This is a genomic window from Flavobacterium sp. CF108 (assembly GCF_900129795.1).
In the GTDB taxonomy this organism is placed as follows: Bacteria; Bacteroidota; Bacteroidia; order Flavobacteriales; family Flavobacteriaceae; genus Flavobacterium.
The window spans coordinates 1-57,671 of sequence record NZ_FQWW01000005.1 but is presented as its reverse complement, the minus strand read 5'-3'; the positions used below and the strand labels follow the sequence as shown (position 1 = coordinate 57,671).

51 protein-coding genes, 3 tRNA genes and 1 riboswitch (1 of these 55 running past the window's edge) are annotated in these 57,671 nt (G+C 33.1%); of the genes, 18 read left to right on the top strand and 36 right to left on the bottom strand.

Annotation, left to right across the window (positions count from 1 at the left end):
- The 7 genes from BUE10_RS14445 to BUE10_RS14415 all read right to left on the bottom strand — a co-directional run.
- Positions 1 to 1,422, bottom strand: partial view of a TonB-dependent receptor plug domain-containing protein gene (locus BUE10_RS14445; protein ID WP_073486868.1) — the 5' portion only. Its footprint begins 429 nt before the window's first position; only the first 1,422 of its 1,851 coding nucleotides appear in the window; the start codon lies at positions 1,420 to 1,422; its stop codon lies beyond the left edge, outside the window.
- Positions 1,423 to 1,448: 26 nt separating this feature from the next.
- Positions 1,449 to 1,651, bottom strand: a riboswitch (cobalamin riboswitch).
- 66 nt (positions 1,652 to 1,717) lie between these two features.
- On the bottom strand, positions 1,718 to 2,254 hold the full coding sequence (gene cobC / locus BUE10_RS14440) for an alpha-ribazole phosphatase (protein ID WP_073486235.1): 537 nt from the start codon (positions 2,252 to 2,254) through the stop codon (positions 1,718 to 1,720).
- Positions 2,239 to 3,024, bottom strand: a complete 786-nt coding sequence (locus tag BUE10_RS14435) for an adenosylcobinamide-GDP ribazoletransferase (protein ID WP_073486234.1) — start codon at positions 3,022 to 3,024, stop codon at positions 2,239 to 2,241. The genes cobC and BUE10_RS14435 overlap by 16 nt, the downstream gene beginning before the upstream one ends.
- 421 nt (positions 3,025 to 3,445) lie before the next feature.
- Positions 3,446 to 3,877 (bottom strand): transposase, encoded by a 432-nt coding sequence (locus tag BUE10_RS14430; RefSeq protein ID WP_073486233.1) that lies wholly within the window; start codon positions 3,875 to 3,877, stop codon positions 3,446 to 3,448.
- Between the two features lie 66 nt (positions 3,878 to 3,943).
- Positions 3,944 to 5,623, bottom strand: coding sequence for a nicotinate-nucleotide--dimethylbenzimidazole phosphoribosyltransferase (gene cobT / locus BUE10_RS14425; RefSeq protein ID WP_073486866.1), 1,680 nt, complete (start codon positions 5,621 to 5,623; stop codon positions 3,944 to 3,946).
- Positions 5,624 to 5,772: 149 nt separating this feature from the next.
- A complete protein-coding gene (gene cobU, locus BUE10_RS14420; protein WP_073486232.1) occupies positions 5,773 to 6,297 on the bottom strand; it encodes a bifunctional adenosylcobinamide kinase/adenosylcobinamide-phosphate guanylyltransferase in 525 nt (174 codons plus the stop codon).
- Between the two features lie 107 nt (positions 6,298 to 6,404).
- Positions 6,405 to 6,767, bottom strand: a complete 363-nt coding sequence (locus tag BUE10_RS14415; protein WP_073486230.1) for a DUF5522 domain-containing protein — start codon at positions 6,765 to 6,767, stop codon at positions 6,405 to 6,407.
- Between the two features lie 95 nt (positions 6,768 to 6,862).
- Between BUE10_RS14415 and BUE10_RS14410 the strand changes: the two genes are divergently transcribed.
- The 3 genes from BUE10_RS14410 to BUE10_RS14400 all read left to right on the top strand — a co-directional run bounded on the left by BUE10_RS14410 (position 6,863) and on the right by BUE10_RS14400 (position 10,041).
- Positions 6,863 to 8,005, top strand: coding sequence for an ABC transporter substrate-binding protein (locus BUE10_RS14410; RefSeq protein WP_073486228.1), 1,143 nt, complete (start codon positions 6,863 to 6,865; stop codon positions 8,003 to 8,005).
- A 1-nt stretch (position 8,006) separates the two neighbouring features.
- The gene (locus tag BUE10_RS14405; protein ID WP_369826628.1) at positions 8,007 to 9,035 is read left to right on the top strand and encodes an iron ABC transporter permease; all 1,029 of its coding nucleotides are present in this window, start codon (positions 8,007 to 8,009) and stop codon (positions 9,033 to 9,035) included.
- Positions 9,036 to 9,264: 229 nt separating this feature from the next.
- On the top strand, positions 9,265 to 10,041 hold the full coding sequence (locus BUE10_RS14400; protein WP_073486226.1) for an ABC transporter ATP-binding protein: 777 nt from the start codon (positions 9,265 to 9,267) through the stop codon (positions 10,039 to 10,041).
- A gap of 118 nt (positions 10,042 to 10,159) precedes the next feature.
- Here BUE10_RS14400 and BUE10_RS14395 read toward each other — a convergent pair whose 3' ends face one another.
- From BUE10_RS14395 to BUE10_RS14375, 4 genes are all read right to left on the bottom strand, one after another.
- Positions 10,160 to 10,684 carry a hypothetical protein gene (locus BUE10_RS14395; protein WP_073486224.1) on the bottom strand — a complete coding sequence of 175 codons (525 nt, stop codon included), beginning with the start codon at positions 10,682 to 10,684 and terminating at the stop codon, positions 10,160 to 10,162.
- Between the two features lie 516 nt (positions 10,685 to 11,200).
- Complete coding sequence (locus BUE10_RS14385) at positions 11,201 to 11,656, bottom strand: tRNA (cytidine(34)-2'-O)-methyltransferase (protein WP_073486220.1); 456 nt, start codon at positions 11,654 to 11,656, stop codon at positions 11,201 to 11,203.
- A gap of 22 nt (positions 11,657 to 11,678) precedes the next feature.
- On the bottom strand, positions 11,679 to 12,251 hold the full coding sequence (locus BUE10_RS14380) for a pseudouridine synthase (RefSeq protein ID WP_073486218.1): 573 nt from the start codon (positions 12,249 to 12,251) through the stop codon (positions 11,679 to 11,681).
- A gap of 61 nt (positions 12,252 to 12,312) precedes the next feature.
- The gene (locus tag BUE10_RS14375; RefSeq protein WP_073486217.1) at positions 12,313 to 12,519 is read right to left on the bottom strand and encodes a hypothetical protein; all 207 of its coding nucleotides are present in this window, start codon (positions 12,517 to 12,519) and stop codon (positions 12,313 to 12,315) included.
- 58 nt (positions 12,520 to 12,577) lie between these two features.
- Between BUE10_RS14375 and BUE10_RS14370 the strand changes: the two genes are divergently transcribed.
- Positions 12,578 to 13,021 (top strand): hypothetical protein, encoded by a 444-nt coding sequence (locus tag BUE10_RS14370; RefSeq protein WP_234984746.1) that lies wholly within the window; start codon positions 12,578 to 12,580, stop codon positions 13,019 to 13,021.
- 283 nt (positions 13,022 to 13,304) lie between these two features.
- Positions 13,305 to 16,721 carry a T9SS-dependent choice-of-anchor J family protein gene (locus tag BUE10_RS14365; protein WP_073486215.1) on the top strand — a complete coding sequence of 1,139 codons (3,417 nt, stop codon included), beginning with the start codon at positions 13,305 to 13,307 and terminating at the stop codon, positions 16,719 to 16,721.
- 53 nt (positions 16,722 to 16,774) lie between these two features.
- Here the strand turns inward: BUE10_RS14365 and BUE10_RS14360 are convergent, their stop codons facing one another.
- From BUE10_RS14360 to BUE10_RS14345, 4 genes are all read right to left on the bottom strand, one after another.
- Positions 16,775 to 17,302 carry a MepB family protein gene (locus tag BUE10_RS14360; RefSeq protein ID WP_073486213.1) on the bottom strand — a complete coding sequence of 176 codons (528 nt, stop codon included), beginning with the start codon at positions 17,300 to 17,302 and terminating at the stop codon, positions 16,775 to 16,777.
- 122 nt (positions 17,303 to 17,424) lie between these two features.
- On the bottom strand, positions 17,425 to 19,293 hold the full coding sequence (locus BUE10_RS14355; RefSeq protein WP_073486211.1) for a hypothetical protein: 1,869 nt from the start codon (positions 19,291 to 19,293) through the stop codon (positions 17,425 to 17,427).
- Complete coding sequence (locus BUE10_RS14350; protein ID WP_073486209.1) at positions 19,290 to 19,841, bottom strand: RNA polymerase sigma factor; 552 nt, start codon at positions 19,839 to 19,841, stop codon at positions 19,290 to 19,292. The genes BUE10_RS14355 and BUE10_RS14350 overlap by 4 nt, the downstream gene beginning before the upstream one ends.
- Before the next feature lie 162 nt (positions 19,842 to 20,003).
- Complete coding sequence (locus BUE10_RS14345) at positions 20,004 to 20,855, bottom strand: protease complex subunit PrcB family protein (RefSeq protein WP_073486207.1); 852 nt, start codon at positions 20,853 to 20,855, stop codon at positions 20,004 to 20,006.
- A gap of 205 nt (positions 20,856 to 21,060) precedes the next feature.
- Between BUE10_RS14345 and rmuC the strand changes: the two genes are divergently transcribed.
- The 4 genes from rmuC to BUE10_RS14325 all read left to right on the top strand — a co-directional run bounded on the left by rmuC (position 21,061) and on the right by BUE10_RS14325 (position 24,633).
- Complete coding sequence (gene rmuC / locus BUE10_RS14340) at positions 21,061 to 22,434, top strand: DNA recombination protein RmuC (RefSeq protein ID WP_073486206.1); 1,374 nt, start codon at positions 21,061 to 21,063, stop codon at positions 22,432 to 22,434.
- Between the two features lie 33 nt (positions 22,435 to 22,467).
- Positions 22,468 to 23,016 (top strand): acyl-CoA thioesterase, encoded by a 549-nt coding sequence (locus BUE10_RS14335; RefSeq protein WP_073486204.1) that lies wholly within the window; start codon positions 22,468 to 22,470, stop codon positions 23,014 to 23,016.
- A gap of 182 nt (positions 23,017 to 23,198) precedes the next feature.
- Positions 23,199 to 23,594, top strand: a complete 396-nt coding sequence (locus BUE10_RS14330; RefSeq protein ID WP_073486202.1) for a VOC family protein — start codon at positions 23,199 to 23,201, stop codon at positions 23,592 to 23,594.
- A 469-nt stretch (positions 23,595 to 24,063) separates the two neighbouring features.
- Positions 24,064 to 24,633, top strand: coding sequence for a YceI family protein (locus tag BUE10_RS14325; protein ID WP_073486860.1), 570 nt, complete (start codon positions 24,064 to 24,066; stop codon positions 24,631 to 24,633).
- 2 nt (positions 24,634 to 24,635) lie between these two features.
- Here BUE10_RS14325 and BUE10_RS14320 read toward each other — a convergent pair whose 3' ends face one another.
- Complete coding sequence (locus tag BUE10_RS14320) at positions 24,636 to 25,547, bottom strand: TIGR01777 family oxidoreductase (RefSeq protein WP_073486200.1); 912 nt, start codon at positions 25,545 to 25,547, stop codon at positions 24,636 to 24,638.
- Positions 25,548 to 25,646: 99 nt separating this feature from the next.
- Between BUE10_RS14320 and BUE10_RS14315 the strand changes: the two genes are divergently transcribed.
- Together BUE10_RS14315 and BUE10_RS14310 are read left to right on the top strand one after the other, a co-directional pair.
- Positions 25,647 to 26,309, top strand: a complete 663-nt coding sequence (locus BUE10_RS14315; protein WP_073486198.1) for a TetR family transcriptional regulator C-terminal domain-containing protein — start codon at positions 25,647 to 25,649, stop codon at positions 26,307 to 26,309.
- A complete protein-coding gene (locus tag BUE10_RS14310; RefSeq protein WP_073486196.1) occupies positions 26,306 to 27,610 on the top strand; it encodes an ABC1 kinase family protein in 1,305 nt (434 codons plus the stop codon). The genes BUE10_RS14315 and BUE10_RS14310 overlap by 4 nt, the downstream gene beginning before the upstream one ends.
- Before the next feature lie 125 nt (positions 27,611 to 27,735).
- Here the strand turns inward: BUE10_RS14310 and BUE10_RS14305 are convergent, their stop codons facing one another.
- From BUE10_RS14305 to BUE10_RS14260, 10 genes are all read right to left on the bottom strand, one after another.
- On the bottom strand, positions 27,736 to 29,031 hold the full coding sequence (locus BUE10_RS14305; RefSeq protein ID WP_073486859.1) for a cryptochrome/photolyase family protein: 1,296 nt from the start codon (positions 29,029 to 29,031) through the stop codon (positions 27,736 to 27,738).
- 93 nt (positions 29,032 to 29,124) lie between these two features.
- Positions 29,125 to 29,634 carry an SRPBCC family protein gene (locus BUE10_RS14300; protein ID WP_073486194.1) on the bottom strand — a complete coding sequence of 170 codons (510 nt, stop codon included), beginning with the start codon at positions 29,632 to 29,634 and terminating at the stop codon, positions 29,125 to 29,127.
- A gap of 52 nt (positions 29,635 to 29,686) precedes the next feature.
- Positions 29,687 to 30,127, bottom strand: coding sequence for a sterol desaturase family protein (locus BUE10_RS14295; protein WP_073486192.1), 441 nt, complete (start codon positions 30,125 to 30,127; stop codon positions 29,687 to 29,689).
- Between the two features lie 255 nt (positions 30,128 to 30,382).
- Entirely contained in the window at positions 30,383 to 31,222 is an 840-nt protein-coding gene (locus BUE10_RS14290) for a phytoene/squalene synthase family protein (RefSeq protein ID WP_073486190.1), read from the bottom strand.
- Between the two features lie 3 nt (positions 31,223 to 31,225).
- Positions 31,226 to 32,692, bottom strand: a complete 1,467-nt coding sequence (locus BUE10_RS14285) for a phytoene desaturase family protein (RefSeq protein ID WP_073486188.1) — start codon at positions 32,690 to 32,692, stop codon at positions 31,226 to 31,228.
- 40 nt (positions 32,693 to 32,732) lie between these two features.
- On the bottom strand, positions 32,733 to 33,632 hold the full coding sequence (locus BUE10_RS14280; RefSeq protein WP_073486186.1) for a MerR family transcriptional regulator: 900 nt from the start codon (positions 33,630 to 33,632) through the stop codon (positions 32,733 to 32,735).
- 71 nt (positions 33,633 to 33,703) lie between these two features.
- On the bottom strand, positions 33,704 to 34,663 hold the full coding sequence (locus BUE10_RS14275; RefSeq protein ID WP_073486184.1) for an ion channel: 960 nt from the start codon (positions 34,661 to 34,663) through the stop codon (positions 33,704 to 33,706).
- Positions 34,664 to 34,803: 140 nt separating this feature from the next.
- A complete protein-coding gene (locus BUE10_RS14270) occupies positions 34,804 to 35,304 on the bottom strand; it encodes a tetratricopeptide repeat protein (protein ID WP_073486182.1) in 501 nt (166 codons plus the stop codon).
- A gap of 142 nt (positions 35,305 to 35,446) precedes the next feature.
- Complete coding sequence (locus BUE10_RS14265) at positions 35,447 to 36,220, bottom strand: hypothetical protein (protein WP_073486180.1); 774 nt, start codon at positions 36,218 to 36,220, stop codon at positions 35,447 to 35,449.
- A gap of 172 nt (positions 36,221 to 36,392) precedes the next feature.
- Positions 36,393 to 37,994, bottom strand: a complete 1,602-nt coding sequence (locus BUE10_RS14260) for a C1 family peptidase (RefSeq protein ID WP_073486178.1) — start codon at positions 37,992 to 37,994, stop codon at positions 36,393 to 36,395.
- Positions 37,995 to 38,268: 274 nt separating this feature from the next.
- Between BUE10_RS14260 and BUE10_RS14255 the strand changes: the two genes are divergently transcribed.
- From BUE10_RS14255 to BUE10_RS14245, 3 genes are read left to right on the top strand one after another with little or no spacing between them, the layout of a single operon-like run.
- Complete coding sequence (locus tag BUE10_RS14255; protein ID WP_073486176.1) at positions 38,269 to 40,200, top strand: tetratricopeptide repeat-containing sensor histidine kinase; 1,932 nt, start codon at positions 38,269 to 38,271, stop codon at positions 40,198 to 40,200.
- 10 nt (positions 40,201 to 40,210) lie between these two features.
- Entirely contained in the window at positions 40,211 to 40,972 is a 762-nt protein-coding gene (locus BUE10_RS14250; protein ID WP_073486174.1) for a LytR/AlgR family response regulator transcription factor, read from the top strand.
- Positions 40,973 to 41,004: 32 nt separating this feature from the next.
- Positions 41,005 to 44,142 (top strand): T9SS type A sorting domain-containing protein, encoded by a 3,138-nt coding sequence (locus BUE10_RS14245; RefSeq protein WP_073486172.1) that lies wholly within the window; start codon positions 41,005 to 41,007, stop codon positions 44,140 to 44,142.
- A gap of 133 nt (positions 44,143 to 44,275) precedes the next feature.
- On the opposite strand, the gene BUE10_RS14240 is transcribed toward BUE10_RS14245, so the two are convergent.
- Both BUE10_RS14240 and BUE10_RS14235 read right to left on the bottom strand, forming a co-directional pair.
- Complete coding sequence (locus BUE10_RS14240; RefSeq protein WP_073486170.1) at positions 44,276 to 44,485, bottom strand: hypothetical protein; 210 nt, start codon at positions 44,483 to 44,485, stop codon at positions 44,276 to 44,278.
- A 152-nt stretch (positions 44,486 to 44,637) separates the two neighbouring features.
- Positions 44,638 to 45,336, bottom strand: coding sequence for a hypothetical protein (locus tag BUE10_RS14235; protein ID WP_073486169.1), 699 nt, complete (start codon positions 45,334 to 45,336; stop codon positions 44,638 to 44,640).
- Positions 45,337 to 45,541: 205 nt separating this feature from the next.
- Here BUE10_RS14235 and BUE10_RS14230 point away from each other — a divergent pair, with 205 nt between their 5' ends.
- Entirely contained in the window at positions 45,542 to 45,868 is a 327-nt protein-coding gene (locus tag BUE10_RS14230; RefSeq protein WP_073486167.1) for a winged helix-turn-helix transcriptional regulator, read from the top strand.
- A gap of 597 nt (positions 45,869 to 46,465) precedes the next feature.
- Positions 46,466 to 50,731 carry an alpha-L-fucosidase gene (locus BUE10_RS14225; RefSeq protein WP_073486165.1) on the top strand — a complete coding sequence of 1,422 codons (4,266 nt, stop codon included), beginning with the start codon at positions 46,466 to 46,468 and terminating at the stop codon, positions 50,729 to 50,731.
- A 277-nt stretch (positions 50,732 to 51,008) separates the two neighbouring features.
- Here the strand turns inward: BUE10_RS14225 and BUE10_RS14220 are convergent, their stop codons facing one another.
- From BUE10_RS14220 to BUE10_RS14205, 4 genes are all read right to left on the bottom strand, one after another.
- On the bottom strand, positions 51,009 to 51,827 hold the full coding sequence (locus BUE10_RS14220) for a lysophospholipid acyltransferase family protein (protein WP_073486163.1): 819 nt from the start codon (positions 51,825 to 51,827) through the stop codon (positions 51,009 to 51,011).
- Positions 51,828 to 52,176: 349 nt separating this feature from the next.
- Positions 52,177 to 52,259: transfer RNA gene (locus BUE10_RS14215), tRNA-Leu, on the bottom strand.
- Positions 52,260 to 52,302: 43 nt separating this feature from the next.
- Positions 52,303 to 52,375 (bottom strand) — tRNA-Lys (locus BUE10_RS14210).
- A gap of 40 nt (positions 52,376 to 52,415) precedes the next feature.
- A tRNA-Lys gene (locus BUE10_RS14205) sits at positions 52,416 to 52,488 on the bottom strand.
- 127 nt (positions 52,489 to 52,615) lie between these two features.
- Between BUE10_RS14205 and BUE10_RS14200 the strand changes: the two genes are divergently transcribed.
- Positions 52,616 to 53,134 (top strand): shikimate kinase, encoded by a 519-nt coding sequence (locus BUE10_RS14200; RefSeq protein ID WP_073486161.1) that lies wholly within the window; start codon positions 52,616 to 52,618, stop codon positions 53,132 to 53,134.
- Here BUE10_RS14200 and BUE10_RS14195 read toward each other — a convergent pair.
- Positions 53,126 to 53,626: a phosphoribosyltransferase domain-containing protein gene (locus BUE10_RS14195; protein ID WP_073486159.1), complete on the bottom strand. Its 501-nt coding sequence runs from the start codon at positions 53,624 to 53,626 to the stop codon at positions 53,126 to 53,128. The genes BUE10_RS14200 and BUE10_RS14195 overlap by 9 nt on opposite strands.
- A 183-nt stretch (positions 53,627 to 53,809) precedes the next feature.
- Positions 53,810 to 54,199, bottom strand: a complete 390-nt coding sequence (locus BUE10_RS14190; RefSeq protein WP_073486157.1) for an RNA-binding S4 domain-containing protein — start codon at positions 54,197 to 54,199, stop codon at positions 53,810 to 53,812.
- 79 nt (positions 54,200 to 54,278) lie between these two features.
- Here BUE10_RS14190 and BUE10_RS14185 point away from each other — a divergent pair, with 79 nt between their 5' ends.
- Positions 54,279 to 55,412, top strand: coding sequence for an FKBP-type peptidyl-prolyl cis-trans isomerase (locus BUE10_RS14185; RefSeq protein ID WP_073486155.1), 1,134 nt, complete (start codon positions 54,279 to 54,281; stop codon positions 55,410 to 55,412).
- 76 nt (positions 55,413 to 55,488) lie between these two features.
- Here BUE10_RS14185 and BUE10_RS14180 read toward each other — a convergent pair whose 3' ends face one another.
- Together BUE10_RS14180 and BUE10_RS14175 are read right to left on the bottom strand one after the other, a co-directional pair.
- Complete coding sequence (locus BUE10_RS14180; RefSeq protein WP_073486153.1) at positions 55,489 to 56,442, bottom strand: transketolase family protein; 954 nt, start codon at positions 56,440 to 56,442, stop codon at positions 55,489 to 55,491.
- 75 nt (positions 56,443 to 56,517) lie between these two features.
- Positions 56,518 to 57,366 (bottom strand): transketolase, encoded by an 849-nt coding sequence (locus BUE10_RS14175; protein ID WP_073486151.1) that lies wholly within the window; start codon positions 57,364 to 57,366, stop codon positions 56,518 to 56,520.
- Positions 57,367 to 57,671: the final 305 nt, after the last annotated feature.

The following is a 57,671-nucleotide window of genomic DNA, read 5'->3' as shown; positions in this document are numbered from 1 at the left end:
ATTAGTAGGACTCCAAATGCCGTTTTTGCCCGGAACCCATTGCAGTAAATCTTTAATTTTGATATAGTAGAAATTCTGCGTAAGCGAAATATTTTTGAAAGTAAACACGTTTCCAATTTCTGCCTGATACGAACTTTCAGGTTTTAAATCCGGATTTCCGCCTTCTTCCCAATACAAATCATTATACGTTGGAATTCTGAAATTTCGGGATATATTCAGTTTGAAATTATACAATTTACTAAACTGATACGAAGAGCCTAAAGAGAATAAAACCGGAGATTTGTAGTTGTCTGTAAACTCTTTTCGGATACCAAGCTCATTTTTCCAGGCTTCAGAAAAATCTTGTTTGATCAATACTCCCGCTGAACTGATTTCGCGAACGTGATCGCCAAAACTGCTTCCGTAACCTTTAGTTCTGTTATAATCTAAAATTCCATTTATTTGAGTTGATTTGAATAAAGTATATCCTAAATCAAGTTTTGTAATTAAACTTTCCGTTTTTCCGTAAGTGTAAATATTGCTCGAATTATCAGCAAAATACTGATAGTTTTCAAAGATATACGCCGTTTTAAAATTAGTTTTAAATTTTCCAAAATCACCGTCGTACTCTAATAAACTCCGATTGAAACCATTTACATATTTACTTTTTGTATCAGTTTCTACAACTAAAGAAGTATTTCTGTCTGTATTTGAAAACTGACTATAAAGTTTTAAGGTGTTTTTTGAGTCGATTTTATAACCAGCATTAGCGCTCATGGTTATAATATCATATTGACCGTTTTGGTTCCAGCGCTGTTCGCCTCGCCAGGTGTAACGGTTTAAATACTTATAATCGTTTGTAGAACTGTTTTTAGAAAAGCCAATTTGCGCGCTCCATTTTTCGTTAGAAATATTGGTTTTATAATTTATTCCAATAGTATTGAAACTTCCGTAATCTAGTTTTAAATTATTCTCAAAACGATTATAAAATGCCAGATCGTTATTTAAATGCACCGTTCCGCCAATCGCACCGCTCCCGTAAATAACGCTTCCGCCACCGGCTTTTACGCTTATTGAATTATAATCAGAACCCGAAATTGTATTGAAATCGGTGCTTCCGTTCATTTGCGAATTAATATTGATTCCGTTCCAGATAACAGCGGTTTGAGAAGATGTAGTTCCACGAAAAGAAACCGTAGAAAGCATTCCGCGTCCGTATTCCTTAAAATAAATAGTTGAATTAAAATTTAAAAGATCAGTTAGTAAAGCTTCATTTTTATTGATAATCGAATCATTAAGCTTTAAAACCGATTGTGAATTGGAGTATTTTTTAAGATTGGCATCAGAAACTATAACTTCTTTTAATTTAATAGAATCGCTCTGCGCCGAAATAAATTGGCACAACATTAAAAGTGAAAAAGCAAAACGTATTCTTAAAGTCATAATTTCTACACTCTTTTTCCCGAGAGCTCGATATTTGTTACAAAGGCAGGTCTCCTGGCTTGCGTCTTGTTGTTTACCTTCCCATTCGCCGGGGCGAGCAGTGGTTTTGTAGTTTACAACAAGCATTCTTTTTAGAACTAAGCTTACAGTTGCGGGAACAGCTCAAGATTTTACTTGATTCCCTTTTAATGTGTTTTATAAAAACACAACCTTAATTTGCTGCAAAGATAAAGTTAAAATTATTGAATATTCAAATTTGTTTTACTATTTCAATTAAATACTAAACAAAACTAAATTAAAATGTAATTTTTATAACTTGCCCAAAATCAACTTTATTTTGAAAAGCCTCTTTTAATGGCAGTGAAGTTTGATGGCATAATATGCTTCTGATAATTCCGGCATGAGCTACAATAATTACCGGCTGCTGAGTTTTTGACGAAATTTGTTCTGCTAAAAAATCACCAACTCTTTGATGTAATTCTACAAATGATTCACCATTTAAAACTTGAATGTTTACAAAATCTTCCATCCATGGATTTAATTGTTCTGGCGGAATTTCGTTCCAGTTTTTCAATTCCCAGTCGCCAAAATTCATTTCTTTTAAACGCTCGTCTTCCTGATAAGAAATTGTTTTTATATTTTGCTGAATGTGTTTTGCTAAAATAGAACAGCGTTTTAACGGACTTGAAAAAATAATGGCTTCGGCAGGTAATTCTGAAACAATTCGGTTAAAAATTTCATCAAAAGGTTCCGCAATATTTACATCAGATTGTCCGTAACAAATTCCTTTTTCGCAGATAGTTTCGGTGTGGCGAACTAAATAAATTTCCATATAAAAAGAATACTTAAATAATAAATTACTTCGCACACTTGCTGTGTTGCGCCAAGACAATCTCCCGTATAACCGTCAATCCATTTTTGGAAATATCGAGCGAGAAAATATCGGGTTATAAAAACAGGAATTAAAGCTAAAAGAACTTTATAATTGAAATAGGAGAGTGCCAATAACGGAATTAACCCAAAGAAAAAAGATCCAAAAACTTCTTTCCAGCTATGCTGTTTGGCAATTGGTTTGCTTTTGCTCGAAGCATCATCACGAGAATATTGATGTGTAAAAATAATGCTGATAGCCGCCAAACGACTTAAAGAATGTGCCGAAATAAATAAAAGATAAATCAGTAAAATGTTATTAGTGAAAAGTGAAATGGATTCTGAAAGCAGTTTGAATTTCGCCAGAAAAAGTAAAACTAATCCAATTGCTCCATAAGCACCAATCGCGCTGTCTTTCATAATCATCAGGATTTTTTCTTTAGTCCAGCCGCCGCCAAATCCGTCGCAGACATCTGCAAATCCATCTTCATGAAATGCACCTGTTGTTAATACCGAAATTATTATTGCAAAAATTACAGCTGTTTCTGTTGAAAGAAAAAGGGAAAAAATATAAAAACCCAGAAATGAGATTGAGCCAACAATCCAGCCAATGAAAGGAAAATATCTTGTTGCTTTGTTTAAATAATCTGGATCGTGAGTGATGTTTTTTGGACAAGGAATTCTGGTGTAGAACATTAAACAGGTGAAGAAAATGTGTAGTTCTTTTTTCATTTAGATTGTGGTATTTGGCTAAAGCCTTTTGAGAGGCAATTATTTTATCCCAACATCTAAAGATGTTGGCAATTGATTTTTGTGTTTTAATTTATCGTGAATGATTTTGCATAAAATCTTTTTAAAATAAAAATTAAATTTAATTGCCTCCAGATTTATCTGGAGGTTAAAAAGAAATGACACATTCAGGGCTTTAGCCAAATTCCATTAAGATATTTTAAAATAAAAATTCTTTACAAATTTATTTGGCTAAAGCCTTTTTAGGTATCATAATTTTCACCAACATCTAAAGACGTTGGCAATTGATTTTTTTTAAATGATTTCTTTGTTGAAAAATATTTGAAAAAAAAATGTTTAATTGCCTTCAGATTTATCTTGAGTTCTCAAAATGCCATATATGAAAGGCTTTAACCAAATTTCATCAAGATATTTTAAATCCAAATTTGGCTATAAATTCGTCATATTCCTCTTGAAATGTTTTCTTTTTATGATGTTTTTCTTGATTTATAATATAATCTCTCACTTTGCCAACAATAGATTCTGATACCGATACCGCAAAATATTCATCCTGCCATTCAAATTTTTCTTTTGTTAGTTGATTTTTATTAATCCAATAAGAGGATTCACCTTTTAATAATTGAATTGTTTTCTGAATTGTTTGATTATTTCCAAGTGAAATCAAACAATGACAATGATCAGAATATCCACTAATATAATCAAGATATATTTCTTTTTTTAATGCATTTTCTTTTATGTGATGCCAAATTTTTTGGCGAAGATCAATCGAATTTAAAAATGGGAATCTGTTTTTAGTGCTCCAAACGCAATGAATATAAACTTTAGTAAAAGGCATGTATGATTTTTTAAAATAATTTCAATTTATGATTCAAAGATATAAACTGTAAATCAAAATTGAAAACTATTTCCTACTAACTCCAGCACTTTCAAAACTAGCCATTTCATTTAAAAAAGCCTCAGCCGATTTTAAAATAGGAAAAGCAATTGCACAACCCGTTCCTTCGCCAAGACGCAAATCTAAATTTAAAATAGGTTTAGCGCCAAGATAATCTAATAATTTTTGATGTGCTTTTTCGGCAGAGCAATGACAGAAAACAGCATTTCTTTTAATATCAGGATTTATTTTAGAAGCAATTAAATATGCGACAGAACAAATAAAACCATCAACCAGAATCAGCATTTTATTTTCATAAGCCGTTAACATTCCGCTTGCCATCTGCATAATTTCAAAACCGCCAAAGTAGGCGATTTGCTGTTTTAATTCGGCTTGACCGGAATAATTCCCGATTGCTTTTTTTAGAATATTTTGTTTATTAAGAAGTTTTTGATCGTTAATTCCGGTTCCTTTTCCAACACATTCTTCGATTGAAAAACCAGTTAAAAGGCTCATTAAAACGGATGCTGTAGAAGTATTTCCAATTCCCATTTCGCCAAAACCAATGCAGTTAGAACCAGTTTTAGCAATATTTTCTACAATTGATTTTCCTTTTTCAAAACACAAATTCAATTCAGTTTCGCTCATGGCGGCAGCATGAAGAAAAGATTGTGTTCCTTTTGCAATTTTGGTATTAATCAATTTTGCATTTGTTGGGAAATCATAATTTACGCCCGAATCTACAATCGATAATTCAATGTTATTTTGTTTACAGAAGACATTTATTGCGGCACCGCCTTCGAGGAAATTAGTTACCATTTGACGTGTCACATCCTGCGGATAATCACTCACGCCATGATTCGCAATTCCGTGATCTGCTGCAAAAACAACAATATTAGGATTTAGGATTTTAGGGTTTAAAGATTCAAAAACGGTTGCCATTTGAAAAGCCAAAGTTTCTAACGTTCCAAGTGAACCAACAGGTTTTGTTTTAGAATCTATTTTTTCTTGTAAAAGTGTGCCGAAATCAGTTTCATTATCAATTTTATTTTCTGTTTTTAAATCAAAATCAGAAATATTGATTTGATGAATTTCGTTGATTTCTTTACAGTCGGCAGTTTCAGATTTTTGTTTCCAATGCAATTGCTGCAACATAGGTTGATTGCCATAATTTGTAGCGGGTTTTCCAATACAGAAATAACCAAGGGGTTCTATATTTTCTGGTAAATCTAAAATCTTTTTAAACTGAAAATAATTTAAAATCGAAACCCATCCCATTCCGTAGCCTTGTTCGGTTAACGAAAGCCAAATATTTTGTGCCGCACAAACCGAACTGAATTTTACCGCTTCGTTACTGCCAATAGTTCCAATCGTAAATTGATTTAAAACTGAACGATCATAAGCAATGATAAGACCAATTGGTGCTTCTTCAATTGCTTCTAATTTTAGTGATCTGTAAAGTTCTTTCTGCTCAGGATTATCGGTAAGTTCTTCGGCTTTTTTATTATAATCTAAAAACAGGTTTTTAATCGCACATTTAACTTCATCGGATTTAATGATATAATATCGCGTTGCATCAGTTAATCCAACAGAAGGCGCCCAATGTCCGGCCTGTAAAGCTTTTTGAATTACTTCATCAGGAACTTCATCGGTTGTAAAATGTCGGGTATCGCGACGTGATTTTAATATATCGTCTAAACTAGTCATAAATTCCAATTTTTTAAATTCCAAATTCCAAGGTCAATTGCAATGCAAAAAATTAATATCAATTTTGGAATTTACGTAAAGATACTTCACGATATTGGAATTTGGAATTTTAATATTGGAATTTCCTCTCAAGGATTGGAATTTGGAATTTAAAATTTGGAATTTTCTCCTTTGATTTTGACTGGAATTCCAGAAACCATTAAAACAACTTCATCTGCATTTGAGGCGAGAAACTGATTCATCCAGCCTTGAAGCTCAGTAAATTTTCTGCCAATTTCGGTTGCAGCGTGAACACCCATTCCAATTTCGTTGGTTACAATAATTAGTGTCGCGTTTTCTTGATTGGCAATTGAAAGAAATTCTTTTTTTGCTTCTTCCAGGCTTAAGGTTACATCGTTTTTATTGTCTACAAAAAAGTTGGTAAGCCAAAGCGTTACACAGTCAATTAAAGCGGCTTTTCCAGAAAAGTTTATTTCGCTTAAATGTTTTTCCTTTTCAATATTCGTCCAGCGTTCATCTCGTTCCTGTTGATGACGATCAATTCGATTTTGAAAATCTGAATCCCATTTTCGGGCCGTCGCCACATATATTGGAGAATTGGAAAGCTGCAAAGCCAGATTTTGAGCATAACTGCTTTTTCCTGATCGCTCCCCGCCGGTAATTAAGTAAATCATTTTTTTAATTGGTTATGAGTTATGAATTATGAGTTATAAGTTTTGTAATGTTAAGTGATAAGAATATTTTTAAAACTCATAACTCAACACTTATGACTCATAACTAATTAATAAGGGCAATGACGGCATTTGTTTCCACAGCAGGTTCCTCGTTTTAAATGAAACCAGGCCTTAAAAACCATATTGCCATCTTCTGTATAATAGTCAATTCCCTCAATTAGTTTTTCTGTTTTGGGTAAAGATATGGCTTTATTTTTAAGGGCATTTTTAGGAGTAATAGTTTCAAGGTAAGCATCGATTTTATCTTCGCATGCTTCTTTAAAACAAACGGGACACAGACAGTCTTCTCCTTCAGAAAGATTGAAAATAGGCGGGTAATCATTACACCAGCATTTATTTTCAACCGAAATATCTCCACAGCTGAATTGAGATTCACAGCTTGAGCAAACTTTAATTTTTGTGGTATTCATGATACAAAGATACAAATTGTTGAATTTTGTAAGAATAAAGATAAACAAAAAATTTAGAAAATGCTTTACCTTTGTTCCTTTCGAAAACGTAAAATATGAGACATTTATTCCCTAAATTGATTTTTATTTCTTCTTTTTTTATTCTCTTCGGATGTAAGAAGAACGAAACGAGCGAAGTAGCTAAAATTGAAATTGCAAAAAATAGTATCGAATACGCATCTGGACTTTCTATTGTAAAATATGATGCTTACTCAGTCGTAACAGTTTCAAATCCATGGCCTAACGCAAATAATGACTTCAAATATGTTTTAAAAGAAAAGGGAGCAAAAGTACCGGATAGTCTTCAATCTTATACTACAATTCAGGTTCCGTTAAAATCTGTTGTGGTAACTTCAACAACTAATATTCCGTTTTTAGAAATGCTTGAAATAGAGAATAAATTGGTTGGTTTTCCGCATACCGATTATATTTCATCTGAAAAAACCAGAGCCTTAATTGACAAAGGTTCTGTGAAAAACGTTGGACAAAATGAAAAATTAAATATTGAACAATTAATAGAATTATCGCCAGATTTGATTGTGACTTTTGGAGTAGATAATAATAATCCGATGCTGGATAATTTGAAAAAAAGCGGTTTAAATGTTTTTATTCAAGCCGACTGGATGGAGCAGTCTCCACTTGGAAAAGCAGAATGGATAAAGCTTTACGGAGCATTATTTGGTAAAGAAGAAAAAGCAAAAGAATTGTTTGATAAAATCGTTCAGAGTTACGATCAGGCTAAAAAACTAGTCGCAGAAAAATCAGCAAATTCAACCGTTTTATATGGTTCGATGTACGAAGATGTTTGGTATGTTGCCAAAGGAAACAGCTGGGTTGCCGAATTTATGAAAGATGCGCATGCCAATTATTTATGGGCAGATTTAAAAGGAACGGGAAGTGAAGGTTTGTCTTTTGAAAAAGTTTTAGATAAAGCAAAAACGGCAAATGTCTGGATTGCTTCGGGTTCTTTTAAAAGTTTAGATGAATTGCAAAAAGCAAATCCGCATTATAGTGAATTTGATGCTTTTACAAATAAAAATGTTTATAGTTTTGAAGGGAAATTAGGTGCGACTGGCGGAACGGTTTATTATGAATTAGCACCAAGCCGTCCGGATTTAGTTTTAAAAGATTACATCAAAATTTTTCATCCTGATTTAATGTCGAGTTATGAATTTACTTTTGCATCAAAACTGAATTAAATTGGCAAACAAAAAACGAAATACCATTTTATTTGTTGTTTTAAGTCTTGGTCTTTTGCTGATGTTTTTTGCAAGCATTAGTTTAGGGTCTGTAATGATTCCGTTAAAAGATGTTTTTACAAGTTTAACAGGCGGACATGCCACAAAATCAACTTGGGAATATATTATCATAAATTATCGTCTGCCAAAAGCGATCACAGCAGTTTTAGTGGGAACAGGACTTTCGATCAGCGGACTTTTAATGCAGACTTTATTTAGGAATCCGCTTGCCGGGCCTGATGTTCTGGGGCTCAGTTCTGGTGCTAGTTTAAGTGTAGCATTTGTAATTTTAGGAGCGGGATTTTTACCTTCGTTTTTAAGTGCAATTGTTTTATCGTCTTACGGAATAGTGATTGCTTCAACGTTTGGGAGTACAATGGTTTTACTTTTGGTTTTAGTAGTTTCACAAAGATTACGTGATACCATGGCAATTTTAATCATGGGGTTAATGTTTGGGAGTTTTACGATCGCAATCGTAAGTGTTTTGACTTATTTCAGCACGGCAGAACAATTGCAGAAATTTACATTTTGGTCAATGGGAAGCCTTGGCAATTTTTCGTGGTCAACTATAGGGATTTTAAGTTTCTGCGTGTTATTTGGCCTGCTTTTAAGTGCTAATAGTATCAAACCTTTAAATGCATTACTTCTTGGCGAAAATTACGCAAAAAGTATGGGTTTGAATTTTAAAAGAGCGAGATTAATAATTATTATTGCAACCAGTATTTTGTCTGGAAGTATAACGGCTTTTGCAGGCCCAATTGCTTTTGTTGGATTAGCGGTCCCGCATATTGCAAAGCTGACTTTTCAAACCAGTAATCATACTATTTTGTTTTGGAGTACTTTGTTCTTTGGATCGATTATAATGTTGTTTTGTGATATTGTTTCGCAAATGCCGGGATTTGATGTTACGCTGCCAATAAATGCTATAACGTCTATAATTGGGGCGCCGGTTGTAATTTGGCTTTTAGTGCGAAAAAGAAATTTTCAATAGATATTAATTAGCCCACGGATTTTACTGATTAAACGGGTTTTCGCAGATTATTTTTTTAATCATTTTTTATCCTTTAATCTGCGGCAAAAAAACTTTAGCAGCTGGTCCACAGATTTTACAAATTAAATAGATGTTCACAGATTGTTTTTTAATCATTTTAATCCTTATAATCTGTGGCAAAAGAAAACCATAGTAACTTAGAACCTCAGCAACTCAGAACCTTTAAAAAATGAGAGATATCTTAAAAACTTCAAATTTAAATATTGGATATAAATCCAAAAATGCGGTTGTGACTATTGCTGAGAATTTAAATTTGAATTTAAGTTCTGGAAAACTCATTTCTTTGATTGGAGCAAATGGAATAGGGAAATCGACTTTATTGCGAACGATTACCGGAATTCAGCATCCTTTATCTGGGAATGTATATTTGAATGATAAAAATATCTCAACATATAATCCTTTAGATTTAGCGCAGAACTTAAGTTTGGTTTTAACCGAAAAATTACCGCCAAGTAATCTTTCTGTTTTTGAATTGGTTGCGCTTGGCCGTCAGCCTTACACAAATTGGGTTGGAACTTTAACACAAATCGATATTGAAAAAGTTCAGGAAGCTATGGAACTGACGCAAATCGAACATCTTTCACATAAAAAACATTACGAAATAAGTGACGGACAATTGCAAAAGGTTTTAATTGCCAGAGCTTTGGCACAAGATACGCCGCTGATTATTTTAGATGAACCAACAACTCATCTTGATTTACTTCATAAAGTTTCCTTATTTAAACTCCTGAAGAAACTAACTCAGGAAACTCAAAAATGCATTTTGTTTTCAACGCATGATATTGATTTGGCAATACAATTAAGCGACGAAATGATTGTCATGACTCCAGAAAATGTAGTTCAGGACGAACCTTGTCATTTAATTTCAAACGGAAGTTTTGCAGCTTTGTTCAAAGATGAACATATTATTTTTGATACCGAAAAAGGGAAGTTTATTGTTACCTGATTCGTTTCCTGCAAGGTTTGGAAAACCTTGCAGGTATCTGTTTTGAAGTTGATAATGGATAATAAATACCTACAAGGTTTGGAAAACCTTGCAGGAAGATCAAGATTTATTTCAATCCTTATCTTTCTAAAAATTCTAAATCAAGGTAGTTTTTATTCTTGTCTTTTAAATCTATGTATAAAGTGGTTTCTCTTTTTATTGCGAAATGCATTTTTAATATGGTTGTATCCATATCAATATGAAGACTATAACGTATAGAATCACCTTTGTAAGGGATTTCAAGTTCAATCAAATTATAGTTGATATTTACAGAAGAAACTTCATCTTCATACTGTGATGTATGTCTAACTTCTTCTTTCCATGAATTTGATTTTATTGGAATATTCTCAAGATTAACAATTATTTTTTCTCCATATTTTTTCAGCTTCTGGATCTCTTCTTTATTATTTTCTATTGCTTTTTTATCTTTTGAATTTTGAATAAACAACCAAATACCAAAGGGTAATAAAATAATTATTCCTATTCCAACAAACATTAGATTTCCGTCAAGTCCAACACGAAAAATTAGCACTCCTAATAAAAGTATTCCTAAAAATATGTATTTGAATAAGCCTTTTAGATTTTCTTTGAAATTTATATTCATGCTGAATTAATGTTTAATTTGATTTAGAAAACTAGACTTTATTGGATATTATTTTCTCTCTTAAATCTATTTCGGTGTATAGTGAGGGTGTGTTGTAATTCAAGAAAATTAGTGCTCAGACTTGAAATGTCAAACCGCATTATCTGATTTGGTTCGATAATATGGTAGACAAAATAATAGGAGCTCCTTTGATTACCAGGTTTAATATCAACTCTTTCATTTTCAATGTTGCTCCAAGAAACTAAAGCTTGTTCTTTATACTGGATTCCCTTAGAATTTATTCTAAACTGAATTTCATCAATTGTTTTTATGGATTTAATCAGATAATGAATCGGGAACACAGAAATAAAAAAAATGATCGATGCTATCGCGAATTCATTTTGTTTTAAAGCACTAATGCTCCAAACAAATAAGACAATCACTATTAGTATTCCAATAAGAATATTTGCTCTTGTCTTATAAATCAGAGTTTCTTTGGAATAGCTAAGGTTATTTAAATCTATAAATGGCCTCATATTATTTCTTTAACCCAATCTGCCTCTTAGCTTCACCAACAACAAAAGCAACAGAATTCGCAATATTAAAAGAGCGAATAAGCGTAGACATAGGAATCGTTAAATGATTTTCAAATCGAGCCATAAATTCCTTACTCAAACCCACGCTTTCTTTTCCGAAAACTAACCAGTCACCATCCTGAAATTCATTTTCTAAATACGATTTGTCAGAATGTGAACTCATCAAAAATACACGGGAATGATCAGGAATTTGAGCAATCCATTCTTCAACATTTTGATATTCGGTTACATCAAGATGAACCCAATAATCCAAGCCGGAACGTTTAAGGTTTTTATCATTAATTACAAAACCAAAAGGATGAATTAAATGCAGTCGGCTTTCAGTTCCTACGCACAATCTTCCAATGTTTCCGGTATTATTTGGTATTTCTGGTTCTACAAGAACTACGTTTAGCATTATCGTTTATTTGTTAATTCGTTTAATCGTTTATTTGGAAATCGTTTACTTCTAAAACCTCACCGGCTTTTAAGTTCTGCAAATATACATTTCCTATTCGAACGCGAACTAAACGCAATGTGGGAAAACCAACAGCGGCGGTCATTTTGCGAACCTGGCGAAATTTCCCTTCGTTTACAGTAATCGAAGCCCAGGAAGTTGGGCCGTGTCGTTCGTCCCTGATTTTTTTAGCTCTCGGCCCAAAATCCGGAATTTCAGTAACGATAAAAGCAGTGCAGGGTTTTGTTTTGTATTTTCCGCCTTCAAAACCTATTTCTACACCTTTTTGCAATTGTTCAATTGCTTCGGGCGTAATTATTCCGTCAACTTGCACATAATATTCTTTATCGACCTTTTTACTTCTTATCTGCTCGCTTACTTTTCCGTCAGTTGTTAATAAAAGCAAACCCTCAGAATCTTCATCTAATCGGCCAATTGCCATTGTACCTTCGGGAAAATCATGAAGTTCGCCCAAAAGCTTTTTCTTTCTTTTCAATTCATAAATAAATTGACTTAAATAGCCGTAAGGTTTAAAAAGAATGAAGTGTCGGTGCATGTTTTATTTTTTGCAAAGATAGCTTTGTTCTGCAAGTATTAAAGCAAAACTAAAGAATCGATTACTCGTTTTTTGCTTTCATCTTTTTCAGCCATTCATAAACAAACCAAATTACCGTGATTCCGAATACAACTAAAAGCGGGATATAATAGTTTTTGAAGAAATCATGAAAGTAACTTCCAATAAAAATATAGATTGAAGCCATGCATAATTTTATCAAAATAAATTCGGCATTTGACCAGCTTGTTTTGATTTTAAAAAATTTCATAAGACTGTTTTTTAGTTCATCATTAAAGTTATGAAAAATGCTTTTTAAACTAAATGCTATGTTAAACCTTTTCGTTTTAAAATTTAGAATTCGTAATATTAATATAGAAATTCAAAGTGATAAAGATATGGAAACTAATAATTTAGGCTCTAAAAAGATAAATGGAGTACAAAAAAATATAGATAAAACGAAAGGTAAAAATATTTCACATGACGGAAAAGCAGATGATGCCAACCTGAAAAAAGAAGTGGCAGCAGATAAATACGGAAATAAAGAAATTGTAGACAGGGCGAGAAATGAAAATGAAGATATTCAAAAAGTTAAAGACGATGTAAATCCAGATAATCCAAATGCAAACCGTGGTGTTTCAAATGATGAAGATGCAAAAAAGACGGTAGAGAATAAAGACAGAAATTCTGATATTGAACCAAATCGCTATCCAAATTCGCATCCGGATAATCATGAAGATCGCGGCAATATGAAATTAGACGAAGAAAAATAATTTACGAAAAAGCTGTTCTGTTTGGAGCAGCTTTTTTTATTGCAAAACAACTTAAAATAAAGTTTTTTCTTATAAAAAATAAAACCCTGTTTCTGGATTTTATAATTATTAAAAAAGAGTGCGAAAACGCATTCTGCCTAAATCAGAAAAATTTTAGAATATAAAATTAGACTTGTTGTTAATAAATATTTATGTAAAAACTTACAATTAATTTAAGTTTTTACAATATTCCCTTAACTTTAAACAGTATAACTTTGATTTCTAAACCCCTATTATTAAATTTATGAAAAACATTTACTCAATTCGCCATTTCGTGGCTTTTTTAAGTTTTTTTTGTTGTTCGCTAAGTCTGGTAGCGCAAACCTTTCCAACTCCTCAGGATTTGCCATACCAGCAGAATTTCGCTATTGCTCCAAGTGTTACAGCATATCCTGCTGGATTTCAAGGATGGACAGCAAGTACAGCTCCCGGATCTGCTTTTAATACAAATGCAGCATTAGTGGCAGACAGACCTTTAGTGGCTAATAGTACTGCGGTAACTAATAGCGGTAATTTTCATAATTATGATGGCAAAATTGGTTTTTTAAACACAGGCTCATTAGACCTTGCGATTGGTTTTGCTTTTGATGCTACAGGAGAAACAGCCATACAAGTTCAGTATGATGCCATGACAATTCGTAATCCATACGATGTACCGCCTGCCACAACTAATACGCGTATTAATGAAATGGTTTTACAGTATAGAGTTGGTACAAGTGCTCCTTTTATTTCGTTATTACCAACTGCTTACGCAAATAACGATGTAAAGCAGACAACTGCGGTTACAACGCCTCAGAATTTAAAAACCATAAAAGTAACTTTGCCTGCAGAGTGCGATAATCAGCCAATAGTTCAAATTAGATGGATTTCAAGACAAGTTTCTGGAGCGGGTGCGCGTCCATCATTTGCAATTGATAATATTGATATTAAAAGCGATGTTGCAGCTCCGGTAAATGCGACAGGTTATCCAAAAGCAGATAACATTTTAGCACAAAGCTTTGATTTTATTAATAAACTAGACGAACCTGCAAAAACGTATTATGTATTATTACCAGGCGGAAGTGCAGAACCTGCAATTGCTCAGATAAAAGCAGGACAGGATGCAGCAGGAACAGCAGCTTTGCAATCTGGATTTTTAGATATTACAAATGCATCACAGGAATATGTAAAAAGTTTTACAGGATTAAGTTTAAGTACAGCGTATTCTGTTTTTTCTATTTCAGAAGATCCATATGGAAATATTCAGTCTACAGTAAATAGAATTGATGCGGCAACTTCAAGCGTTGCGCTTCCTAATTTAACACCATCGGTTGTTTCTTTAAATTTAGGTTTTTCTGAAACAAATTTTGATTCAGATATTTTTTCGTACCAGCTTCAAGGTTTAAATCTTACTGATGATGTTATTTTAACTTCAACAGCAAATTTTACCATTTCTAAAGATAACAGCACTTTTGCATCGACATTAACTTTTACAGCTGCTGATTTTGCTTCAAACGCAACTCCAACTGTTTATGTAAAATTTACACCAAATGCAATCAACAGTTTTACTGGCGAAATAACGCATGAATCAAATGGTGCTGCAACAAAAATTGTTACACTGACAGGAGTAGGAATTAATCCGTACGTACAAGGATTTAATGATCCTAATGTTTTATCTAATAGCGGATGGACACAATATAATGTTGCCGGAACGATAAACAAATGGTCGCCAACAACGGTTGCAAGAAATGTAAATTCAGGTACTGGAGCCGTTTTAATGAACGGATATTCTGATTCTGGAGCGAGTAAAGATTGGCTGATTTCACCAAAATTGCATTTAGATACTTTTGGACAATTTGCATTATTATCTTTTTACTCGCGTAAATTTTATGCTGGTTCAGCTTTAAAATTAGTAGTATCTACGGATTATGATGGAAAAAGTAATCCTGAAACGGCAACATGGACAGAGATACAAGGTAATTTTCCAACCGTTACGGGAACTTACACTAAATCGCAATACATCAAATTAAACGATTACAAAACAAGCAATACCTATTTAGCCTGGGTCTATGAAACGACAGCTGGCGGAACTAATTTCGCAGCCGAGTGGTCATTAGACGATGTAGCAATTACAAGTGAATCAGGTTATGTAGCTTCAAATCCTGTTTTAGATTTTGGAGATGTTGCACCAAATACTGTTTCTGCAAGCCAGTCTTTTATTTTTAATGCAGAAGGTCATAACGATATTACAATTACAGCTCCGGCATCTTTTGAATTGTCATTGGATAATATTTCATTTCAATCCAGTATTGTAGTTACAGGTGCCGAAGCTGCAGCTGGAAAAACGCTTTATGCAAGATTTGTACCTACTACAAAAGAGCTTTTAATATCTGGACAATTAACAGTAACCGGAACTTCGTTAAACAAACAAATTGGTTTATTGACAGGTTCTTCTTTACCAAAAGCAGATACATTTGATGTGGTAACATATAATTTAGAATTTTTTGGAAGTGATGTAAAAGGAACTGACGGAGTAGAATTTGGACCAACAGATGATGCCTTGCAAATTGATAATGTTGCCAAGGTAATGAACAAATTAAATGCAGACGTTTACGTAGTTCAGGAAGTTTCTGATGATCCTTCGATTGATGCTTTAATTCAAAAAATAAACATCAACGGAAAAACATTCGGAAAAACAACTTCAACATCATGGTCGTATTCTTTTGAGGCACCAGATCCAAATTTCCCGCCGCAAAAACTAGTAGTACTTTACAACACGCAGACAACAACAGTAAAAAAGACTCGTGTTATGTTCAAAGAGTTTTATGATGAAGTTCGTGCAGGAACAAAAACATTACCTAATTATCCTGGTGGAAACGGTTCTAGCTTTTTCTCTTCTGGACGTTTGCCGTATTTGGTAACAATCGAAACCAATATGGGCGGATTTACAAAAGAAATCAATTTGGTAGATCTTCACGCGCGTGCAAACAGCGGAAGCGATATCTCACGTTACAACATGCGTAAATATGATGCTCAAGTTTTAAAAGACAGTTTAGATGCACATTATTCAAATTCTAATTTGATCATTTTAGGAGATTATAATGATGACGTAAAAGCATCTGTAATTACGCCAAATCCTTCATCTTACGAAAGTTTTGTTACCGATACGAATAATTACAATGCACTTACTTTAGGAATCAGCCAGGCTGGAGCTTACAGTTTTTTAAGTTCAGGCGGATTTTTAGATCACATTATAATTTCTAATGAATTAAGCGATCAATATATTCCTAACTCCATTGCTGTTTATGATCCTCGTAATGATATCCCGAGTTATACGACAACAACATCAGATCACGGACCTGTAATTGCCCGTTTTGAATTAAAACAAGATGTTTTATCGACTCCTGATTTTGGAACTAAAAACGGATTTTTTGTAAAAGCATACCCAAATCCGGCTGTTGATGATTTAAATTTTGCAGTAAAAACAAGCGAAAACAGAAATCTTAAACTAAGACTTTATGATATAAACGGTCGTGTATTAGGAAATCCTATTGAAATTAAAAGCAGTCAGGAACTTTCAAACACCGTAATGTCAGTTCGTAATTTATATCCGGGACTTTACATTTATACTTTATCAGAAAACAATAAAGTAATTTATAAAGAAAAAATCCTGAAAAAATAATCTAAGATTAATTCATAAAAAAGGCAGTTCAATTGAGCTGCCTTTTTGTTTATCTATTTGCCAAGTAAAAACTGAACACGATTTATATCTATTGGATCAGAAATGGACAAAAAATAATCCAATTGCCATTGCTGGGTTTTTTGTGCCTGTTTGCTTGTTGTTTCATCCCAAGGCGGATAAACTCTTGTGGCTCTTATTCCATCTTTTACAGTTGTAGTGAAAATCCCTTTTTTGAGCAAAATCTCTTTCGGAAAAATAAACTGCCCTAAAAGATTTTCTTTTTGAACACTTACAATTACAAAATCTATTGCATCAGAATAATCAAAAGGTTCGATAATTCCAGCTTTATTTCGTTTCCATAAAGTTACAAACTGACCTGTTTTGGCAGGCGTAATTTTAGCCGATCTAAATTTAATCTGGCTTTCGCCGATTTTAAAATCAAAAGCGTCATATTCCTGACTTTCTTTTTCGGGTTGAGGTTCAGAACATTCGAAATCGCAAATGTCATAAATCAGTTCTTTTGCAATTTGTAAATTCTTCGGAATAAATTTTAAATCATTCCAGTTGTTTTTAAAGGCCATTTATTGTTTTATTTTTCCTGAAAATTACAATAAATCAAACATTAATTCAATAAAAAAGGCAGTTCAATTGAACCGCCTTTTTGTTATATCTATTTGTAATTAAAAACAATAAACTATAGATATTAAAAGTTAACATTCAATCCAAAATTCAATCCCCATTGAAATTGATTAAAAGATTGATTGCTTAAAGGATTTGCATAATAATTAACAGCAGGTTCAACAAAAACGTTTGTTTTTTTATAAACTCTATATTGTACCGTACTGCTCAAAGTTGTACCATAAACATAATCGTTTGCATTTACGTTTTCACCCATAGAATTTCCATCAATTGCGATATTGTTCGAAATCAGTTTACCAACAAATCCGCCTGTGTTTAGATTAATGTTTGTTCTGTTTTTATTAAAAATAGAATAGGAAACTTCTAAAGGCATTTCGATGTATCGTAAATTTTGGTCTAAATTCCCAGTTTCAATGTTGTCACTTTTCAAAACATCTTTTGTGCTGTTTGAAACCAAAACATAATTTGCTCCATTACTTGCAATTTGAGGAACACTTTCGTTTTTTACAAAATAATCGCTTGAGCTGAAAAGAGCTTGTTTTCTTGCGTTTAGATAAGAAATATTTGCCACACTTTGCCCCAGTTCGTTAATCTTAAAACCAGAAGCAACGGCCCATTTTTTATTGATTTTATACTGCGTTTTTACACCGTACGAATTACTTTGTTTAGAATCGTTTACGTTTCCTAAAGTTTTATTGTTTTTATAATTTTCAGAATTGGCAACACCGGCAAAAAGCTGTAAAGCCCATTTTTCTGATTTAGATAATGTTTTGTCTTCTTTTTTCTTTTTCTCTTCTTCCGGAGTAATTGTAGCAATTCCTTTTTCTAAATTTTGAAGTTCAGCTAACTGCACAGAATCTTTTTTGCTCAAAACATTTGAATTGGCAAAAGCAGTATTGTTTTTTGAATTACCATTTTGAACATTTGCAATACTTTTGTCAGCAGTCGTTTTTTGAATATTTTCTTTCTCTTTATTCAACGAAGGACTTAAAGCATTTGGATTTCTCTTTGCAGCAGAATTTGATGCATTAAGTGCAAGCGCATTTTTGCTTTTTGAAGTTGAAAGATCCTCAAAAATTGAATTCGGTACCTGATTTCCTGAAACAGCATTAAAATTATTTGTTTTTGCCGGAGCAAACTTCTTCTCTGCTAAAATCTTGTCAGCATTTCTTTTTTCAACGTCTGACTGACTTTTTGAACCGTAATTAAAAGAATCCGATTTGTTTGGGGCAAATGATTTTTCGGCAACAGCCTTGTTTGAATTCTCTTTTTTAGTGGTCGAAAGTTGATTTTTAGATGCCGCATTAAATCCATTTTCTCCAGCTGAAACAAATGTTTTTTCGGCGACAGCGCGATTTATATTTTCTTTTTTATTGTTAGAAATTTGACTTTTAGAATCTGCATTTAACCCATTTTCTCTAGCTGGAACAAATGATTTTTCGGCTACGGCATTATTTCTTTCGACATTTACTTTTGGTTCAAAGCTGTTATTATTTGTTTTGTTTTGAGAACCCGTTTGAGCTTTAACTGTTTTTGAATTTTGATTTAATTGATTATTGCCTGATTGATTTGTTGTTTTTTCTGATGACGAAACTCGATTATTATTAGATTCTTTTTCAAGGATATTTTCTTTAGTTTCAATACTTCTGGTTTTATCTGTATCCTTATTTTTTTGATCCAGAACAACATTATTATTTTCAGTAGAATTGTTTTGTATTGTTTTGATTCCTGAATTATCAGAAGTAAAATGCAATACAGAAGGGAGCAGTAAACCTAATAATAAGCATGCAGCCGCCGACCACCAAAGAATTGCTCTCTTCTTCTTTTTAGGTTTGTCGAGTTTTTCTTCAATCTGCCCCCACAATTCAGGAGGCGGAACACTCGAAAAGTCTTCCATTGATGAAAAAATATCTTCTATTTTTTGCTTCTTCATGCTATCTTAAAATTTTTTATGCTCAGTATTCTTTTTTGCAAAATATGCTTGGCTCTATTTAAATTTGATTTTGATGTTCCTTCAGAGATTTTTAGTAATTCGGCAATCTCTTTGTGTTTCATCTTTTCAAAAACATAGAGGTTAAAAACCGTTCGATATTGATCCGGTAAATCTCTAATATATTCTAACAGTTTTTCTTGTTCTATTGGGATAACGTCCAGTTCCTCTTCTTCGATAAAATCAGTATCGGGATCAAAAACATCAAGAAAGAAACTCTCTTTTTTCTTCTTATTTAAAGTTTCAATCAGCTTATTAATGAAAATCCGTTTTAGCCAGCCTTCAAAACTTCCTTCAAATTTATATTGGCCGATTTTTTGAAAAACAATTACAAATGCTTCCTGGAAAACATCCTTCGCATCGTCTTCGTTTTTCATATATTTTAGGCAAATACCATATAAAACAGGAGAGAACAACTGATATATTTTCAGTTGTCCTCCTCTGTCATTTTTCATGCAAAGCTTAATATATTTCTCTAAATCGTCTTTCAAAAAATGGATTAATTTGGTTTTGCAAAAATAGTTCTTAAAAGCTTACAAAACTACATTTTGTAAATAGTTAGAACTAGTGGTATTTTGTGTTAGTTTTTGATTATCAAGTACATCTGTATCTTTTGTTGGGTTGCAAAAGATACAGACGATACTCAATGAGTATTATTTTAAGCTGTTGATTTTTGCCTTAAGCGCCATTCTGAAAGCTTTTATTTCGCTGCTCATATCTGCAGTATCATTATTGTCAATAGTAATTTTAGTTACCGTAATTCCCTGACGAAGCTCAAAATAAACACCGCCTTGAGCACCTGGTGTACCATACGTTTTTGTCTGGCCTTTAATTGCTGTAATTTCTGTAGGGATCGTTTTTGACAATGTAGTATATTCACTTCTTACCGTTTTAGCATTGTATTTATATTGCTCAAACTCATAGTTTCCGGTAGTTACACCTAGGAATTTTAAAACGTTGTAGTCATTGATCTGAAAAAAGTCATTTGTGGTTCCAAAGCTTCCAATTACGATATTGTCAGGACTTTCGTTTGTTCTGTTAAACAAAATTGCTTTTGCAGTTTTCGGGATCAAAATGAAATCTGTTGGATAAGTTGGAGTCTGCGTTAAAGTTTCTCCTGTTTGTGGTCCTTTTTCGTAGAAATTAACAATGATTTCGCAGTTATTTTGTACAATTGAAGTAATTTTTATTGCGTAACCATTTGTAGGTTTTACTCCTGCAAAAAGTGCAATCATATAGTTATCACTAAAATTAATGTTTGGATCGCTTGCAACTGTGCAGGTATTTGCATGTTTTGTAAAATAGGAGTCCATTTTTTCCTGTGAAGTTATAATAAGCGCACTTGGATTATTAGGAAAAGTTTTTACACTATAGTTACATAATAAAGGGAAGCCCGAAAAAGGTAAATCTGCATTAGTTCCACAATCAACATTCAGGTCGTCATTACTAAGAGAGCAGGCGCTAAATCCAAAAGCGATAAATAAGCTCAACATTAATTTTTTCATGATTATTTTTTAATAGGTTATATAATGTAGATGGAGCTGCTTTAAAATGGTTGCGTTAAATTTTTTTATTTAATTTTTATTAGAATGATTTTTCTAAAAAAGTATTGTTTGATTAATTTAGAACCGACACTAATTCGTGAAATTTTAATTTTAAAAATTAAGCACTACGTATTATTGCGTACTTTTACTTAAAATAAACTTAGATATGATAGAATTTCTTCCACTTTTATTGGCTTTTGTAATTGCTCTGTTTCTGGGGATATACTTAGGAAAAATGTTGTTTTCGGCTAAATTTCAAGCAGAAAAAGTAAGTTTAGAAGAAAGACTTAATGCAAATACAAATCAGCTTCAATTACAGAAAGAACAATTTGAAACGGAAAGAAATAATTTTCAGAAACAACTTCATTTAACCAATTCTGAAAAAGAAAATATCAGAACAGAAAAAGACAGTCTGGCGATTCAGCTTTCTAAAAAAGAAGTTGATTTTGAGAATCTTTGGGAACGCCATAAAGAACAAAAAAGTGAAATAAACGAACTTCAGGAAAAATTTACCAAGGAATTTGAAAACCTGGCCAATAAAATTCTTGAAGAAAAATCGGCAAAATTTACAGAACAGAATAGTGAAAACATGAAAAACATTCTGCTGCCGCTTCAGGATAAAATTCATGTATTTGAACAAAAAGTAGATCAAACACATAAAGAAAGTATCGATTATCACGCAGCATTGCGCCAGCAGATTATTGGTTTAAGTGAAATGAACGCTCAAATGAGCAAAGAAACCTTAAACTTGACCAAAGCATTAAAAGGCGACAGTAAAATGCAGGGAAATTGGGGTGAACTTGTTTTAGAACGCGTTCTTGAAAAATCTGGTTTAGAAAAAGGAAGAGAATATGAAGTACAGCAAAGTTTTGTAAATACCGAAGGAAATCGTGTTTTTCCAGATGTTGTAATCAATCTTCCGGATGGAAAGAAAATGATTGTCGATTCTAAAGTTTCTTTGGTCGCTTATGAAAAATGGGTAAACGAAGAATCTGATTTACTTAAAATCGATTGGCTTAAAGAACATGTTTCATCCATTAAACGCCACGTTGAACAACTCGGAAATAAAAATTATCACGATTTATATCAAATAGAAAGCCCGGATTTTGTATTGCTTTTTATCCCGATAGAACCGGCTTTTGCGATTGCGTTAAACGAAGATTCTACTTTATATAATAAAGCTTTCGACAGAAATATTGTAATTGTTACGCCAAGTACATTATTAGCAACGCTGCGTACCATAGACAGCATGTGGGCAAATCAAAAACAGCAGGAAAATGCTTTTGAAATTGCCAGACAAGCCGGAGCTTTATACGATAAATTTGAAGGTTTTGTTACCGATTTAGTTAGAATTGGAAACAAAATTAAAGATACTAAAACAGAATATGAAAGTGCCATGAATAAGCTTGTTGACGGCAAAGGAAACTTGATTTCGAGTGTTGAAAAATTGAAAAAAATGGGTGCAAAAGCAAAGAAATCACTTCCCGAAAATATTATCAACAGAGCTTTAAATACGGATGAAACCGAATTATTGAATTAAAATAAAATACCAAATATTCCAAAAACAAAAAACATGACTACAGATTTTAAACCCGTTTCTTCATCAAAAATCAGCATTTCTGAATTAATGCTTCCGTCGCATACTAACTTTAGCGGTAAAATTCACGGGGGATATATTTTACAGCTTTTAGATCAGATTGCATTTGCTTCGGCTTCAAAATTTAGCGGTAACTATTGTGTAACGGCTTCTGTTGATACGGTAAACTTTCTTAAACCAATAGAAGTAGGAGAATTAGTAACCATGAAAGCCTCAGTAAATTATGTGGGAAGAAGTTCGATGATTGTGGGCATTCGCGTTGAAGCAGAAAATATTCAAACCGGAGTAATCAAACATTGTAATTCATCTTATTTTACAATGGTTGCCAAAGATAAAGAAGGAAAAAGCGTTCCCGTTCCGGGTCTTATCTTATCTAATCTCGAAGAAGTGCGACGTTTTAGAAAAGCAATCAAGCATATTGAAGTTAGAAAAGAAGTAGAAGAACATGAAAAAGTTACCAGCGTTAACTCTATTGAAGACTTAGCAAGCTTGGATAAATACAATGTACTTTTAGAAATCAGCTAAATTTTTCTACCAATCAGATATCTCTCCGAAATTTTTCTTTCTTATTTAGTTGTAATTTTTTTATTCAATGATTATATTAGTAATATAATATCTCGTCGGCAGTAGACGAAAAAGATATGCATCCACACATTTTGTCCCAGGGACATCTCATTTTTATTAATCATTCATTAAATAAAGAAATCATGGTAAAGTTTGGATATACAATTTTGTACGTTGAAGACGTAGAAAAATCAATAGAGTTTTATGAAAATGTATTTGGATTTGCAAGAAAGTTTATAAGTCCGGATAATGATTATGGAGAATTAAATACTGGCGAAACCACTATTTCGTTTGCATCAAAAAAATTAGCATCGCAAAACTTAAGCGAAGGTTTTATAGAAAGCAGTTTAGAAGACAAGCCTTTTGCAATTGAATTAGGTTTTATTACAGAAGATGTTGGAGAACTTGTTCAAAAAGCAACTTCGTTTGGAGCTGTTTTAGTTGCAGAACCAAAGAAAAAGCCGTGGGGACAAGTTGTCGCGTATGTAAGAGATACAGACGGGTTTTTATTGGAGATTTGTACGCCAATGCATGGATAAAATGTCATTAATAATAGCAGTATAGTCCCTACGGGACATTTTGGGGCTATTCATTGTTTTTTTCTACCGATATTTAATCTCTACGAGATATTCCGTTAGGAATTAAATATCGGTAGAAAAATTAAAATTTACAATTTCATTTTGTCCCGGAGGGATTATGAGAAATTTGTTTTTTTACCGTCAAAAAAATATCTCGTAGAGATTAAATATCGGTAGAAAAAAATAAATTACCGATACCGTTTTTGTCCCGTAGGGACTTTATATTTCATATTTACAACCACCATTTCACACCCCAAAAACATTCACAAATATTTAGCACTAGTTCAAGAACTCTGCATCTGTAAATTTCGTAACTTTAAGTATAAACATTAGGTTACGAATTTTTTCACGGAGTACTGCCGTTCTATTTTTGAACTTGTAAAATTCTTCTTAGAAATAGAATGACATAATTGTTTAATTGATGACGATTATGAAAAGAACTACATTGCTTATTTTATTTTTTACTGCATTTTCATTACTTGCCCAAGACAAATTTAAAACCACTACGGCAGTTGTAAATTTTGAAGCTTCTGTTCCTTTTTTTGAAGAAGTAAAAGCAGTAAATAAACTCGGAACTATTATTCTCGAACCTGAAACAAGTACTTTAATCTGTACTGTTGTAATCAAAGATTTTCGTTTTAAAATGGATTTAATGCAAGAACATTTTAATGAAAATTATATTGAAAGCCATCGTTATCCAAAATCAGTTTTTAAAGGGAAAGTTCAAAAATTTGACTTAAAAAACGTTGATGAAATTGAAAAGGAATATGACGTAAAAGGAAAACTTTACCTTCACGGAAAATCGAAAATCATTGAAATGAAAGCCTTGATAAAAAGAGTTCCGGAAGGAATACAAATTTCGTGTAATTACCCAATCTCAGTTTCAGATTTTAATATAGCAATACCAAGTGTTGTTGCCAGTAAAATTTCAAAAACGGCCAATACTCATTTACTTGGAGTTGTACAAAGTGAAGATATGAAGTATTTAACTTTGAAATGATTTTAATTGATGCTTGCTATAAGCGCTTTTTCTAAATCAGTAAACTGAAATTCAAATCCGGTTTTTTGTATTTTTTCTGATGAAACCCTTTGGCCTGTTAAAACAGCTTCGCTCATTTCTCCTAAAACAATTTTAAGAATAAAAGGAGGTATTTTAGGAAGCCAGATAGCATACCCGTATAATGTTGCCAGTATTTTAGAAAACCTCGAATTTGTAGTGTTATCTGTCACAGCCGCATTATACGGGCCATGCATTTGGTCATCTGAAACTGCTTTGCAATAAATTTGAGATAAATCCTCGATATGAATCCATGGTAAATATTGTTTTCCTGATCCTAAAACGGCACCAAAACCAGCTTTAAAATTAGGATTGACTTTTTTCAAAAATCCTTCATCTTTTCCCAATACAATTGCAGTTCTGATTTTTACGGTTCGAATGCCTAATGCTTCGATTTTATCAACTGCATTTTCCCAAATTTGGCAGGTTGTGCCTAAAAAGTCATTTGCTGCAGGCGTTTCTTCCGTACAAACTTTGTGACTGGTAACAGCGCCGTAAATACCAACTCCCGAAGCCGAAATAAAAGCGTTAAGTTTTTTATTGTTTTTTTCTAAAACTGAAAAGATCAAATCAATGGGTTTTATGCGGCTTTCTAAAATTGCTTTTTTTCTCTTTTCTGTCCATCTTTTTTCAACGATTCCTTCACCCGCAAGATGAATTATGAAATCAGCATTTAAAACAGCATTTTCGTCTATATAATTTTTGTTTAAATCCCATTTGTAATACGTGATTTGAGCAGTGTTTTCTTTATCAGAACGACTCAAAACAGACACAGAATATCCAGCTTCAATAAGAACATTTGTTAAATGTTTTCCAATGAATCCGCTTCCTCCGGTTAATAGAACATTTTGAGTCATAATAGTTTATAATATATTTAACAGTGCTTGCCGTTTAATCATTAGTAAAGGTACTTAAACAATGTTTACCTTTATGGCAAATTCTAAATTTTAAATAAAATGACGACTAAAAAGAAGGTAATTACCAAAGATGATATCGTTTCAAAATACATGGATGAAGTTTTAGAAAAAGGCCAAAAACCAAAGTCAGTTTATCATTTTGCCAAAGAAAATGATTTTACCGAAGCTGAGTTTTATTCCTTTTTTGGAACATTAGAAGGTTTAGAAAAAGAAATATTCCGACTGTTTTTTGAAAACACAGTCAGCTTACTTCATAAAAACGAAGAATATCAGGAATATGACATGAAGAATAAAATGCTGAGTTTCTATTTTACCTTCTTCGAAATCTTAACCGCAAACAGAAGTTACGTTTTACAATCGCTTAAAATTGATAGAAATCCGCTTAAAAACCTGGTTCAGTTAACTACACTTAGAAATAGTTTTAAAGAATATGTTTCAGAAATTCTAACTGATGATTATAGATTAGAACAAGAAAAACTGCAGAAATTTCAGGAAAAAGCCATTCAGGAATCGGCATGGTTACAATTAATGCTGACCATTAAATTCTGGATGGAAGATGAATCTGCCGCTTTTGAAAAAACAGACATCTTTATCGAAAAATCGGTTAATGCATCATTTGAATTAATGAATGTTGCGCCAATGAATCATTTAATAGATTTTGGAAAATTTCTATTCAAAGAAAAAATATACAGCAAACAATGAAAACAATCGATTATATTCCAACTTCAAAAATAGAAAGAGCCGGAAAACTAGTTCAAACCGGCGCCAAAATCGGAGTAAATTATATAAAGCACTATGCTGAAAAAGTAGTAAACCCAGATTTAACCCGAGATAAACTAAACGAAAATAACGCTGAAGATATTTACGACGGACTTAAAAGCTTAAAAGGAAGTGCCTTGAAAGTGGCGCAGATGTTAAGCATGGACAAAAACTTTTTGCCTCAGGCTTATGTGGAGAAATTTTCTTTATCGCAATTTTCAGTTCCACCGCTTTCTGCACCTTTAGTTTTAAAAACTTTCAAGACTAATTTTGGCAAAACACCTTATGAAATTTTTGATGAGTTCAATGCAAATTCCGTAAATGCAGCAAGTATTGGTCAGGTTCATCTGGCTAAGAAAAATGATAAAAAATTGGCTGTTAAAATTCAATATCCCGGCGTTGCCAACAGTATTTCTTCAGACTTGGCTTTGGTAAAACCTATTGCGATCAGAATGTTTAATCTGCAGGGAAAAGACTCAGATAAATATTTTAAAGAAGTTGAAGATAAACTTATTGAAGAAACCAACTATTTGTTAGAATTAAAACAAAGTCAGGAGGTTGTAGAAGCTTGTAATAAAATTGAAAATATCATTTTCCCGAATTACTATCCGGAATTTTCATCAGAGAAAATCATTACAATGGATTGGATGACAGGAATTCATCTTTCTGAATTTACCGCTAAAAATACAGATCAGGAAGTTGGCGATAAAGTAGGGCAGGCGCTTTGGGATTTTTATATGTACCAAATTCATGTTTTGCGAAAAGTACACGCAGATCCGCATCCGGGAAATTTTTTAGTTAATGATGAAAACCAATTAATTGCCTTGGATTTTGGCTGTATGAAACAAATTCCTGAAGAATTCTACACGCCATATTTTGAGTTAATCAACAAAAATGTAATTACAGATGAAAAACGTTTTAATGAGAAATTATTCGAATTAGAAATCCTTCGTCCAGATGATAGTCCGGCAGAAGTGGAATATTTCACCGATATGTTTCATGATTTATTATCACTTTTTACAAAACCTTTTCAAAATGAAACTTTTGATTTTGCCGATGAAACTTTCTTTAACGCGATTGCAGAATTAGGCAAACGCTTTTCTGAAGATACAAATTTGAAAAAAATGAACGGAAATCGTGGCTCTAAGCACTTTATTTATATGAACCGTACTTTCTTCGGACTTTATAATTTAATGTTTGATTTAAAGGCGAAAATTGTGGTTGATAACTATTTAAAGTATTAGTTTTTGTTTCAGGTTTCAAGTTTCAGGTTATTAGATTGAACACAATTTTTGTCCTCCTGAGCGAAGTCGAAGGATTGCAAAGTGAGGACACACTGGATGTAACTTGAAACCTGAAACAAAAAAACTTATTTCAAAATCCCCGCCTTATAAGTCGCAATCGCGCGATCCCTCGCAAAGGCATGATCAACCATAGGTTCATTATAACCAAAATCAAACTCAGGAATCCATTTGCGGATGTATTCGCCTTTTTCGTCAAATTTCTTTTGTTGGATTTCAGGATTAAAAACTCTGAAATACGGCGCGGCATCGCAGCCTGTTCCCGCTGCCCATTGCCAGTTTCCTACGTTTGAAGCTAATTCAAAATCCAATAGTTTTTCAGCAAAATAAGCTTCGCCCCATTGCCAGTTAATCAATAAATGTTTGCATAAAAAACTGGCCACAACCATACGAACACGATTGTGCATATAACCCGTTTCATTGAGTTGCCGCATTCCGGCATCGACCATTGGGTATCCAGTTGTTCCGGAACACCAGCGTTTGAAATCTTCTTCATTATTTCGCCATTGAATTCCGTCGTAAGCCGATTTAAAATTGTGATTCACACAATTAGGAAAACTAAACAGAATCTGAATAAAGAATTCCCTCCAAATCAATTCACTTAAAAAAGTCTGATTTTTTCGATTTGCCCAGTTTACCAGTTTCCGAATACTCACGGTTCCGAAACGCAAATGCGGCGAAAGGTAAGATGTACTGTCAAGAGCCGGAAAATCTCTTGTTTCTTTATAATTGACAATTTGTGTTAAGTTGTGCGGCTGAACTTTTATCGAGCTTCTTTCAAAACCAATTGCTGCTAATTCAGGAAATGTAAATTGATTTTTTGCAAAATTAGATTGAAATGGTTTCGAATCATATTCTGGAGCCGATCCTAAAAAATGATATTTTTCGAGCCATTTATTTTTATAAGGTGTATAAACCGTGTACGGAAGCCCATCGGCTTTTGTGATTTCTTTTTCTTCGAAAATAACATGATCTTTAAAAGAGAAACATTCGATATTATTTTCTTTTAATAAAGAACAAATTGCTGTATCACGCTGGATTGCAAAAGGCTCATAATCTTTATTGAAAAATACGTTTTGAATATCAAATTCTTCTAAAAGTGATTTCCAAACGTCTTTTGTTTTTCCTTTTTTGATTAAAATCGAAGATTCAAAAGTATTTAATTCGGTATTTATTTTTTGAAGAGAATCGTAAATAAAACTTACTCTGGCATCGTTTTTCGGAAGATTGTCCAGAATATCATCATCAAAAATAAATAATGGAATTACAGGAAAATTCGATTGTAAAGCGTGAAATAATCCGGTATTATCTTCTAAACGTAAATCACGTCTGAACCAGAAAAAGGAAACTTTTTGTTTTGTCATTATGTTGAGAATTCCGTTTTGTTTTTTTGCCACAGATTAAATGATTTAAAAGGATTAAATCTGTGTTAATCTGTGAAATCTGTGCCTTTCTTTTTAAATGCTTTTTTGCTCTGCATTAATCTGAATAATCTTTGGCTGTGATTTTGAATTAAACAATTCTTCGATTTTGTTATAACGGAAATCAAAAATTGTTTTTAGTTTGTTCTTCACTACTAACCGATTCATAATTCTTCCTAAAATCCCGAGTGGGAGCGCATAATGAACAATGTCTGTCATTTTGGTTCCGCCGTCGATTGTTCGTTCAAAAAAGTGTTTGTGATGCCATAATTTATAAGGGCCAAAACGCTGAACATCGATAAAATAGTGGTTCTCTTTGCAGGCTGTAATTTCGGTGACCCACGAAATTTTGATACCTAAAAGCGGTCGTAAAGTATAAGTTATAATCTGCCCGTGATACATTCGCTTTTCATCGAAATCTTTGATTTCAAAATTCATATTGTCGAGTGTAATCGTCTGCAGGTTTTTTGGACTGGAGAAAAAATCCCAGCAGTCTTCGACCTTGGCGTTTACATATTGTACGGTTGCTATCTTGTATAATTTCATCTTCTAACTAAATCAATTGTTACAAATGTATCTTTGGGAACGCTCAAATAATCTACATTTTATAATATTTTAAGGGTACAAACAACATTCCGAAACATTCTCCCTTTTCTTTATTTAGGTGTTTGTGGTGTGTTTTATGCGCCTTTCGGAGTCCGATTAGGTATTTGTTTTTAGTGTTTTTGAACCATTTAAAACGCTGATGAATTAATACATCGTGAATTAAAAAATAACAAGCTCCGTAAAGCGTAATACCGCAGGCAATAAAAAATAAATAATTGAACCCGCCTTCAACCCCAAAATAAAATAAAAGAATACTTGGTGTCGCAAAAATGACAAAGAAAATGTCATTGCGCTCAAAAGTATGCTCGTATTTTGGCTGATGATGATCGGCGTGAAAATACCACATAAAACCGTGCATTACATATTTGTGCGTAAGCCAGGTAACACATTCCATAAACAGAAAAACGCCTAAAAAGATTAAAAAAGAAATCATTTTATAAATGTTGTTATTAAAATTATGATTTAAAATATGTAGAGCTTAACTTTAGTTTATAAAAGATTGACTCTAAAGATTATTTTTTTGTTTTATTGCCTGATTCTCTCATTTTTGTCATCCTGAGCGAAGTCGAAGGACCGTAAGTAGCTCCGCAATCTAAAGTGACAATCTTTGTCGAGCCTCTCGCGTTCCTTCGACTTCGCTCAGGATGTCAAACTGTTAGCTTAATCAGAATGACAAAACTGAACGAAATTATACTAACTTCAGTTTATACGTTACAAACGACTGCGCTAAAAGCCCTGCTTTTGTATAATTTGAAACCCGGATTCTTGAATTCCCAATTTCATGAGACGGTGTATTTTTTAGTTTTTTAAGCAATTTTCTATAATAAACATATGCGGTATAAACTCCAAATTTGGCTTCTATTGGCAATTTTATAATTCCCTGATACGCAATGCGGAAATCTTCTTCGATTTCTTTGATGATCTGTGTTTTTGAATCTTCGTTGAAATTGTTGAGGTTAACACCCGGGAAATAAGTTCGGTTCAAGATTGTATTGTCATCTTTTAAATCTCTCAAAAAATTCACTTTCTGAAAAGCCGATCCTAATCGCATGGCTTCATTTTTTAACTGCTCGTATTTTTGTTCTTTTCCTGTAACAAAAACCTTTAAACACATTAAGCCCACAACATCGGCAGAACCGTAAATGTAATCTGTGTATTCGGCTTGTGTGTTGTAAGTTGATTTTATAAGGTCGAGTTTCATGCTTTTTAAAAATGCCTGAACCAGATCGTCGGTAATATTATATTCTTTCACAGTATGCTGAAATGAATTTAAAATAGGATTTAGGCTGATTCCTAATTTCATTGCTTTATAATATTCTTTTTCAAAATCGTCAATTAGGGATTGTTTATCATAATCATGAAAAGAATCCACAATTTCATCAGCAAAACGAACAAATCCGTAAATGCTGTAAATAGCATCACGAATGCTTGGTGACAGCATTTTTACAGCAAGCGAAAAAGAAGAACTGTAGTTTTTGGTAATCAGTTTGCTGCATTTAAAAGAAACGGCGTCGAATAGTGATTTCATTTTTTAAGATCTTAAAGATTTTTGAATTAATTCAGCGGCTAGTTTTCCTGAAATTAATGCAGGCGGAACACCTGGGCCGGGAACAGTCAATTGTCCTGTGAAATATAAGTTACGTACTTTTTTGCTTTTTAGTTTTGGACGCAAAAATGCCGTTTGCAATAATGTGTTGGCCATTCCATAAGCGTTGCCTTTATAAGCGTTATAATCTGCTTCAAAATCGTTTTTACAAAATGATTCCTTAAATATAATGTTATTTCTAATTTCCTGCTGTGTAAGCAATTCAAAACGGGTAATTATCTTTTCAAAATATGCTTCCCTTAGGGTTTCGTTATCTTCAATTCCGGGTGCAAGCGGAATTAGGAAAAATCCGGTTTCCATTCCGTCAGGTGCAGCGGTTTGATCTGTTTTAGACGGGAAGTTGGCATAAAATAACGGAGCTTCCGGCCATTTTGGATTGTCATATATATCAGCTGCATGCTGATTAAAATCGACATCAAAAAATAAGGCATGATGCGAAATGTTTTCAATCTTCTTATTGAAACCCACAAAAAATAGGAGAGAAGACGGTGCAAAGATCCGGCTTTCCCAGTATTTTTGAGAATAAACCTGATATTTTTTTTTCAGTAAAGTTTCAGTATGTTGATAATCGGCACCACTTAAAACAATATCGGTATTTATAATTTCGCCGTTAATAACAATACCTGTCGCGGTTTTATTTTCAACAATTATTTTTTCAATAGGGGAATTTGTCTTGATGGTAACGCCAAGTTCTACGGCTAATTTTTCGATTCCTCGAATGACATCAAACATTCCGGTTTTAGGATGCCAGGTTCCGAGTCCGAAATCGGCATAATTCATAAAATTGTAAAATGAAGGTGTTTTGGTTGGCTTTGCACCGAGGAATAAAACTGGAAATTCGAGAATTTGAATCAGCCTTTCATTTTTAAATTTCCTGCGAATATCAGAACTCACATTGCTAAAAAACTGATTGAGCTTTAAAGCGGTTTCTTTTGTAATTAATTCAAGTGGAGAAACTCCGGGGCGGTAAACTAAATCTTTTATGGCAATATCATAATTGCTTTTAGCTTGATTGATAAAGGTTTCCAGTTGTTTACCGCTTCCTTTTTCAATTTCTTCAAACGTAGCTTTAATATCTTCTAAATTGTCATAAATACTGATAAAATCATTTATTCCAAAATAAACACGATAGGCAGGATTAAGTTTTATAAGCTCGTAATAATCTGATGTTTTTTTATTAAAGTCATTAAAAAAACGTTCAAAAACATCTGGCATCCAGTACCAGCTTGGCCCCATATCAAATGTAAAACCATCTTTTTTGAATTGTCTTGCCCGACCTCCAATTGTTGGATTTTTTTCATAAATAGTGACCTTGTTTCCTTGTTGTGCCAAGTAACATGAAGCGGCCAACGAAGAAAAGCCAGAACCTATAATTGCGATAGTTCTTGTCATTTTTGTTTAATAAATATGCAAAAACTTTAAACAGAAAAGATTAAATAGTTTCTATTGTTTCTTCCATTGAGTCAAAAATACGGATTCTTTCCGACAGTACTTTTTGATCGATATATTCGACCATTTTACCCATAAGCCAGATTTCATTGTTTTTTTGCAGCAGTTTTTGTCCCATTGACTTAACGTATTGATTAATAACGCTGCGATCCGGCTGAATAGTCATGAAGGATACAAAAGTGATGTTTTCAAAATGTTTGGTTAAATCCTGCAGATTTTCAATTGGCATACTTTCACCTAAATAAATGGTTTTGTAACCTTTAGATAAAATTTCATATTGGAGATAAAGTAATCCTATTTGATGAATTTCATTTAATGGAAGTGAAAGAACAAAAATTCTGTCTGTTTTTGTTGGTTTTTGAATCTGAAGGCTTTCAGTATAGATTAAGATTTTCTGTTTAATTAAATGACTCATAAAATGTTCATTTGCCGGCGTTATCGTTTCTGACTGCCACAATAATCCCAATTCTTTTAACAAGGGTAAAAAATGTTCTTTAAAAACTTCTTTAAACGTTTTTTCAGAAATAAGCCAGTCAAAAGTGTTGAAAAACAGTTCTTGATCAAAATTCATCATGGCCATTTTGAAAGATGTAATGGCGTAATTTTGAGAGTTTTTCTTTGAAATAATTTCACGAACCAACTGCGGAATTTTTTCTTCCGGGTAAGTTGCTATTTTAGAAATTTTATAACCGTATTCGTGTAATAATGTGATGTTTAGGAGTTTTTGTAGATTTTGCAGATTGTAAAGTCTGATATTGGTATCAGTGCGCATTGGCTCCAAAATGTTATATCTTTTTTCCCAAATACGAATCGTGTGCGCTTTTATTCCGGATAAATTCTCAAGATCTTTTATACTGAAAACAGTTTTTATATTGTTTACCATTTGATACGATTATGTAAACAAAAGTAAAATAAAATCTCAAAAAACCTTAAAAACTTGATAAAAATGATTCTCTATGAGAAGTTTGTAGTATCAAACTGATCTAATTTGTCTAAATGTAAAATCGTTTTAGTGTTATCTTTGCTTCGGTTGTACATAATTTTGAATTTTGCACCGTAAATGATTTCGCTAAAAGTATACGAAGTTCGGGCTGCCACGGTATTACTAAACATATCATCAAAAGTGGTGATGAAAACTAAAATCTCGCCGTGTGTGCTTTTAAAATCTTCTTCGGTAAAATTGTATAAAGGGCTTTTTTCATCAATGGGGTGAACTAATGTCCAGCTTAGTGAAAGTGCATTTATACGATCTATTTCAAGATTAAGATTATAGAATTTATTTACTCTCTGGCCGTTTTCTTCAACGCTCATTCCCAAAGTAACTTTTGCTATTGCATCTGTAAAATTGGTGTTTTTAAAAGGAACAAGACGTATCATTAAACCTTTGCCTTTTCCGTAAGGAGAAATTAAAGCATTGTGTGAAAATTTTAAAAAAGCGGTTGGTTTGCTGAATCTTCCAAAGAATAAACCCGTTGCAATAGCAAAACTGAGCAAACCAATTAAAGCTTCGGCTGCAGATAAAGCGCTTGTCAGGAATCCGGTTGGGCTTATATGTCCGTAACCAACAGTTGTAAAAGTTTGTGCACTAAAAAAATAAGCCTGCCCAAACTGCGTTAAAAGACTTCCGGATGGTGAAATTCCGTCCAGATGTTCAATCCCGATGGCATAATAAACAACTGCAAAAATAAAATTGATCAGAATATAGAAAGAAAATAAAATAAGCATGAATTTCCAGTTGGGCATATCGATCATGGTATGATACCAGCTTATTCGTCGAAGCAGGTTCATACCTCTTTTTTCGATATTTGGAGTTCCGTTTTTATTTACAAATCTTCCGCCGTAGCTTCCGGCATTAGTTCCAAATCCCGAATTTTTATCTGTTTGAAGGTTATTTATTTTTCTTAAAATTGACATGCAGTTTTTACTGTTATTGTTTGATTATTTTTTTGGTTTTGTATTAAAAATGTGCACTATTTTTTTATGAATAAAATACGAAAAGCAATCTACAAATATATTCTTTTGCAGATTGCTTTTGTCAATACAATTTTGATTTGTTATTTACAAAAAGTGCTTTTGTTTTTTATAGCACTTTGACTTCCTAATTCGATTGCTTTTAAGAAATCTTTGCAGGAATTGGCTTTGTCTCCAATTTTATTGTAAGCTAAACCTCGTAAATTGTAAGCAACATAATCTCTTGGGTTTAAACCAAGCGAGGATGTACAGTCTTGAATAGCTTCGTGGAATTTTGACAGTTTGAAGTTTACATTGGCTCGGCCCGTAAAAGCATCGGCATTCATATCGTCAAGTTCAATTGTTTTGCTAAAGTCGGCCATTGCGCCTTGTAAGTCATTCAATTGGTATTTTGCAACGCCACGATTTTGATACGCTTCAACAAATTTAGAATTTTTGCGAATGGCTTTTGTGTAATCAGCAATTGCGCTTTTGTAATTTCCGGTTGCAGCTTTGTTAAAAGCTTTGTTAAAATAAATTTCTGCGGTTTGTGACCACGACGAAAAGCTTATCATAATAAATGATAATAATAGTAGGTTTTTCATAAAACTAATTTGGGATTAGCGGGTTAATTATTCTACAAACGAATTTAGCAAAGTTTTGTTTTTGTGAAAGAATTCTTTTGTAAAATAATTACTAATTATGAATTATGAATTGTGAGTTGTGAGTTGTCTTTTGGATAAATGCTTATTTTTTCTCAGTTCCTATTAAATACAGTACAACTCCGGGGCCGGATTTTACTCGGTTAATCTGCCAGTTATAAGATTCTGTATTATGTAGGTCTTTTACAAGATCATTCATTTCCTCAACAGAATAAGTTCTTAATGAAGAAATAATGCCATCCCACAAAACAAAAAGTGGAACTACAGGAATTAAATAAGTAAAAATAATTCGGCCAATTTTAAAAGGCCTGATAAATGGAGTAGTCAATAAAACACTTATGGGAGAAAAAATCATGGCTGCGATACTGGCAAAACTTCTTTCCTGAACTTCAAAAATGGAGATTGGAGATTTAGAATCTACTGCATTTTGCAAAATCTGTTTCGCATCGTTTGGTTTAAAATGATGTAAAGAAAGAAATTGAGTTCTAAGTCCGTTTAATTCGGATGGAACATTTCGTGCATCGACAGAATGACTTATATATTCAAAATTATCAGCTTGTTTTTTAGTGTATTCAAAAGCAGGAATGTTAGGGTAATAATCGGTTAGAATGATTTTTAAGTTTGGGATTTCTTTTTTTAATTCACCGTTTAACCAAATAAGTCCGCCGCCTCCACCAGAAGCAAGATCAATAATTGTTGTTGTGTTGTTGGTTTTTAAAACATCTACGAGCAAAGGAACAACAGGTTTATACATTCCGGTTTTGTTCGAGAGGAATTGCAAAAAGTCGGTTATGTAATTTCTTAAAAAAACAAGAAACCATTTTTGGTCTTCAAATTCAAATAAATGTATTCTTGCCATACGTTTATCTTTTAATCAATAATTTTAGAGAAATTTAGTTTGTAATTCATGATGAATTTACAAAAAAGTTTGAAAATGATATATTTAAATTTCAGCTATAAATAATTGTGATTAAAATAAAAGGGTGCAAAGAAACTCTTTGCACCCTTTACATTTTTAGCTTAAGTTACAGTTACAATTCATAATACTGCATCCATGGTGTTTTGGTGTCAAAATTATCTATGGCTATTACCTTACCATTTCTATATATTCTAATGTCAGTAAAGGCGCCTATGGTGCCTATGAATTTTACATCAAAATCCCTTAATCTATTTATCCCTGATGGCATTTTTAAACCAGGAGTATTCAAAACGAATTGGCCATCTTTAATATGAAACCTTATAGTTGTGTCTCTGTCAAAAGCATTATTGGTAAATGTAAAATGTGGTAAATAGCCATCTGCTGAATAACGGTAAGTTTCTCCTATACTATTTGTATATCCTATACTATTTGTAAAAACAGCTGGTTTATTTATTCCTTCCATAGGGATAGTACAGGTCATAGTTTGAGCAACTCCTCCATAAGCACCATTCCATAAGTTTAATTGAATTCCTTTTTCTAAATGAGCAGGATAAGTAGTATTTTTGCTTGCTTCTATTCTTATTCTTACCTCAAAAGTAATATCCCCATCTATAGCAATTCCTACATTATTAGCAGGTATGTGATATCCTAAATATAAGGTTGGGTTAGTATACTCGTTAAAATATGGTATTACTGAATCGTTATTCCAGTAAAATTCTCCATTTTTTATAAATGGAGCTGGCTGCCCCATAGGAAAACTAAAGTTGTTGGTTAGAACACTTGCATCCCTACATACAATAATGGAAGGTTTATCAGTGCCCGTAATTGTCAATGGGTTATCTTTTTGTATTACATAAGCCTCATCACGTATAGCTTCTTCTATTTTGCTGTAAGTAGCCCAGATATATCCATTTTCTCCCCAATTAGATCCCCAAGAATTAAGAAGTCTAAAAGCTTGTTTTTCATCGTCGTAACCCGTTAAAACAACAGCGTGGTTTCCATAAAAAGCGGAATTGTTTTTGTCCCATAATCTAATTGAGTTGGAAACAAAATCTTCATCGACCCTCATTCCTATAATGACCGGATTTCCTTTTGCTATTTGTCTTTTCATATCTTCCACTGTTGGTTTAAATCCTTCAGATGGACTTATCGCGAAATAATCAAATATTCTGTTTTTTGGCGCATTATTTTGTTGAGCAGCATTAGGAAGAACACCGCAGCTTACGAATCCCATATCAGTATAACTTGGCGTTCCTTCTGTTTTTAAAGCGTCTAAGGCATCTGGAAAGTAAACACCATCTTTACAGCTATTTCTATCGTCCTTATATTTTTCATATATATAATCTCCACTAGGATAAACACTAAAGTCTGGACTTCCATTGGCTAATGTTTTCGATTCACTTTTTAATAAAGTAATAGCATGGGCGATTGAATAAGGAACGCAAGACCCTTTTGAACGTTGGTTAAGAGCAGCAGGCAGTTCTGGCAGTTCGTAATGTGCAGGAATTGTCTCTTTTCTTGTGAGTGAAGATGTTTTTAAAGTTCTAAGTTGTGCCAGCTGTTCACGGGTGGATGGAATATACCCAGTTGCTTTTTCTTCTTCAATTAATGTACTGTCATTTTTTGCATTTAATGGGAGTTCATCTTTTTGACAAGAATGAATCAACAATAAGGCGCAAAATGCTCCTGCTAATTTTAAAAATTTTGTTTTCATAAAAAGGTTTTAATTAATTTGATTAGCTGCTAATGTAGTAATTACATTATTATTTAATTGTTAAAATGTAATATTTAACTTATAAAAATATATAAAATATAATTGAAGATATATCTTAAGAAAAAACATACTTTTTGAACTTCTGGTGTTGATGTATATTTTGAAATAGATAAAAAAAATCAAATAATAAGTGAAACCTGAGAAATAATAATTCATGTTCTGTTACTAAAAAACATATCATACATTTGTCTCACAACAAGCAAAATAAAAAATAGTGAGTCAAAAATTACGTCAAATAATTTTCTTTTTCTTCTTTCTTGCAGGGCAGGCGTCGAACGCTCAAAACGCTAAGATTGATAGTTTGAAAAGAGTGCTTATTTATACTAAAATTGATACTTCAAAAGTCAATGAGTATAATAAAATAGCCGATTTGTATAAAGAAATCAATCCTGATTCAACATTGTTTTATGCTCAAAAAGCAACGAATCTAAGTTTGAAATCGGACTTTACTTTTGGACTTGCGACTGCTTATGTCAATAAAGGAAACGCTTCCATAATTTTAGGGAATTACCCAAATGCTTTAAAATATTTTAAGACTGCACAATTAGAATTTAGAAAAGTTTTAAAAGAAGATTCAGGTAAAAAAGTAAAAAGCGGCCTGGCGCGTGCTTATGCGAGTTCTGGCGTGGTTTACTCGGAACAGAGTAATCAAATTTTGGCATTAAAAAATTACGAAGAAGCACTGCAGTTATATCAGGAAATTGATGAGCAGGCGAATGTTTCTAAAGCACTTAATAATATTGGGATTATTTATAAATCGCAGTTAAATTATCCAAAAGCGCTAGAATACTTAAAAAAAGCTTCTAAAATTCAAACTGAAACTGGAGAAAAAAATGCTGCTGTTACGCTTACCAATATTGGTGCAATTTACTTTGAAACGGGTCAGAATAAAAATGCGATTCTGTATTATAACAAAGCCAAAAAACTTTTTGAGAATACAGATAATGCGCGAGGCTATGCACTTTTGTGTAATTATTTAGGAGATTATTACAGGAAAGAAAACGATTTAAAACTGGCCAATGAATATTACACGAAGTCATTGGATTTATATGAAGAATTGCAGAATAAATTTGGAGCTTCACTTTCTTTATATAATATCGCAGGTTTACTTCAAGATCAAAAGAAATATAAAGAAGCAATGCCTTTTGCAGAGAAATCTCTTGCTTATGCAAAAGAAATAGGTGTTCTGGATCAAACGTATCATTCTGAAAAGTTATTGAGCGAATTGTACGAAGCTTTAAATGATCCAAAAGCAGCATTAGAACATTATAAAAATTATGTACAAGCGCGAGATAGTATTATTAATGAAACTACCAGTCAAAAATTTGCTTTGGCAGAAGTCAATTATGAGTACAGAAAAAAGGAAGCTTTATTATCTGAAAAGAACAAAAGACAGATTCAATTTGTTATTTTCTCCATTTTAGGTGCTTTACTTTTAATTGCCTTGATATTGGTAATTTATAATCGAATGCAGGTTAAACGTCAGCTCACATTGAAAAAAGAAGTTGCCGAATACGAGCAAAAAGCACTGCATTTACAAATGAACCCGCATTTTGTATTTAATTGTTTGAGTTCAATTTCTAGTTTTATTGTTCAGAATGGAACAGATTCGGCTTTGAAGTATTTGTCTAAATTTTCCAAGTTAATGCGGCTTACACTCGAATATTCAAAAGGTTCCTTAATTCCGATTGATAAAGAAATTGAAAGCCTTCAGAATTATCTGGAATTAGAAAAACTCCGCTTTCATGACAAATTTGAGTTTGAAATAAGATCAAGCGAAAGAGTCGAATTTAATATGGGATTACCGCCTTTACTGATTCAGCCCTTTGTAGAAAATGCCATTCTTCACGGAATTGTTCCTAAAGATGGAACCGGAAAAATTAAAGTTGACTTTGATGTAGAAAAAGAACAGTTGATCTGCACGATTAAAGATGATGGAATTGGTTTATCTGAATCGAAACATTTAAAAGAAAACTCGGTTACGGCCCATAAATCAATGGCTTTGGGAATTACAAAAAAGCGTTTGGAAATTATGGAATCCATAACCTCCAAATCTGCACAAATAGAAATTACCGAATTACAATCACAAAATAAAAAAACAGGAACAAAAGTCGTTCTGCGTCTGCCTGTTCAATACATACCTTAATTTTTAATAAATGATAACAGCAGTATTAATAGAGGACGACAAACATTTGAGAACGGGTTTAAAAGCGCTTTTAGAACGTTATACAAATGATATTTTAATTATTGGCGAAGCCGAAAGTGTAAAAACCGGAATTGCCGTGATTGAAAAATTAAGGCCTCAGGTTATTTTTCTGGATATTCATTTAACCGACGGAACTGGTTTTGATATTCTCGAAAGATTAAATAAAGTAAACGGAAAACTAAATGCTCACGTCGTATTTATCACTGCACATGAACAATACGCCGTAAAAGCATTTAAATTTAGTGCGCTTGATTTTATCTTAAAACCTGTTGATCCGGAGGAATTGCAAGATACAATGGCAAAAATTAAAGAAGCTGTTGGGAAAAACAATTCATTCGAAAATATTGATTTGCTGCTGGAAAACATCCGAAAAAAAGTGGACAATTTTAAACGTATTGCACTTTCTACCAGCGATGGAATTCATTTGTTTGAAGTTTCGGATATCATTCGCTGTGAAGCAAAAATTAATTACACGCAGTTTTTTATTAAAAATCACAAACCCATATTAATTTCTAAAACGCTTAAGGAATACGAAGAATTACTTTCAGAACATGGTTTTGAGCGCATTCATCAATCGCATTTAATTAATTTATCTTATCTGAAATCTTATATAAAAACAGATGGCAGTTATGTGATTATGGCTGATAATTCGAATATTCCGATTGCACAGAGCAAAAAAGAAAAATTGCAGGAATTAATAAATGCCCTTTAACGATTTCCCCAAAAACCAAAATATCACTAATTATGAGAAAAAAATTACTCCTATTTTTACTGTTCTTCACAGTAATACTAAAAGCACAGATTTTAAATTTTACCGATCCAACATTTAAAAACATGCTTGTAAATGGCGGTGCGGCAAATTTTACGGCTTATTCCGGCGGCGTTGCTGTTACGAGAATCGATACTAATTTTGATAACCAGATTCAGGTTTCGGAAGCGGCTTTAATTGACAAACTTTGGATTGAAGGTACCAATGCTTATGCGGTAACCAATATTCAGGGAATTGAAGGTTTTACGAATGTAACTGAATTGGGTTTTAACGGAATCAGCACGACTTCGATCAATTTAAGTGGTATGCCGAACTTAAAAACGATTTATGTAAAAAGCCCAACTTTGACTTCTGCAACAGTTTCCGGAATGAACGGATTAACGGGAGTTACTTTTATGGAAAACCCGCTGCTGACTTCTTTGACTATTTCAAATTGCTCCAGTCTTTCTAATATCGTGGCGCAGCAAAACCCGGTTTTTGCTGCATTAAATTTCAGCAGTCTTTCGGCTTTGAAACAATTGTATTTAGAAGATAATGTTTTGACTGAACTTGATTTAACAGGCTGTCCAAATTTGGAATATTTTAATGCGGTAAATAATAAATTGACGGCAATAAATGTTTCGGGATTAACAAAACTGACTACTTTTTTAATAACTGATAATCCAACTTTAGAAGATATAAATGCTTCGGGATGTACACTGCTTAATTTTCCGCAGTCTACTTTTCTTTCTTATAATGTATTAAAAACTGCTGATTTTTCAAATTGCTCCAGTTTACAAAATCTTCTAATTCAGGATAATCTGCTGACTACTTTAAATTTATCAGGCTGCAGTTCGTTACAGGGATTAAATGTGTTTAACAATGCATTGACAAATTTAAGTCTCACAGGATGTTCGGCACTTTTGACTATAGAGTGCTCCAAAAATCAATTAACGGCTTTAGATTTGAGTTCGTCTCCAAATCTTACTCAACTTAGAGCAAACACAAATTCTATTTCAAATTTGAATTTGACAGGTACTGTGAATTTAAAAAATGTTTTTTTGGTTTCTAATCAAATTCCTTCGCTTGATCTTTCGGGAAATACAAATTTGGAAATTTTAGAATTGGATATTAATCCAACTGCAAATCTAAATCTTTCAGGATGCACGAAGTTGAAAGTTTTAAGCATTCAGAATGTTCCGTTGGTAACTGCCGACTTTTCAAATTGCAATGCGCTTACAGTTATTAGTAATACTAGTGAAGCATTGAATTCAATAAATGTTCAGGGCTGTAGTGCGCTTGAAACACTTGTACTTTTAGGGACAAATGTTCAAAAAGCACCCTTGACTTCGTTGAACCTATCTGGATTGACCAATTTGAAACTTTTAAACTGCAGTTATAGCAACATCAATTCGATTAATTTAACAAATTGCAGTGCGTTGAAAACTGTGCTTTATTCTGATATGCCTTTAGCAACAGTTGATTTCTCTGATTCGCCAAATATTACGACTTTAAATATTACTAAAACAGGATTGCAAAATATTGATGTTTCGAATTTTTCAGCCCTTCAATCTTTGACAGCAAATGACAACCCGAATCTCAAAATGGTGTTTGCAAAAAACGGAAGTGATGAAGAACTCTATCTTAATACCGGAAATTCAAATTTAATTTTCGTTTGTCAGGATGATGCAAATGTAGCTGATACAAAAAGTTATTTGGTTGGGATTGGTTTACCGGCAGTTGTGGTAAATTCATATTGCAGTTTTAACCCGGGCGGAAACTATAATACGATAACGGGAACAATTGCTTTTGATGTAGATAATAATGGCTGTGATGCTGCTGATTCTAAACAAGCTAACGTAAAAGTGAATTTAAATGATGGTTCTTCTCTAAGTTCGACTTTTACAGATTTGAGCGGAAAATATACTTTCTTTACCGATGCCGGAAATTTTAATATAACAACAGCGGTTGAGAACCCGGCTTTCTTTTCTGTTTCGCCAACATCTCCAGTTGTTTCATTTGCAGATAACAACAATAACACCGCACAGCAAAATTTCTGCGTAAGCGCATTAGGAACGAACAGCGATGCAGAAATTGTGATTGCGTCCATATATCCTGCAAAACCCGGATTTATGGCTTGGTACGAAATTTTGATACGTAATAAAGGAAATCAAACGCTAAACGGTACAGCCAATTTAACCTACAACCAAAATATATTGCATTATGAAATAGCAACGCTGGCGCCAAATGTTCAAACTCCAGGCAATATCGGTTGGAACTATGCTAATTTACTTCCGTTTGAAAGCAGAAGAATTTATGTGGGATTAAATGTAAATACTCCGGTACAAGTTCCGCCGGCAAACATTGGAGACATTTTAAATTTTACTGCTTCAATAAATCCAATTGCTGGAGACAGTAATCCGGCAGATAATCAGTTTGTTTTTAATCAGGAAATAGTGAGTTCATTCGATCCAAATGATATTACTTGTTTAGAAGGCGAGAGCGTTTCTCCTTCAACAATTGGGGATTATTTACATTATGGAATCAATTTTGAAAATACAGGCACGGCAGAATCTGAAAATGTGGTTGTAAAGGTTGTTATAGATCAAAGTAAATATGATATTAACTCGCTTCAGTTATTAGATGCTTCGCATGCAGTACATGTTGTCATCAAGGGAAATACAGCCGAATTTGTTTTTGCAAAAATTAAATTAAGCACCTCAAAAGCGCCGCCGGTTGGAGGGCATGGAAATATTTTATTTAAGATTAAAACATTGCCATCGCTTAATTCAGGAGATGAGGTTGGACAAGATGCCAGTATTTATTTTGATTATAATGAAGCAGTTGATACCAATACAGCCGAAACCATTTTTAAATCATTAGGTAATAAAGATTTTGAAAAAGACAGCACTATAAATATATATCCAAATCCAACAAAAGGTGAGGTGTTTATTAATTGTGATAATACGATAAAAAGAATTGAATTGTTTGATGTTCAAGGAAGAATACTTCAATCTGTAATTGAAAACAAAAACAGTTCGAAAATTAATCTATCCAATAAATCAAATGGATTGTATTTTATCAGAATAACTTCCGAAAAAGGAATCTCTGTAGAGAAAATAATTAAGGAATAAATTTAGGTTACAATTTTATTTTGATTTAAAAGCCTTTCAAAGTTTGATGACTTTGAGAGGCTTTTTTATGATAAATAATAAAAACCCCTGCAAATAACAATTTGCAGGGGTAAATTATGATGTTTTATTTTTATTAAATTTTAAATTTCTCAATTCGTTTAGAATATAAATTAGCACCAAAAATTATTGCTCCAATAACGAATGGGACAAAGTGAGAAATTTGCCAAAAAAGATCTGATCCGGTTTTCAATCCTTCATTTGATACTTTAAATATACCCAATCCTATAAAGAATAAGCATATAACAAATAAAACAAATTGGATTTTATAATTTATCTTAATCATAGATTTTAAATTTTATAAGAAAAATCAACTAATTTAACTTGAAATGCTTTAATAAAAAAATATTTTGAGAATTTTTTATATAAGAAATTTGTAATTCTTTTCAGCACCTTTTGTGAAAGTAAAAGAAATCGTGAAATAGATAAACTTAGATTTTAGCGGTTTAAATTCAAAAGCACTAATTTATTCTGAATGGTTATAAATTCCTGCATCGCATTTTTTAAATCAGCCGGCATAGAATCAATTTTCTTTTGTTTAGCATAAAACTCATTTTCATCTTTGTAATGTGTAATACTCACTAAAAGATTTTTATCTTGAAAAACAGGTAATCTTGGAAAATCATTTTCAGCCATTTCGCTTACCCAAAGTGTTATATCTTCTATTTTTAAATTTTTAAGAAAAGGAATATAAGCAGTGTCAAATAAGTTAATAACCTTTTCAAGTGTGTTATTACAAATATAAAAATCTATAACGCTGAATGTTTTATCAGTTTTTAACAGTCCACTATTAATTTCTTTTTTTAATGGTCGTAATAAATAAACATTATCAGAGTTTATCATCATCTCGTTTGCACCTTTGCCATATTCTTTCCAGGTTGTGCTATTGATATAAAAATCATTCAGAAATTCTAATCGGGTTTTCATATCAGTAAAACCACGAAACCAAACAAATCGGTCATTTATGTTATCAATTTTGAATTCTCCCAGTGTGTAGCCGCCAAATTCATTCATTGGATCGACAAATTTCGAATGAAAATAATCGCGGAACTTATCGGTTAAATTTGGCTTTAATAAATAATTTCGGATTTCTAATACTTTTATGTTTTCTGAATTTTGCGGGGCTAAATTACTCATAGTGTTTTATTTATATGTATTAGTATGGGTTTGCGAGAAATTATAATGAATAAACATAAATGATGCTGACTTTTCATATTCATCTTCTTAAAGCCTTAACAAATAAAGTAATTTAATATCTTTATCGCAAGTACATACATTTTAGTTCTTTAGGTGCTAAAAGTATACTATTGTTGATTATTAGTGTTTTATAAAATAAATAGTAATGGAGAAAAAAAATATAAAAGTTTATTGCCCTGTTGATTATGCTTTTCAAAGAATAGGAGGGAAATACAAAGGAAGAATTTTGTGGTATTTAAAAGATGGTTTGATGAGGTATGGTGAATTAAAAAAAGCTGTTGAAGGCATAACGCCAAAAATGCTTACTCAAACACTTAAAGAGTTAGAAGCTGATGATCTGATTTCAAGAAAGGTTTATCCTGAAGTTCCGCCTCGTGTTGAATATACTCTTATTGAAAATGGACAAGAATTAATTCCTTTTATCAATCAAATGAGGATTTGGGGAGAAAAGCAAATGGGTTTGAATATATGATTCAATTGTTTTGGTTTACTTCTGAAAAGGGAATCTTTGTAGAAAAAATAATTAAGGAAATAAATTTAGGTTAAGAATTTATTCTGATTTAAGAGCCTTTCAAATTGTAGAATTTGAGAGGCTTTTTTAATGAAACATATTGATGTAAAATTGAAAAACCTTCGCTTGAATATTTTAGGGTTTATAAATGATTTAGCCGAATTTTCGAGAAAAACACATAAATCAAAGTAATATTATTCTTTCATATTGTGTTATTCAATAATAATTAATATATTAGTATTTGTTTTGTAACATGCTGATTTTTAATGATTAAGAATGTATTTTGTGCCGTTTTTTCTTTTTAACTGCCAATTAGGAGTTAGCATTTGTAATAGTACCTGCCATAATTAAGACTTCATGAAATTTTCAAATGGTAATAATGTAGAAATATGTTATTCGATAAAATTCTTTAAGAATAAACCATAAAATTGAGGAGAACAAATAAGTGGTTAGACATCTTCTTGACACGGTAAATTACACTTCCAAAAAGACCGAATAAAGCAACAATAACACATACAGCTTTTTTTAATATTACTTACACCTTAATCAATTAATGTTATGAAAAAATCAACCTTACAAACACTTACAGATGAAGAGCTGCTTACTATAACGCAGCAATATACTTTTAAACACTTCTGGGATCATGCAACAATTTCAGGAATGGTAAACAACCGCATTCCTGTTTCGGGTACACTTGGAACTACGACTACATCAGGAGGTACAGGATTTGGGATAATGGCTATTTTAGTAGGCATCGAGAGAGGATTTATTACCAGAGAACAAGGGCGTCAGCGTATTGAGAAAATTGTTGATTTCTTAACTAATTCAGCTACAAATTACAAGGGGGCTTTTGCTCATTGGATCAACGGAAATACGGGTAAAACTGTTCCGTTTAGTGCAAAAGATAATGGAGCTGATTTGGTTGAAACATCATATCTGATGCAGGGCTTTATTACGGCACGCCAGTATTTTAACCAGCCCATTTTGGCAGAACAGGATTTGGTTGTTAAAATCAATGTACTCTGGAACAATGTCGACTGGAATTACTTTACATTCGGATCGGATAAGTTGTACTGGCATTGTGATAATGAATTGCAGAACGTAATTCAATTACCCATTATTGGCTGGAACGAGTGTATGATTACCTATGTGCTGGCAATTGCTTCGCCCACTCATGCCATAGATCCTAGTTTGTGGCAAACTGGCTGGTCATCTGGTCGTAGTTATAAAAACAAAAATCAAAAGTTTTATGATATTACTCTTCCTCTTGGTGGCGGAACTGCAAAAGGCGGACCTTTATTTTTTGCTCATTATTCTTTTTTAGGATTCAATCCAAAAAACTTAAGGGATACTTATAATGATGTAAATTATTTCCAGCAAAATGTAGCTCATACTTTAATTAATAGGGCGTATTGTGAGGAAAATCCGCTGGAATATACCGGATATGGAGAGAGCAAAGCCTGGGGATTGACTGCTTGTGATGGATATACTGGTTACAATGCCTTTTCACCTGGAAATGACAAAGGTGATATTGCCCCTACTGCAGCTATCTCGTCAATGCCCTATACACCCAAAGAGTCATTAGCTGCCCTGAGATATTTTTATGAGAAATTGGGAGCGAAAATCTGGAATGAAAGAGCAGGATTTGTAGACTCTTTCAATGAAACTGCCGATTGGTTCGATGGTTATTATTTAGCTATAGATCAGGGGCCGATTATTTGTATGATCGAAAATTATCGTTCGGGTTTACTTTGGGATTATTTTATGTCTGCTCCTGAAATTCAAACAACGCTGGGTAAACTAAACTTTAAGCCAGACTACTACCCACGTCCAATAAATAGAAAACCACTTGTAATTGATAATTTTGAAAACGGACAGATCAATTTTACAGATAAAATAACCTCAAATCCACCAGCAGATATAAAGATTACGGTGGTAGATAACCCGAATAAAACGGGGTCTAACCAAAGTAATAAAGTTCTAAAACTTGAACGTCTTAACAATACCTATAAATGGGCTGGATTTATGTGTACATTAAATGAAACCGTCTCTGAATATAAGTATTTGTACATGAGATATTATCGCAATAATCCAAATTCTCAGATAAGACTTAGTGTTTCAAGTGAATTTATGCCTCAAAGTCCACCCAGTAAAGTGGGCGAATGGGAGGTGGCGGTGTTTGATTTATTATCACATAAGGTAAAGGATATCTCTTATTTTAGTATTCAACCCGATTTTACTGATAATCGTGCCGTTGGTGATGTTGTTTATATTGATGAGCTGACTTTTAGCGATACTGAAATTGATATGGATCCTTTCTATAACAATAATCCTAAAGAACTTAAAGTAATCGATGTACAAACCAATTCCATTTCTTTATCATGGGATACACTTCCTGAAGCAACTTCATACGATGTATTTAAAGATGGTGTTTTTTATCAAAATGTTAGGGTCAATTCGATAACTATCCATGATTTGAATTCATTTGATATTTACTGTTTCGCAGTAAAAGGCCGAGATGACAACCAGAATCTTTTTACTAAGATGAGCAACAATCTTTATGCAGCCACTCTAGAGACAAAAGTACATAAAGACGAACGAATGGCCTGGTGGCGTGAGGCGGGCTTTGGGCTATTTCTGCATTGGGGTACTTACTCCGGACTGGCAGGACATTATACAGGGCCAACGTTAATGAAAACAGGGCCATATGTAGAACCTGATTACTGGATGCAGGATTACTATTCAAGTTATCGTCCTGAATGGATTAATCCGGATGGAACTATTAAAATTGATCCAACAACAGGGGAGCCTTACAAACAGGGGCAATATGCGGAATGGATTATGTTTGCAGCTCAGATTCCCAGAGTTGAATACAAATCGCGCTGGCAGCAAAATTTTACGGCTCAAAACTTCAATCCTGCAGAATGGGTAAGAATGGCAAAAGACGCAGGAATGAAATATATTGTTATTACTGCCAAACATCACGAAGGTTTTGCCTTAATGCACACACATCATGTTGGATATAATGTTCAGGATGATACCAATATTTCAGCCGATATTTTGAAAAATCTGGTGACTATAGCTCACGCAGCAGGTTTAAAAATTGGATTTTACTATTCACAATGTCTGGATTGGATGAATCCGGGAGGAATGGGCTGGATTCCTCAGAATGCTACAGCAAGTAATGAGGCTTCTTACGAGGATCAGTCTAAATATACAGATACAATTGTAATTCCTCATATTCACACTATGATTAATGATTACGGTATTGATTTGATATGGTGGGATATGGGAGGAGGAAGTACACCAGAATTCCGTTATCGAATGATGAAAGCCATTAAAAACATTCCCGGATCTGATCGTTTGATATTCAATGACCGAATGGAAGATGGCCTGACTGGAGATTATGCAACTCCGGAACAAAATATTCCTAACATACCACCAAACGGAGACGGAACAGATTGGGAAACCTGTATGACCATGAATGATAATTGGGGGTATGATGCTTACGATCCGCGCTGGAAAACCGAAACAGATTTAATTCAAAAATTCATCGATATTGTAAGTAAGGGAGGTAACTTTTTGCTTAATATAGGCCCAGAAGGAGACGGGACATTTCCACAAGAAGCTATAAACAGACTTGAGGGGTTTGCGGTCTGGATAGCTGTAAATAAAACAGCAGTAGAAAAAGTACAGCCCAGTCCGTATACAAAGCAATTGCCTTGGGGACGAGCTACCCGTAAAATTATAGACGGAACACAATACCTTTTCCTGCATGTATTTACAGAGAATTGGCCTAAAGATGGAAAATTAATTGTTCCAGATCTACTTGACGGAAGTATTGTCAAAGCATATTTTCTTGCAGATAATGCCAAAACAGCATTAGATATAGCTCCAAAGGACAATGCTTTGGGATATATTATTTCGATACCTGCCAATCCTCTAGATTATATCAGTACAACTATTGTCCTGGAAATGTCAGGAATCGTAGATATACTTGTCCACTTTGTTGAACAATTTAACGACGGTACACTTAATTTGAATGCAGTCGATGCTACTCCAACGGGATTAAGCATTGAAAATGGGCCTCTATATAATTTAGGAGGATGGACTGATGATACTAAATTTGCGACATGGCATGTTGAAGTTAAACAATCAGGAAACTTTTTCCTGGATGCGGTTGTATCAGGCTATTCTGGACAATTTGTGCTAAAAATAAAAGGAGTAGATCAAGGTCCTTATCCGTTTATAATTGCAACAAGTGGTTTTGATAACTATGAGGACTTATCCATAGGGAAAGTTGATTTACCTATTGGTGTTTATGAGATTGAACTGCATCGTATTTCTAATGGCGGCTTTGACCCTGTTAATGTGCGTCAAATTTCGATTCATCCGGCAGTTGATAAAACTCCTATTGTAAATCAAAATGCAGATAGAAGCCTTGTTCTTCCTGCTAAAAATGCCATACTGTACGGAAGTAATATTGTAATAGAACATGCTCCTAATTATAACATTGGAGCATGGACAAATGCAAATGATTATGCGGCATGGAGAGTGAAAGTGAATGTGGCGGGCATTTACCATTGGCAAAGCGAATTGGCAGGGTATTCGGGCAAATTTCAACTGGTTATAAATGGTATTACAACTATTAAATATTCGTTTACTACAACTAATAATAATTATGAAAACTATCAAATTAAGCAATTGGGTGATGTTTATTTGGAAGAAGGTATTTATTATATCGAATTGCACCGTATTTCAAGCGGCTGGGATCCTGTCAATGTACGTAATATTACATTCTATCAAGATTTGCTTCTTAAATAATCAATATAGGTTAGGAATTGTTTCTATAAAGAAGTAATACGTAAAAAGGATGTGCCGAAATATAATTTGGCACATCCTTTTTTAAATTGTTTTACTGTCAGTATTTCATTTTTTGGATTTAATGATGAATCCGAAAAATGGAAAGTTGAACACCATGGTACAAAATTCGAATCTTTTGTTCGAAGATTTCCAGATTTTAAGTAAGTTGAAAGGGATTTAAAAAGAGAAGTATTTGATTTTCAAAGTTTGCCATAAGCGTTAAATAGACTTGAATCTCTTAATTATGTAATTGATTTTTGAGAGCGTATAGCTTGCTTCTAAGATTTTTTAACATTAGAGGATCGGAAACTTTACCTCTAACTCTGGTTAAAATAATGGTTTCTCCGATAGTCATCTTCAAAGCATGTCCTTGTTTGTTAAAGAGTTCCGAAATCAGTTTTGATGTTTGTAACATCGGGTGAATTGATTTTAACATACTGAAGAAAAAACCATTATTTCCATGAAAATATATAGGTAGAATAGGAACGTCTGCTTTACAGATAATTTTCCCTACCACAGGATGCCACTCTGGATCTGTGATTTCACTCGTCTTAAAATTATAAGATGAAACTTCTCCCGCAGGAAATATTGCAACAGGAATACCTTCTGATAAAGCTTTGAGTGTCATTTTTAATCCCGTAATGCTCGCAGAATTTTGTACATTTTCAAATGGATTTACCGCAATAATGCATTTTTCCAGATTTGGGATTTCCTTTAATAAAAAATTCCCCATATACATTGTGTCAGGACGTATTTTCGCGATTGTACTTAATAAAGCTAATGATTCGATACCTCCATAGGGATGATTTGCAACAACTATAAAAGCACCTTCACGAGGAATATTTAGTAATTCGGCAGCATCAAATTGGACTTTTACACCAATTTTCATTAAGACATAATTAGCAAAATCTGCACCCTCAAGATTACCTGCTTCTTTTACAATAGTATTTAAATTGTTAATTTTCATTACTTTCATCAAATAAGAGGATAATCCTGGAATAGGAATTTTAGAAAGGCCGGCAGCTTCAGAAAATTTTTCTTTGGATATCAATGTCATATTATAGTTTATTAAGGTTGAATGCGAAAACTAATAAAAAACCTAAAAGGAATGAAACTAGCAATAGGTTAATGTTTATTCGTGAAATTTTGTTATTGTAACTTTATGACTTGAAACAAGAATTTGGAGTTATGAAAAGGAGAGATGGTCAATCATCTGCATATTCTTTATCGCAATCACGGGTAAAGATACTCTGATTTTATATGCGAACATTGAATATGCAAATAAAAACAACGTTGAAGAGGAAGGATATTTGCCTGACATCCAACTTTTGTATTTCTCGTAATACTGACTTTGTAATTATAGAAATAAAAAAAGGTAAAACACATAATGTGTTTTACCTTTTTTGTGACCATGGAGGGATTTGAACCCTCACGCCCTTGCGAGCACCACCCCCTCAAGATGGCGAGTCTACCGTTTCTCCACATGGCCTAAATGCAAAAAAGGTCAAGTAAATTAATACTCGACCTTTTTGTGACCCGACTGGGGCTCGAACCCAGGACCCCATCATTAAAAGTGATGTGCTCTACCGACTGAGCTATCGAGTCATTGCTTTCAAGAAACTTATTTTGTTAATCACAAATTTTGTGACCCGACTGGGGCTCGAACCCAGGACCCCATCATTAAAAGTGATGTGCTCTACCGACTGAGCTATCGAGTCATATTCGTTTCTTGAATGCGGGTGCAAATATAAGGAGTTTATTTTATTATTTGCAAGCAATTTTATTATAAATTTGTCTTTTTTTAACCAAAATTTACAATCCCTTAGTTTATAGGGTTTTATTAAAATGAAAAAAATCGTATTATTAGGATATATGGGTTGCGGAAAGTCAACAATTGCCCAAAACTTGTCAAAAATTACAAATATTCCCTTTCTCGATTTAGATAATTGTATCGAAAAAAAAACAAATTTGTCTATAAAAGAGATTTTCGAAAAGCATGGTGAGATCTATTTTAGAAAATTAGAGCACGAAATGTTTCTTGAATTACTTCAATCTTCAGAAAATAGTATTATTGGTTTAGGAGGAGGAACTCCATGTTATGCAAATAATCATTTATTATTGCAAAGAGAGGATATTACATCTATATATTTAAAAGCTTCAATAGAGACTTTATATAATAGATTAGTTTACAATAAAAGTAAACGCCCTTTAATTGCAGATATGAATGAAGATGAAATGAAAGAATTTATCGCAAAACATTTATTCGACAGAAGTTTTTATTACAACCACGCACAACACAAAGTTGTGGTAGATAATAAAACGGTCGATGAAACAGTTGATGATATTTTAGAAATCTTAGCTTAGAAAGGCGTAATTGTCTCCGTTTTCATCAAAAACAACCTGAACGTGCTCTAATAAAGACGTAGATAAAGAAATGCCTTTAAAATCGGCTTTTACAGGATACTTTTTGTGATTTCGGTCTACAAGCACTGCAGTTTTGAATTTTTTAAGCGGAACGTCCAGAAAATGACGAACAGCGTAGATTAATGTTGTGCCTGAGTTTAAGACATCATCAACAAGAACTAATCCTTTATTGGAATATTCTTCTGCAGATAAAGAAGTCTGAATAGGCAGCTGCGGATTTTGTTTGTCAACCCGTACTTCGCAAAGAGAAATTTTTAAAGTAGATATATCGCTTAATACAGTTGCGATTTTTTGAGCAAAAACAGAACCGCTGGAAGCAATTCCGGCAATTACAACTTCTTCTTCGTCAACAAACGTCTCGTAAATTTGATAAGCAATACGTTTTATTTTGTGTTCGATTTCTTGATTGGTTAAGATGATGTTTTTGCTCATGATTTATTTTTTTTTTGCTAAAATACAATTAGAATTTTAGATTTTAGATTTTAGAATTCAGATTTTTTGATGAAATTCCAATAAATGAAATTCCAAATTCCAATTTAATGTTGAGGTTTCCGATCATCAATTGCTTGTGTTTAACTTTAGGTTTGCTGAATTTTGGAATTTAAAAATTGGAATTTACTCTGTTTCTTCCTCGTCAATAAAATCACTTCCATAATCATCAATATCCCTTCTGTCTTTTTTAGTTGGTCTTCCGGTTCCGGTTTTGCGATAATGCTCTTTAGATAGTTTTAATAATTCTAAATGTTCGTAAGCTTCTGCAGGGGTTTCATTTTTGCGGTAAATATCAACAAGTTTAGCTCCCACACGACTTTCCGGAATATCGAGTACGGTAATAATTTGTGTAATTTGATCTTTTCTAAAAGTAATTCTATCAGTAGGAAAAACTTCTTTAGATGGTTTTGCGACTTGACCATTTACCGTAACGTGGTTCTTTTTGCAAGCCTCGGTTACCATGTTTCTGGTCTTATAATAACGCACGCACCATAAGTATTTATCTATTCTCATAATTTTTCTAAAATCCAAGTTAAATTTTTTACAAAAATAAATCAATATTGTATCTTGCGCACCTAAAAAATTAACAATAATGAATAAATTTAAATATTATTTTATTTTATTACTTGCAGGCATAGCTATAGTTTCTTGTAGTAAAGACCATGACGATCCGGAAACAGTTCCTTTGAGAGATTATAAGGCACAATATCTAGCTGACAACGATTCTATTGTTAAATATTTACAGACTAATTATATAAAAGAAGTTACGGCTAATTTCGATATTACAATTGAAAAAATTCCGGCAGGAGGAACACAAACTTCAATCTGGGCTCAAACAGTATATCCTTTGCAAATCAGAGATGTTTATAATCATGATGTTACATATAAAGTGTATTATCTATCTTTAAATAAAGGTAGTGGAGATGCTCCTTTAAATACAGACAGAATTTTTGCTTCATATGAAGGAAGTTTGCTAAACGGAACCGTATTTGACTCTTCTTATGGTGTAGGAAGAAGTTTTGAATTATATATGCATTCTGCACAGTCTGTAATTGATGGCTGGGGCGAAATTTTTCCGCAGTTTAAAACAGGTACGCCTAGTGCTCCGGGTCCTGATGGTACAATAACCTATACAGATTTTGGTGCAGGAGTAATGTTTTTACCTTCTGGATTAGGATATTATGGTTCAGGACAAGAAAATATCCCTGCTTATTCGCCTTTAGTGTTTAGTTTTAAATTGTTCGGACTTCAAAGATTAGATCATGATTTTGATGGTGTTTTCGATTATCAGGAAGATTTAAATGGAGATGGCTATGTGTATGATTTTAGAGATACTGCAAGATATCCAACTCCGCCAGCAACCATGGTGCCTGATGATACAGATAAAGATGGTATTCCAGATTATGTAGATACAGATGATGATGGAGATGGTTTTTCTACTTTTTATGAAATTACAAAACCAGCAAACCAAATTGGCTGGGTAGATAATGTGTTTAATGGATCAAGTACTTATTACCCTTGGGATCCTGTTGTAGATAATCCAAGTACGCCAAATGCAGATGAAACGGAACCAAGAGGAATTCCTAGAAGACCAACAGGGCCTCTTAAAACTGAAGGACAGCCCGAATCAATTGATAATCCTAAAAGTTTTGTAGAAGACGATTATAAAGCTGCGGTAAGAACGAGAATTCATTTAGATAAAACGTATCCTTATCAAAAGAAGTAATAAAATATAAGACATAAAAAAAACCTCGAAATCACTTTCGAGGTTTTTTGTTTTTATAAAGTAAGAAAACTAAAAATTATTTTCTTTTGATTACTCTTTCTACAGCTTCAACAATTGCTTGATTGTTTAGTTTGTATTTTTCCATTAATTGCTCTGGAGTTCCAGATTCACCAAAACTATCTTGTACTGCTACAAATTCTTGTGGAGTTGGATTCTTTAAAGCTAATACACCTGAAACGCTTTCTCCCAAACCTCCAAGATAGTTGTGTTCTTCAGCAGTAACTACACATCTTGTTTTAGCAACAGATTTAAGAATAGCTTCTTCATCAAGTGGTTTAATAGTATGAATGTTGATTACTTCAGCAGAAATTCCTTTTGCTTCTAATGCTTCAGCAGCAATAAGAGCTTCCCAAACTAAGTGTCCAGTTGCAATAATAGTTACATCAGTTCCTTCGTTTAATAAAATTGCTTTTCCAATTACAAATGGTTCGTCAGCAGGAGTGAAGTTAGCCACAACCGGACGACCAAAACGTAAATAAGCAGGCCCATGATGATCTGCTAATGCTAATGTTGCAGCTTTGGTTTGATTGTAATCGCAAGTATTGATTACAGTCATTCCCGGTAACATTTTCATTAATCCAATATCTTCTAAAATTTGGTGCGTTGCTCCGTCTTCGCCTAATGTTAAACCAGCGTGAGAAGCACATATTTTTACGTTTTTATCTGAATAAGCAACAGATTGACGAATTTGATCGTAAACTCTTCCTGTTGAGAAGTTAGCGAAAGTTCCGGTAAATGGAATTTTTCCTCCAATTGTTAAACCTGCAGCAATACCAATCATGTTAGCTTCTGCAATACCAATTTGGAAAAAACGCTCTGGGTGATTTTTTTTGAAATCATCAAATTTTAATGATCCAATTAAATCTGCACAAAGTGCTACTACATTTTCATTTTTTTGACCTAGTTCAGTCATTCCCGCTCCAAAACCAGAACGAGTATCTTTACTTCCTGTATTTTCGTATTTTTTCATTTTATATTTTGCTGTACGCAATAAGGCTGTAGGCAATAGGCATAAAGCTTACTGCTTAAAGCTTAAAGCTGGTTTTTAATAGTCTGCTAAAGTTGAGATGTTTTGAGCTAAAGCACTTGCCAACTGGTCGTTGTTTGGTGCTTTACCATGCCAAGCATGAGTGTGCATCATAAAATCTACTCCATTACCCATTTCAGTATGTAGTAAAATGCAAACTGGTTTACCTTTTCCTGTTCTTGATTTTGCATCATTTAAACCTGCAAGAATTGCATCAATGTCGTTTCCTTTTTCGATATCGATAACATCCCAGCCAAAAGCCTCAAATTTAGCACGGATACTTCCCATTGGTAAAACTTCATCAGTTGTACCGTCAATTTGTTTTCCGTTAAGGTCAATAGTCGAAATTATATTGTCTACTTTTTTAGCAGAAGCATACATGATAGCTTCCCAGTTTTGACCTTCTTGTAATTCTCCATCTCCGTGTAAAGAATAAATTAAATGATTGTCTCCATTTAATTTTTTAGCTTGAGCTGCTCCAAGAGCTACAGATAAACCTTGTCCTAATGAACCAGAAGCTATACGAACTCCAGGTAACCCTTCGTGAGTTGTTGGGTGTCCTTGTAAACGTGAGTTTAATAATCTGAAAGTTGCAAGTTCTGAAACAGGGAAATAACCGCTACGTGCTAATACGCTATAAAAAACTGGAGAAATATGCCCATTAGAAAGGAAGAAAAGATCTTCTCCAATTCCGTTCATATCAAAACCTTCTTTGCGGTCCATAATATTTTGGTATAGTGTAACCAAAAATTCAGTACAACCTAGTGATCCACCTGGGTGGCCAGAGTTTACAGCATGTACCATTCTAAGAATATCTCTTCTTACTTGGATCGTTAAATCGCTTAATTGTTGTGTGTTAGGCTTCATTTTATATGTAAAAGTTAAACTGTTGCAAAAGTAATCGTTATTTTGCGGGCTGACAAATGATTTTCTGCTTTAGTTTACCACAATTGTTAAATTCTATTTCTTTTTTTATTAATCTTAAAAAAAAAGCCAATTTGCTTTAGATTTTCTAAATTCCGCATTTTAGATGTTATGTTTTTAAGTAAATTCCTAAACAAAAAAAGCCCTTTGAAAGCTACCGTCTGGACACAAATATGTTTTTGATTATATTTGATAAAAAGTGCAGACTAGATATTTTGAAAATTTAAAAGACAAGCGATTGTTGAATA

Bases quoted from the DNA above. Each gene is read 5' to 3' on its own strand.
- cobC (WP_073486235.1), bottom strand. From the start codon at position 2,254: ATGGAAATTTATTTAGTTCGCCACACCGAAACTATCTGCGAAAAAGGA.
- BUE10_RS14435 (WP_073486234.1), bottom strand. From the start codon at position 3,024: ATGAAAAAAGAACTACACATTTTCTTCACCTGTTTAATGTTCTACACC.
- BUE10_RS14430 (WP_073486233.1), bottom strand. From the start codon at position 3,877: ATGCCTTTTACTAAAGTTTATATTCATTGCGTTTGGAGCACTAAAAAC.
- cobT (WP_073486866.1), bottom strand. From the start codon at position 5,623: ATGACTAGTTTAGACGATATATTAAAATCACGTCGCGATACCCGACAT.
- cobU (WP_073486232.1), bottom strand. From the start codon at position 6,297: ATGATTTACTTAATTACCGGCGGGGAGCGATCAGGAAAAAGCAGTTAT.
- BUE10_RS14415 (WP_073486230.1), bottom strand. From the start codon at position 6,767: ATGAATACCACAAAAATTAAAGTTTGCTCAAGCTGTGAATCTCAATTC.
- BUE10_RS14410 (WP_073486228.1), top strand. From the start codon at position 6,863: ATGAGACATTTATTCCCTAAATTGATTTTTATTTCTTCTTTTTTTATT.
- BUE10_RS14400 (WP_073486226.1), top strand. From the start codon at position 9,265: ATGAGAGATATCTTAAAAACTTCAAATTTAAATATTGGATATAAATCC.
- BUE10_RS14395 (WP_073486224.1), bottom strand. From the start codon at position 10,684: ATGAATATAAATTTCAAAGAAAATCTAAAAGGCTTATTCAAATACATA.
- BUE10_RS14385 (WP_073486220.1), bottom strand. From the start codon at position 11,656: ATGCTAAACGTAGTTCTTGTAGAACCAGAAATACCAAATAATACCGGA.
- BUE10_RS14380 (WP_073486218.1), bottom strand. From the start codon at position 12,251: ATGCACCGACACTTCATTCTTTTTAAACCTTACGGCTATTTAAGTCAA.
- BUE10_RS14375 (WP_073486217.1), bottom strand. From the start codon at position 12,519: ATGAAATTTTTTAAAATCAAAACAAGCTGGTCAAATGCCGAATTTATT.
- BUE10_RS14370 (WP_234984746.1), top strand. From the start codon at position 12,578: ATGTTAAACCTTTTCGTTTTAAAATTTAGAATTCGTAATATTAATATA.
- BUE10_RS14365 (WP_073486215.1), top strand. From the start codon at position 13,305: ATGAAAAACATTTACTCAATTCGCCATTTCGTGGCTTTTTTAAGTTTT.
- BUE10_RS14360 (WP_073486213.1), bottom strand. From the start codon at position 17,302: ATGGCCTTTAAAAACAACTGGAATGATTTAAAATTTATTCCGAAGAAT.
- BUE10_RS14355 (WP_073486211.1), bottom strand. From the start codon at position 19,293: ATGAAGAAGCAAAAAATAGAAGATATTTTTTCATCAATGGAAGACTTT.
- BUE10_RS14345 (WP_073486207.1), bottom strand. From the start codon at position 20,855: ATGAAAAAATTAATGTTGAGCTTATTTATCGCTTTTGGATTTAGCGCC.
- rmuC (WP_073486206.1), top strand. From the start codon at position 21,061: ATGATAGAATTTCTTCCACTTTTATTGGCTTTTGTAATTGCTCTGTTT.
- BUE10_RS14335 (WP_073486204.1), top strand. From the start codon at position 22,468: ATGACTACAGATTTTAAACCCGTTTCTTCATCAAAAATCAGCATTTCT.
- BUE10_RS14330 (WP_073486202.1), top strand. From the start codon at position 23,199: ATGGTAAAGTTTGGATATACAATTTTGTACGTTGAAGACGTAGAAAAA.
- BUE10_RS14325 (WP_073486860.1), top strand. From the start codon at position 24,064: ATGAAAAGAACTACATTGCTTATTTTATTTTTTACTGCATTTTCATTA.
- BUE10_RS14320 (WP_073486200.1), bottom strand. From the start codon at position 25,547: ATGACTCAAAATGTTCTATTAACCGGAGGAAGCGGATTCATTGGAAAA.
- BUE10_RS14315 (WP_073486198.1), top strand. From the start codon at position 25,647: ATGACGACTAAAAAGAAGGTAATTACCAAAGATGATATCGTTTCAAAA.
- BUE10_RS14310 (WP_073486196.1), top strand. From the start codon at position 26,306: ATGAAAACAATCGATTATATTCCAACTTCAAAAATAGAAAGAGCCGGA.
- BUE10_RS14305 (WP_073486859.1), bottom strand. From the start codon at position 29,031: ATGACAAAACAAAAAGTTTCCTTTTTCTGGTTCAGACGTGATTTACGT.
- BUE10_RS14300 (WP_073486194.1), bottom strand. From the start codon at position 29,634: ATGAAATTATACAAGATAGCAACCGTACAATATGTAAACGCCAAGGTC.
- BUE10_RS14295 (WP_073486192.1), bottom strand. From the start codon at position 30,127: ATGATTTCTTTTTTAATCTTTTTAGGCGTTTTTCTGTTTATGGAATGT.
- BUE10_RS14290 (WP_073486190.1), bottom strand. From the start codon at position 31,222: ATGAAATCACTATTCGACGCCGTTTCTTTTAAATGCAGCAAACTGATT.
- BUE10_RS14285 (WP_073486188.1), bottom strand. From the start codon at position 32,692: ATGACAAGAACTATCGCAATTATAGGTTCTGGCTTTTCTTCGTTGGCC.
- BUE10_RS14280 (WP_073486186.1), bottom strand. From the start codon at position 33,632: ATGGTAAACAATATAAAAACTGTTTTCAGTATAAAAGATCTTGAGAAT.
- BUE10_RS14275 (WP_073486184.1), bottom strand. From the start codon at position 34,663: ATGTCAATTTTAAGAAAAATAAATAACCTTCAAACAGATAAAAATTCG.
- BUE10_RS14270 (WP_073486182.1), bottom strand. From the start codon at position 35,304: ATGAAAAACCTACTATTATTATCATTTATTATGATAAGCTTTTCGTCG.
- BUE10_RS14265 (WP_073486180.1), bottom strand. From the start codon at position 36,220: ATGGCAAGAATACATTTATTTGAATTTGAAGACCAAAAATGGTTTCTT.
- BUE10_RS14260 (WP_073486178.1), bottom strand. From the start codon at position 37,994: ATGAAAACAAAATTTTTAAAATTAGCAGGAGCATTTTGCGCCTTATTG.
- BUE10_RS14250 (WP_073486174.1), top strand. From the start codon at position 40,211: ATGATAACAGCAGTATTAATAGAGGACGACAAACATTTGAGAACGGGT.
- BUE10_RS14245 (WP_073486172.1), top strand. From the start codon at position 41,005: ATGAGAAAAAAATTACTCCTATTTTTACTGTTCTTCACAGTAATACTA.
- BUE10_RS14240 (WP_073486170.1), bottom strand. From the start codon at position 44,485: ATGATTAAGATAAATTATAAAATCCAATTTGTTTTATTTGTTATATGC.
- BUE10_RS14235 (WP_073486169.1), bottom strand. From the start codon at position 45,336: ATGAGTAATTTAGCCCCGCAAAATTCAGAAAACATAAAAGTATTAGAA.
- BUE10_RS14230 (WP_073486167.1), top strand. From the start codon at position 45,542: ATGGAGAAAAAAAATATAAAAGTTTATTGCCCTGTTGATTATGCTTTT.
- BUE10_RS14225 (WP_073486165.1), top strand. From the start codon at position 46,466: ATGAAAAAATCAACCTTACAAACACTTACAGATGAAGAGCTGCTTACT.
- BUE10_RS14220 (WP_073486163.1), bottom strand. From the start codon at position 51,827: ATGACATTGATATCCAAAGAAAAATTTTCTGAAGCTGCCGGCCTTTCT.
- BUE10_RS14200 (WP_073486161.1), top strand. From the start codon at position 52,616: ATGAAAAAAATCGTATTATTAGGATATATGGGTTGCGGAAAGTCAACA.
- BUE10_RS14195 (WP_073486159.1), bottom strand. From the start codon at position 53,626: ATGAGCAAAAACATCATCTTAACCAATCAAGAAATCGAACACAAAATA.
- BUE10_RS14190 (WP_073486157.1), bottom strand. From the start codon at position 54,199: ATGAGAATAGATAAATACTTATGGTGCGTGCGTTATTATAAGACCAGA.
- BUE10_RS14185 (WP_073486155.1), top strand. From the start codon at position 54,279: ATGAATAAATTTAAATATTATTTTATTTTATTACTTGCAGGCATAGCT.
- BUE10_RS14180 (WP_073486153.1), bottom strand. From the start codon at position 56,442: ATGAAAAAATACGAAAATACAGGAAGTAAAGATACTCGTTCTGGTTTT.
- BUE10_RS14175 (WP_073486151.1), bottom strand. From the start codon at position 57,366: ATGAAGCCTAACACACAACAATTAAGCGATTTAACGATCCAAGTAAGA.